Origin of the sequence: Ensifer canadensis (genome assembly GCF_017488845.2) — a bacterium.
GTDB classification, from domain to species: Bacteria; Pseudomonadota; Alphaproteobacteria; order Rhizobiales; family Rhizobiaceae; genus Ensifer; species Ensifer canadensis.
This window is the reverse complement of record NZ_CP083370.1, coordinates 3755001-3811746: the sequence shown is the minus strand read 5'-3', so window position 1 is coordinate 3811746 and position 56746 is coordinate 3755001. Positions and strand designations below refer to the sequence as shown.

The window sequence follows — 56746 nt, the reverse complement described above, 5'->3', positions numbered from 1 at the left end:
CAACCTCGCAGACGTCGTATTCGAAGCCCTGCGGCAGGTTGATGCGTGCCTGATGCGGGTTTCCGGTCACGGGGTTCAAGATCGGCTCGCCACGCGCCACGATCCACCCGGGCACATTCAGCCGTGCTGTCCGCGCGCCGACATCGACGTCGAAGTCGATCTCGGCAAAGACCGGGTCGTGAAAGGTTTCGAAGGTGGTGGCGAACACCTGGAAGAAGGTTGCTCCCGGCTCGGTATCCTGGCCGCTCATGATGCGCAGCAGCGACTCGCGCTGGGCCGGCGTGGCACGGATGTCGACGATCGGCACGACCTCACCCCTGCCCTCATGAATTGCACCGGGCCAAGCCGCAATGATCCCGCATCTCAAGCCGTCGAGGCGCGTGTCGCCGTGATGGCCCGTCTCGATCTCAAATCCACCGACGGCGCAGCAATTGCCGTGGGTCGGCAGCGCATTGAACTGGCAGGGGCAGCCATAGGCGCAATTGCAATGAATGAATTCTCGACCCTTGATCGTCCAATTGACACTCGTCATCGTCTCCTCCCGGATCTGATCGGTGTGGGATCTGCTTCATTCCGCTCGACTGTTCGACGACTTATTAGGTTTCAAGAATATACTCTCCTCCGGGCGCCCTGCCAACGCCGCCCGCGGCGTGCCGTCGATGACGAACAGGACTTTGCCGCCACGCGCGATCGAACGCGCGCGGCGGCAACAGACAGGTGAGTATCAGAGCGTGGCCATGCCACCATCGATGATCAGTTCGGCGCCCACCGTGAAGGCGGCCTCGTCTGAGGCGAGGAAGACAATTGCCTTGGCAATCTCGCTTGCATCGCCGAAGCGGCCGAGCGGGATCTGCGCGGCGATCGATGCGACGATCTCCTTGTTTTCGGCAGGCGTGGCACCGTGTCCGTCATGCAGTGGCGTCTTGATCGGGCCGGGGCTGACCGCATTGACGCGAATGCCGCGGCCGATCAGTTCGCCCGAAAGCGTCTTGGCAAGCGACAGGAGCGCCGCCTTGCTGAGCGCGTAGACGCTGGAGGTCGGCATGCCGATATGGGCGTTGATCGAGGTGTTGAGCACGATCGAGGCGGGGTTGGAGAAGATCGGCAGCAGCGCCTGGATCAGGAAGAACGGGCCCTTGACGTTGATCGCGAGCGACTGGTCGAAGCTGGCTTCGTCCCATTTTTCGATCGGCTGAAGCTTGGCGATGCCGGCGTTGACGAAGAGGATGTCAAGATGGCCGAAGGCGGCCTTGACTTGCTCGGCAACCGCCGCCTGTCCGGCGGCGTTGCCGGCATCGGCCTGGATGATGACGGCGCCTTCGCCGAGTATCTTGCGTGCTTCGGCAATGTTCTTCGGATTGGTGCCGGTAACGGCGACCCGGGCACCCTCGGCGATGAACTGGCGCGCCGTTTCGAGGCCGATGCCGCTGGTGCCGCCGGTGATGAGCGCGGTCTTGTTGTGCAAACGTGGCATGATGGAATTCCTTCTTTTGGGTTGGCCTGGCTGTTGGGTTGGCTTGGGACCGGTCTTCTTTCCATCGACCGCCGTCCTTCGTTGCCAATAGATATGGCCGAAGATTGCCGTTCGGATTAGTCTGCCAATGATGGAACTCGAATTCGGAAATGCCGAACGATGCTGAAGATCGAAGGAATTGCTGCCTTTGTCGCAGTTGCGGAAGCCGGCTCGATCAGCGAGGCGGCGCGCCGGCTGCGGCTGTCGAAATCCGTGATCAGCGAACGGGTCTCGGACCTGGAACGCCACCTGAACGCAACGCTGTTGCATCGCACGACGCGCAAGCTGACTCTCACCGAAGATGGCATCGCCTTTCGCGAGCGCGCGGTGCGGATCGTCAGCGAGGTGCAGGCCGCCGCCAGCGATCTGGCGGAGCGCCGCGGGACGCTGACCGGACCATTGCGGATCGCCGCCCCGGTCAGTTTCGGGCATCTGCATCTCGGGCCTGCCCTTTACCCCTTTCTGGCGGCACATCCCGAGGTCGAATTGACGCTCGATCTCGACGATCGCCGGGTCGATGTCGCCTCGGAGGGTTATGACGCCATCGTGCGCCACGGGATCATCGCCGATTCACGGCTGGTCGTGTGGAAGCTTGCCAAAAGCAGGCGCCTGCTGGTCGCCTCGCCCGACTATCTCGATCGCAACGGCACGCCGGCCTCGCTTGCGGAACTCAACGATCACCGCGGTATCTTCTACACCAATCGCGGCGCTTCCGACTGGCGGTTCGAGGGGCCGACCGGTTCGACCGTTATCCGCGCCCGCATGGCGCTGCGCATCAACAACGGCGACATGATCCACGATGCTGCCGTCGCCGGGCTCGGCATCGCGCTGCTGCCGACATTCATCTGCGGTCCTGCGGTGCGCGACGGTCGGCTTCGCGAGATCGATGTCGGTTTTCGCCCAGAGCCGGAATTCATCTACATGGCCCATCCGGAGGGCCGACGGCCGTCGGCCAAGCTCCGGGCAATTACCGATCATCTGAAGAAGACCTTTGGCGATCCTCCGCACTGGGACCCGTGAACCGCTGCGCGGCTGTGGGCGCGACCGTTCATGCGCAACCCCCATTCGCTACATCTTGATGGGCGCCGCCCAAGTCGCGATCACGACCGGGCCGGATATCCCGGACGAGCCTTGCAACCGAAAGTCGGACGCCTGTTCCCTGAACTGGATCGTCTCATGACGCTCAGTCCCACCGCCAATGCGGAGGCTCTCTCCCCAACCGCGAGCCCCGCCCCCGGCATTGCAGCCGGAGGCGGACAGGGTCACAGGAACAGATCGACTGCGAAGTAGGTGAGCGCCGAAATCGCAGCAGCGGCCGGCATCGTCACGAACCAGGCGATGACAATGTTGCCGGCAAGGCCCCAGCGCACCGCCGAGACACGCTTGGCGGCACCCACGCCGATGATCGCGCCGGTGATCGTGTGGGTGGTCGACACCGGAATGCCGAGCCAGGTGGCGGCAAACAGCGTGATGGCGCCGCCGGTTTCCGCGCAGAAGCCCTGCATCGGATTGAGCTTGGTGATCTTCGAGCCCATGGTGTGCACGATGCGCCAGCCGCCCAACAGCGTGCCGAGCGCGATCGCCGCCTGGCAGGTGATCACCACCCAGAACGGCACATAGAACTCGGAGCCGAGATAGCCCTGCGAGAACAAGAGCACGGCGATGATGCCCATGGTCTTTTGCGCATCGTTGCCGCCGTGGCCGAGCGAATAGAGCGACGCCGAGACGAACTGCATCACCCGAAAGGTACGGTCGACAGCAAAAGGCGTCCGGCGCACGAACAGCCAGGAAACGATGAGGATCAGGAGCAGCGCCAGGAAGAAGCCGATCATCGGCGACATCACGATGGCGCCGACCGTCTTCAAGAGACCGGTCCAGACGATGGCATCGCCGCCAGTGCGGGCTAGGCCGGCACCGACGAGGCCGCCGATCAGCGCATGCGACGAACTCGACGGAATGCCGAAGATCCAGGTCGCGATGTTCCAGACGATCGCCCCCATCAGGGCCGAGAAGATCACCAGCGGCGTAACGATGCCGGGATCGATGATGCCGCGTCCGAGCGTCTCGGCCACATGCAGGCCGAAAAACAGGAAGGCGATGAAATTGAAGAACGCCGCCCACATGACCGCATATTGCGGCCGGAGCACCCGGGTCGAAACGATGGTTGCGATCGAGTTGGCGGCGTCATGCAGCCCGTTGAGAAAGTCGAAGAACAGGGCGATTGCAATGAGGGCGACGAGCAACGGCAGGGCGAGCGTCGCGTCCATCAGACGTTCTCGATCACGATGCCGCTGATCTCGTTGGCGACGTCCTCGAAGCGGTCGACGACCTTCTCGAGCTCGCCGTAGATCTCGCTACCGATAATGTAGGCCATGGCATTGTTGGCACCGTAGCGGCGGAAAAGATCCTTCAGGCCCTGGTCGTGCAGCTCGTCGGACCGGCCTTCGATGCGCGTGACCTCTTCGGCGATGGCGATGAGCCGGCCGTGGTTGACGCCGATGCGATTGAGCAGCGGAATGGCCTCGGCGATCAGGTGCGCCGCCTGGACGACGATGACGCCCATTTCCTTCATGCCCGGATCGAAGGTCTTCTGCTCGTAGAGCCGGATGGTCTTGACCGTCTTGTGCATCATGTCGATGGCATCGTCCATCGACTGGATGAGATCCTTGATGTCGCCACGATCGAACGGCGTGATGAAGGAGCGACGAACGGCCAGAAGCACTTCGCGGGTGACACCGTCTGCCTCGTCTTCAAGCGCGACGATCCGGTCGCAGTGCTTTTCGAGATCGTCGCCGCCGGCGAGGAGCTTGTCGAGCGCTTCGGCGGCACCGACGACGGTACGCGAATGTTGCGCGAAGAGATCGAAAAAGCTGTCTTCGCGGGGAAGGAGTTTGCGGAACCAAGCCAGCATCACAAATATATCCGTTCGTGGATTGTCATGCGGCTGTCATATTGTACGCAAGCGATCAAGAAAAGCGCTGAACGACTGGGATTATAAGGCTTTCCCCGCCGTTATCGCGCAATTTTGCCTGGAAATGACTCAGGTCACCTTTCGTCTTGCCTTAAAGCCCGCTTTCGTCCTACTGCATAGCTCCTTAAATCGGCATCGATTTATGGAGCTATGCAGCAAGTGTTGCAGCGTCCTTTGCACGTCCTGTTCGACGCGTGGCGCTGCGACTGGCGCCGACGTCGAATCCGGACCCGAAATGCCACAAAAGGTCTTTCTCAATCGCCTGAAGCTGAGCGAGTTCCGCAATTATGCGGCGCTGTCGCTGGCGCTCGACCAGAGGCACGTCGTGCTGACCGGCGAGAACGGCGCCGGCAAGACCAATCTGATGGAAGCGGTGTCGTTTCTGTCGCCAGGCCGTGGCCTCAGGCGTGCGGCCTATGCCGATGTCGCTCGCGTCGGCGCAAGCGACGGCTTCTCGGTCTTTGCCGAAGTCGTGGGCATGGAAGGCCCGGTCGAGATCGGTACCGGCACGGCCGGCACCAGTGAGGGGCAATCACGACGCCTGCGGCTGAACGGCACGACAGCGAGTACGGTCGATGAGCTGACCGACCATCTGCGCGTGCTGTGGCTGACGCCGGCCATGGACGGGCTCTTCACCGGCCCGTCGGCCGATCGCCGCCGTTTCCTCGATCGGCTGGTGCTTTCGCTCGATCCGGAGCATGGGAAGCGCGCCAGCGAATTCGACCGTGCCATGCGTAGCCGCAATCGGCTCCTCAGCGACTTTCGTCCCGACCCGGCCTGGTTGACTGCCATCGAGCGGGAAATGGCGGGGCTCGGCGTGTCGATGGCGCTCGCACGGCAGGAGATGCTGGGTCTGCTGACGGCGCTCGTCGAGAGAAACACCGGCGACAGCGTCTTTCCATCTGCGCGCCTGGCGCTGGCGGGCTTCCTCGACGACGAGAGCCACAAGCCAGCCTTCGACCTCGAAGAACAATATCTCACCATGCTGCGCGAGGGCCGGGCGCGCGACGCGGCCGCCGGCCGGACACTGGACGGACCGCACCGCACCGACCTCCTGATTCGCCACCGCGAAAAGGACATGGAAGCCGAGCGCTGCTCGACCGGCGAGCAAAAGGCGCTGCTCGTCGGCCTGGTTCTTGCCCATGCGCGCCTCGTCGGCGACATGACCGGTCACGCTCCTATCCTGCTGCTCGACGAGATCGCCGCGCATCTCGACATGGGCCGCCGCGCCGCCCTATTCGATCTCGTCGACGGACTTGGCGGCCAGGCCTTCATGACCGGGACGGACCGTGCGATGTTCGACGCGCTCGGCGATCGCGGCCGGTTCCTGACGGTGGAGCACGGAAGCGTATCGGGATGATGGAGCCGATCATGGAAAGTGTCCGCTCATGACTAGTACAAGCCTCGAATCATCGGAAATTGCCCGCTACGCGCGCCACATCATGCTGCCCGAACTCGGCGGTGGGGGGCAACAGAAACTCAAGGCGGCGCGCGTTCTCGTCATTGGCGCCGGCGGCCTCGGCGCTCCTGTTCTTCAATATCTCGCCGCCGCCGGCATCGGCACGCTGGGCATCGTCGACGATGACGTGGTGTCGCTGTCGAACCTGCAGCGGCAGGTGATCCACCGCACGGCCGATATTGGCCAGACAAAGGTCGAGAGCGCCTCGGCAGCGATCGGCGCGCTCAATCCGCATGTGGTGGTCGAGAGGCATCCCCTTCGTCTGGCAGCCGACAACGCCGAGGCGCTGTTGCGCCAATATGATCTGGTGATCGACGGCTCGGACAATTTCGACACGCGCTATCTCGCCGCCGATACGGCAGCAACCGTCGGCATACCGCTCGTCACCGGTGCAGTCGGCCGCTTCGACGGTTCGCTTACAGTGCTGATGCCTTATCGCTCGGGCGCGGATGGCGAACCGAACCCGTCCTACCGCGATCTCTTTCCCGAAGCGCCGCCGCCGGGCGTCGTGCCCTCCTGTGCCGAGGCCGGCATCATCGGCGCGCTCACCGGCGTCATCGGAACATTGCAGGCTATGGAAGCCATCAAGGTGATCGCCGGGATCGGCGAGCCACTCGTCGGTCGGCTGTTGATGTATGACGCTCTCTCGGCGCAATTCAGCACCATCCGCTATCGCCGGCGCAAGGACAGGAGCGCAGACTGATGCAGATCATCAGGATCGACGCTGCCTTCGATCGCTACAAGGAATTGCTGGCCCTGATCCTTGACGCCTTTGCCTATATGGACGGGCGGATTGATCCGCCATCCTCGGCCCATGCGCTAACGATTGAGGGGCTGAGCGAGAAGGCTTCGGCAGAAATTGGCTTCGTCGCCGTCGACGGCTCAGTGCTTGCCGGCTGCATCTTCTGCAAGCCGGAGACCGACTGCCTCTATATCGGCAAGCTTGCGGTTTCCGCGACCTGCCGGGGAAAAGGCGTCGGCCGACTGTTGCTTGCAAGCGCCGAAGCAGCGGCACGCGACCGCCACTTGGCCGCTCTGAGGCTGCTGACACGGATCGAACTCACCGAAAACCACAGGACGTTTTCGGCCTGGGGCTTCGTCGAAACCGACAGAACCGCTCACCCGGGCTTTACCCGGCCTACCTCGATCGAGATGCGCAAGACGCTTTGATCAGTCGCGAATCAATCGCGACCCGGCAGCACCCGATCCGGCGGCCGGTGACCGTCGAAGAAGGTGCGGATATTGATCACCACCTTGTCGCCCATGTCGATGCGACCCTCGAGCGTCGCCGAACTCATATGCGGCAACAGCACGACCTTGCCCTCGCCGGCGAGCTTGATGAGCTTGGGGTTGACCACGGGTTCATTCTCGAAAACGTCGAGCCCCGCACCGGCGATCTTGCCTTCGCGCAGGCACTTGATCAGCGCCGTCTCGTCGATGATGCCGCCGCGGGCGGTGTTGACGATATAGCTTTCCGGGCGCATCAGCGCGAGCCGACGGGCCGAAAGCAGGTGATAGGTCGCCGGCGTCGAGGGGCAATTGACCGAGACGATATCGACGCGGGCAAGCATCTGGTCGAGGCTGTCCCAATAGGTCGCCTCCAGCATCTCCTCGGTCTCGGCCTTGACCCTGTGACGGTTGTGATAGTGGATCGACAGGCCAAAGGCCTTGGCACGGCGCGCGACCGCGGTGCCGATGCGGCCCATGCCGACGATGCCGATGCGCTTGCCGGCAATGCGCCGGCCGAGCATCCAGGTCGGAGACCAGCCGGCCCATTCGCCCTTGCGATCGGTCAGGATCTGCGCACCCTCGGCGAGCCGGCGCGGCACGGCGAGAATGAGCGCCATCGCCATGTCGGCGGTGTCCTCGGTCAAAACGTTCGGGGTGTTGGTGACGGTAATGCCCTTGCGTGCGGCCGCGTCGACATCGATGTTGTCGACGCCGTTGGAGAAACTGGCGATCAGTTTCAGTTGCGGGCCGGCCTGCTCGATCAACGCCGCATCGATGCGGTCGGTCACCGTCGGCACGAGCACGTCGGCGCGCTTCACCGCCGCCACAAGCTCTGGTTGGCTGCGCGGCGTATCATCGATGTTCAGTTCGGCGTCGAAGAGCTCACGCATTCTGGTTTCGACGATGTCCGGCAGTTTCCGGGTGATGTAGACCTTGGGCTTCTTCTTGCTTGTCATTGCTGCGATGGGCCTTGTTGACGGGTCCTTAACCAAGTTGGGCGATACTTTCTCCCTGTAGCCGCAATTTCTACCAGACCCGGTCGGGAAGACAAACAAAACTCGCTGCGTCGTCCCCGCGATTTACGCCCCGGCCAAGAGCCCTGGGTGAACTGCGCCTGCAAGTTGCCACGGAAAATGAGCTTCGTCATGCGTCACGTCATTTCCAAACTCTCGTTAGCGTTGATCGCCGCCTGCATCGGCGCGGTCATCACGACGTCGGGTGCCCATGCCCAGGCCGCAAAGGGGGCCAGCGGATTGCCGCTGCCGCGTTTCGTCAGCCTGAAGGCCAAGAGCGTCAACCTGCGCATCGGCCCGAGCGTCGACTACGCGGTGGCGTTCCGCTACCTCAGGCCCGGCGTACCGGTGGAAATCATCCAGGAATACGATAACTGGCGCCGTATCCGCGACGCCGACGGCACGGAAGGCTGGGTGAACCAGGCCCTTCTGTCGGGCGACCGCACGGCCGTCACCGCGCCATGGATGCGCGGCAAGGGCGAAGGCGTCTTCGTCAACCTGCGCCGCGAGCCGCAGAGCACGGCAGGGATCGTTGCGCGCATGGAGCCCGGCGTGGTCATCCGTGTGGGTGAATGCAATGGCGACTGGTGCCACATCGAAACCCAGGGCGTCGAAGGCTGGATCGTCCAGAGCGAGATCTGGGGCGCCTATCCGGGCGAAGCCTTCAAATAAAGGCTACGCCCGCTCTGACATAGGTCATATTTGGTGCGCGGCGCTGCAGCTCGCCTCAGGCGAGCTCGGCCTGCTTGGCGGCAGCGGCAAGCGATACCATCGGCCTCGGGCCGATCTGGCCGATGACGATACCGGCTGCGAGATTGCCGAGCTTGCTGCAATCCTCGAGCGACCGACCGGTCGTATATCCGTGGAGAAAGCCCGCAGCATAGAGATCACCGGCGCCTGTCGTATCGACCACCTGCGCGAGCGGCGTCGCGCCGACGCGGACACGTTCGGTGCCGCGCACGACGACGGAGCCTTCTTCACTCAGCGTGACGGCCGCAAGCTTGCAGTCCTTCGAGAGCTTTTCCAGCGCCAGATCGAAGTCCTCGGTCTCGTAGAGTGCGAGCGCTTCCTGTTTGTTGGCAAAGACGATGTCGACGGTGCCGGAGCGCATCAGCTCCAGAAACTCGTCGCGATAGCGGTGGACGCAGAAACTGTCCGACAGGGTCATTGCGGTTTCGCGGCCGTTTTCATGGGCGATCTTGGCGGCCTCGCGGATTGCATCCTTGGCACGCGGCGGATCCCACAGGTAGCCCTCGAAATAGGTGACCTTGGCCTCAGCGACGACATCGGCCTCCACGTCCTCCGGACCGAGCTCGACGCAGGCGCCGAGATAGGTGTTCATCGAGCGCTCGCCGTCCTCGGTCACGAAGATCATCGAGCGGGCGGTCGGCGGCACCGTTTCGAGCGGCTTGGTCTGGAAATAGACGCCCTGGGCGCGAATGTCGTGCGCAAAGATCTCGCCAAGCTGGTCGTTGGTCGTCTTGCCAAAATAGGCGGCACGTCCGCCAAGGCTGGCAACGCCGGCCGCCGTGTTGCCGGCGCTGCCGCCGGAAGCTTCGACGGCGGGGCCCATGCGCGAGTACAACAGCTCCGCGCGGTCGGCATCGATGAGGTTCATTGCGCCCTTGATGATGCCGTTTTCACTCAGAAAGCCGTCATCGCAGCGCGCAATGATATCCACGATCGCATTGCCGATCGTCAGCACGTCGTATTTTGTCATGAACTCCGTCCAGTTTCCCTAATGGCCGGTGTTCGTTAATAGCGGTTTTCCAGCCATTTGGAAGACAAAACACGCGTGGCTGCGATCATTCCGCTGGTAATGCGCTTGCCTCATAGGCGGCGGCGAACTCGGCGCTCGGCGGGATCGGCTTGATGACGTCGATCAGAACGCCATTGGGATCGGCGGTGATGAAGTGGCGCTGGCCGAAATCTTCGTCGCAGATCGCCTTCAGGATCGGCAGACCTGCTGCCTGGCAATCGGCATAGACTGCGTCGGGATCCTCGACTTCGAAGTTGAGGAGCAGGCCACTGACCGGCGCGCGGGCACGCTCCGGGATGGTTTCATGGCGATAGTCGAGGACGGCGAGCGTCACCGTCTCGGATTCCGTCGACTGCAGATGCATGTACCAGTCGCTGGTGAACAGCGCCTGGAAGCGAAAGTTGTCGATGTAGAATGCCGCGGTTGCTGCAACGTCTGATGTCATGATCACAGGATAGTAGCTCGTCGATTTCATGGGGCTTTCCCTCGCGCTCGCATCATCATACAGTCTGCATGTATTTTTGAATTAACATACAGGCTGAATGTATGCAAATAAAATCCTCGCGCCGCTCCAATCGCGAGCGCTCCGACACGACGCGCGCCGCGATCCTCGATGCTGCCCACGGTCTCTTCGTCGCGAGGGGATATGCAGAAACGTCGACGCCGGACATCGTGGCTGCCGCCGGCATGACGCGCGGTGCGCTCTACCACCACTTCGAAGACAAGAGGGCACTGTTTCGCGCCGTCGCCGAGCGGGAATCCAGTGCCGTGGCGGCGAGGATCGAGGAAGCGACATTCGACCGCCTGACGCCGCGCGAGGCGCTGATAACAGGCGCGCGCGCCTTCTTCGACGCCATGGCGGAGCCGGGCAGAATCCGCATTCTACTGCTCGACGGCCCGGCCGTGCTCGGCACACGGGAAATGGCGACGATCGACGCGGCCAACGCCCAGAGAACGCTGGAAGAGGGCCTGGCGGAGGCGATGGCGCCGCAGGTCCACGATCAGGCCGCCTTGACGGCAATGGCGACGCTGCTGTCAGCCGCCTTCGACCGCGCCGTGCTGGAGATTGCCGAAGGCGCGCCGACAGAGGTCTACGTCGACGCCATCGGCCATCTGATCGACCGACTGATCTCCGCATGAGTCAGTCTCGGGCCGACAGCGCAGACAGATATAAGACGCGCGTCAGCCGGCGACCGGAAGAACTTGTTGCGGTAACTCGACCAGCGGCGCCGGGATATCGCAGGTCTTTTCCGGTGCCTTGCAGATATCGGCAATGACGCAGCGCTCGCATTCCGGCTTGCGCGCCTTGCAGCAATAGCGGCCATGCAGGATCAGCCAGTGATGCGCATGGTAGAGATATTCGTTGGGAATGATGCGCGAGAGCTTCGCCTCGACCTCATCAGGGGTCTTGCCCGGTGCCAGACAGAGGCGGTTGGCGATGCGAAGGATATGGGTGTCGACGGCGATCGTCGCTTGGCCGAAGGCCATCGACAGCACGACGTTGGCGGTCTTTCGCCCGACGCCCGGCAGCGTTACCAGCTCCTCCCGCGTGCGCGGGACTTCGCCGCCGAAATCGGTGATCAGCTTTTCGCTGAGCGCGATGACGTTCCTGGCCTTGTTGCGGAAAAGGCCGATGGTCTTGATGTAGTCGCGGACCTTCTCCTCGCCGAGGGCCAGCATTTTTTTCGGCGTGTCGGCAACGGCGAAAAGTGCCCGGGTTGCCCGGTTGACGCCGGCATCAGTCGCCTGCGCCGACAGGGCGACGGCAACCACCAGGGTAAAGGGATTGACGTGCTCCAGTTCCCCCTTCGGCTCCGGCCGCTGGATCGAGAAGCGTCGGAAGATCTCGGAGATTTCCTCGCGACTGTAGACGCCTGAGGTACGCGGGGCGCGGCGGCCCGTCGCTGGCTTCGTTTTCGCGGGCTCGCCCGGCAATTTCGGCTTCACGTTTTTCATGATGCATCTATAGTCAATGGTCATGACTGATGGCAACGATCAGACGCTTGACGGCGAAGAGCCGGTGTTCAGCGCCGAACTGACCCCCTATCGCTCCCTGGGCTTTAAGGGGTTCAAGGTGTTTTTCCTGATCGCCGGGCTGCTCAGCCTGGTACATGCGGTCGTGTTCATGGTGATCGGCGCCTGGCCGATCGTGTTCTTCTTCGGGCTGGATTTCGCGCTGCTGTTCGGTGCTTTCTGGCTGAACTACCGCTCGGCGCGTAGCCGTGAAGAAGTCAGCGTCTCGCGAACCGACGTGTCGGTGCGCAAGTTCACGCCGTCGGGCCGGATGATCGAACACCGCTTCAATCCGTTCTGGGCGCGCTTCAACATCGCACGGCATCAGGAGATCGGCATCGTCTCGATGAGCATCAGCGGCGGCGGCCACAGGACCGATGTCGGTTCCTTCCTCAACCGCGACGACCGCGAAACCTTCGCCACGGCGTTTTCCGGGGCGCTTGCCACCGTGCGCCGCCGCTGACGCTAGGGCCAATCAAGTTTCGGGTGGCAACGACGCTGGCGGCATGGTTACCTGTGTCACGACAGGAGATGACCGATGAACATTGCGACAACCCTCCCCACCGACATCACGCCTGATGGCACCGATTACGACACGGTGAGAAATGTGATCGAGATGCTCACCGAAGAGTATCGCGAGCAGCCTTCGCTTGAAGCGATCGCGAAGCGTCTGAAGCAGTCGCCGACGCAACTGCAGAAGGTCTTTACCCGCTGGGCCGGGCTGTCGCCGAAGGCGTTCCTGCAGGCGGTCACGCTCGACCATGCCAAGCGCTTGCTGCGCCAGGAAGACATGCCACTCTTGGAGACCAGCATCGAGATCGGGCTTTCCGGCCCGAGCCGGCTGCACGACCTCTTCGTCACCCATGAGGCGATGTCGCCGGGCGAATGGAAGGCGCGCGGCGCGGGCCTCACCATCCGCTACGGCTACCACCCCTCCCCCTTCGGCACGGCGCTGGTGATGATCACCGATCGAGGTCTTGCCGGCCTTGCCTTCGCCGATGGCGGCGGCGAGCACGAGAGTTTCGAGGATATGGCGCATCGCTGGCCGAACGCCACCTATGTCGAGGACAGCGCGGCCACGGCGCGTTATGCGGCGCGCATTTTCGATCCTGAACGCTGGTGCGCCGGAGAGCCCTTGCGCATCTTCCTGATCGGCTCCGATTTTCAGATCCGGGTCTGGCAGGCGCTCTTGAAGATCCCGCTCGGCCGCGCCACGACCTATTCGACCATCGCCGGCGAGATCGGCCAGCCGACCGCCTCACGCGCCGTCGGGGCAGCCGTCGGCCGTAACCCGATCTCGTTCGTCGTTCCCTGTCACCGGGCGCTCGGCAAGAGCGGCGATCTCACGGGCTATCACTGGGGGCTGACGCGCAAGCGCGCAATCCTCGGATGGGAAGCCGGCAAGGCCTGAGAACGAAAAAAGGGGCGACCGGCGCCCCTTTTGTTTGCTCTGCAGTTTGCCTTAATGGGCAGCCGACATATCGCCGAGCACTTCCTTGGAAGCGACCGTCGAATTGGCGTTGAGCTTGTAGACCATCGGCACACCGGTCGCGAGATTGAGCTTCAGGATCTCTTCCTTCGTCAACCGGTCGAGAACCATGACGAGCGAGCGCAGCGAGTTGCCATGCGCGGCAACGAGAACCTTCTCGCCGGCCAGCACGCGCGGCAGGATATCCGTCAGGTAGTAGGGCCATACGCGGGCGCCGGTGTCGCGCAGGCTTTCGCCGCCCGGCGGCGAAATGTCGTAGGAACGGCGCCAGATATGCACCTGCTCTTCGCCCCACTTCTCGCGGGCATCATCCTTGTTGAGGCCGGAGAGGTCACCATAGTCGCGCTCATTCAGCGCCTGATCGCGGATGGTTTCGAGTGACGGCTGGCCGACGGCGTCGAGCACGAACTGGCAGGTGCGCTGGGCGCGGATCAGCGACGAGGTGAAGGCGATGTCGAACTTGATGCCGTAGTCGGCGAGCGCCTTGCCGCCAGCCTTGGCTTCTTCGACGCCAAGCTCGGTCAGGTCAGGATCGCGCCAGCCGGTGAACAGGTTCTTCAGGTTCCAGTCGCTCTGGCCATGCCGGACAAGGACGAGGGTGCCGCTCATATGATTTCCCCTTGAGACGATAGAGATGGTGTCAGTTGAGCCCGAGAACATCGAGCATGGAGTAGAAGCCGGGTTTCTGGTCGCGTGCCCAGAGTGCTGCGGTAATGGCGCCCCGCGCGAAGATGGAACGGTCGGTGGCGCTGTGGGACAGCGTCACCTGTTCGCCTTCTCCGGCGAGAATGACCGAGTGTTCGCCGATCACCGAGCCGCCGCGCAGCGTCGCAAAACCGATCGTGCCTTGCGGGCGGGCGCCGGTGTGGCCGTCACGGACGCGCACGGAATTTTCAGACAGCGCAATGCTGCGCCCCCTCGCCGCCGCTTCGCCAAGGAGCAGTGCCGTGCCGGAGGGGGCATCCACCTTGTGCTTATGGTGCATTTCGAGGATTTCGATGTCCCAGGCAGCAGGCCCGAGAGCACGCGCCGCCTTCTCCGTCAGCACGCCGAGAAGATTGACGCCGAGACTCATATTGCCCGACTTGACGATGCGGGCATGACGCGCGGCAGCGCGGATCTTCGCGTCGTCATCCGCCCCGCAGCCGGTGGTGCCGATCACATGCACGATGCGTGCCTGTGCGGCGAGGCCGGCAAATTCGACGGTGCCGGCCGGCGACGTGAAATCGAGCACGCCTTCGGCTTCGACAAAAGCTTCGAGCGGCTTGTCGGTGATCGCGATGCCGATCGGTCCGAGCCCGGCGAGTTCGCCCGCGTCACGGCCGACGAAGGGTGAGCCTGGACGTTCGACGGCCGCATGCAGGCGGACGCCGTCCATGCCGTGAACCATACGGATCAGCGTCTGGCCCATGCGACCGGCCGCGCCGACGACCACAAGCTTCATGTCCGTCGTGCTCATCGGCGATATTCCTTCCAGCTCATGTTTAGATTTCGGCGTCGGCCGACGCCTCTGGGGCCTTGCCCTGGAGATTGTGCAGGCGAGCGTAGAGACCGTCCTGGCGGCGCGCAAGATCCTCGTGCGTGCCTTCCTCGACGACGAGACCGTCCTTCATGACGATGATCTTGTCGGCATTGACGACCGTGGACAGACGGTGGGCGATGACGATGACCGTGCGTCCGTGCATCGCCTCGTCGAGCGCCTTCTGCACCGCGGCCTCCGACTCGGTGTCGAGCGCCGAGGTTGCCTCGTCGAGCAGCAGGATCGGTGCATTGCGCACCAACGCGCGGGCGATCGACAGACGCTGCCTCTGGCCACCGGACATCGTGACCCCGTTTTCGCCAACCGGGGTGTCGTAACCCTGCGGCTGGGTGAGGATGAAGTCATGCGCATAGGCCAGACGCGCGGCTTCCTCGATTTCCGCATCGGTCGCGTCCGGGCGGCCATAGCGGATGTTGTCGCGGATAGAGCCTTCGAAAAGATAGGGCTGCTGCGAGACATAGGCGATGCCATTGCGCAGCGACTGCTTGGTGACGTCGGCGATGTCCTGCCCGTCGATCAGAATCTGGCCGGAGGCCGGATCGTAGAACCGCGGAACAAGGCTGATGACCGTCGACTTTCCGGCCCCGGACGGGCCGACAAGCGCAGTGGTCTTGCCGCCTTCGGCGACAAAGCTGACGCCCTTCAGAATCTCGTCGCCATTGGCGTAGCGGAAGCGCACATCGCGCAGCTCGACGTTTGCACCGTGGAACTCGAGCTGCTTTGCATCCGGCTTGTCACGCTGATGCGGCACCGTGTCGAGGATTTCGTAGACCATGCGGGCGTTGACCGCGGCACGTTCCAGCGAAACCTGCAGGCGCGCCAGGCGTCGGGCCGGGTCATAGGCCATCAACAGAGCGACGACGAAGGCGAAGAAGGCTCCCGGCGGTACGCCGGCATAAATCGCGCGGAACGCGGAATAGGCAAGCACGCAGGAAATCGCGAGACCCGCAAAGGTTTCGGTCATCGGCGCGGTGCGTTCGCTCAAGCGCGCAATCCGGTTGGCCCGGTTTTCGGCCCGCTCGATGATCGCTTCGACCTTGCCGCGCAGTTCGCGCTCCATCGTGAATGCCTTGACGATGGAAATGCCCTGGATCGTCTCCTGCATGGCACCGAGGACACGGCTGTTGACCTCGATGGATTCACGCGTCGCCGAGCGCAAGCGCCTGGAAACGTAGCGCAGGCCCAGCAGCAACGGCGGCGCTGCCACGAAGACGATGATCGACAGCAGCCAATCCTTGGCGAACATCACGCCGACGAGCCCGATCAGGGTCAGGAGATCACGGGCGATCGAAGTGACGGTCAGATTGAGCACGTCCCGAATGCCGCTGACATTCTGGCTGATCTGGGCAGCGAGCTGCGCCGAGCGTGTCTCGTTGAAGTAACCGACGCTCAGTGCCATCAGATGCGCATAGAGCCGGCGCTGGTAGCGCGCGACGATATTGTTGCCGATCTTCGACAAGGCGACCGCCTGGCCGTAGGTGGCAAAGCCGCGCAACACGAACGCGCCAAAGATCGAACCGCACACCAGCAGCACGATACCCGCATTTCTGTTGGCAAAAGCCTCGTTGATCACGGTCTCCATGATCGAGGCGGTAAAGCCGGTCGTCACGGCGACGACAGCCAGGCACGCAATGGCAAAGACGTAGCCGCGGATATGATCGCGACCGTTTTCTGCGATGACCCGCTTCAAGATTCCGCTGATCGTGTCAGAATCGACAGCGTGCTGTTTTCTATCTCTGGCGCTCAAAAAGCCTGTCTTCCCTGAGCCTGCGCGGTAAGTCGGACGCCGACACTACCTTTCTCGGGCTCTATAGTGCTTTGATGTCGCTTTGGCGAGTCTTTGCGCACGCCGCCGCCATCAGCTTCGCCAGCGGCGTCCCTCCGTTGCAACACCGAAGTCTCTCGGCGTGCGCGCGAAAGCTGCCAAACCCGACAGTGCCGCCATCGGATGAATGACCGCGAAGGTCGGGATGGTCTTCATCAGCGCGGAATGCGGCGCCTTGTCTTCGAAGGCGGCCCGGAATTCCGGTTTTTGCAGCGCCGGCAGGATCTTTTGCGAAATGCCACCGGCCAGAAACACACCGCCGCGCGCCATGAAAATCAGCGCCATGTCGCCGGCCACGCGACCGAGATAGGTCGAAAACAGCGATATACTCTCGACCGCGGCGGGGTTGTTGTCGGCAAGTGCTGCTGTGGTGACCTCGGCCGGATCGTTCAGGACCGGTTCTTCGCCATTGGCGGCGCAAACGGCCCGATAAAGATTCATGATGCCGCGACCGCAGAGGATCTGCTCGCCGGCCATGCGCCCCTCGATCGGCTCCAGGAAAGGCCAGATCTGGAAGTCGCGCTCGGTTCGCGGGCCGATATCGACATGACCGCCTTCGCCGGGCACCGGAAACCAGGTGTGCTGCGCGAAGACCAGGCCGCCGACACCGAGTCCGGTACCCGGACCGAGAACGACGCGGGAGGTCAGCGGGCGAACGCTGCCGCCACCGATCTTCACCAGATCTTCGGCAGCCGGGGCGGCGACGGCCAGCGCCTGCGCCTCGAAATCGTTGATGATCAGGACGTCCTCAAGGCCGAGGCCCGACAGCATGTCCTTGGGGCGTAACACCCAGCCGGCATTGGTCAGCGGAATCTCGTCGCCCTTGATCGGGCCGGCGACGGCGAGGATCGCCGACCGCGGCTGGACCGAGGTCTTGTCGAGGATGCTCTTCTGCAACGCTTCCTCGATCGTCTCGAAATCGCCGGTCTTGATCGGCGGCAGCTGCTTCGGCTCGGCAAAGGCATCGAGCAGCAAAGCGAAGCGGGCATTGGTGCCGCCGATGTCGCCGATCAGGATCGGAAAGGAAAAACTGTTGTCACTCGCACCGGGCATCACACTGTCCATCCTGATCGTCGCCGTGAGGTTTCGAATTCTCTACAGCGCCGCGCGTCAAATATGACGCGCAAAGGACGCTGTAGCACTTAAACTTGCTGCATGAATCCTTAGATCGAATCCGATTTAAGGATTCATGCAGTATCAGTTGTGGTTGAAGTCGATCAACTGCTCCGCCGTTGCGCGATTGAGCGCCATCGGAATATCGTAGACGATCGCAAGCCGCATCAACGCCTTGACGTCAACATCGTGCGGCATCGCCGTCAGCGGATCGACGAAGAAGATCAGAAGCTGGATATCGCCGGTGGCGATCATCGCGCCGATCTGCTGGTCGCCGCCGAGCGGACCGCTTTTCAGGCGCGTGATATCGAGGCTGGGACAAACATCGAGAACGCGGCCGCCAGTCGTGCCCGTGGCAACGATCTTCCATTGCGCGAAGACCGCTTCGTTTGCCTTGGTAAACGCGGCGAGATCATCCTTCTTCTGATCGTGAGCGATCAGGGCAACGCATTTCCGATCCGCCATGCCGTATCCCCGCCAGCAAATTTAAATCGATTTGATGGCCGTATACATGAGCCCGGCAAGATTGAAAAGGCGCAAGCCGAGACGGCTACTGCAGCGTCGGGCGCGCCAGGGGAACGGGAATGTCGGCTGGCGGCAAATCGGCTGCGGCATTGCCGATCACCTGCTCGATGCCCTGTTCGGCAGGCACTGGCGACGCAGCGCGATAGGCCATGCCGAAGGTCGCATCCTGCTCGGTGGCCGGGGCCGGTCCGTTCAGCACCAGGGTGCAGGCCTTCGGCAGATCGGCCATGGTCGTCAACCGGGGCTTCACCGGCTTTTCGCCCGGCTTCTTCTTCGGCTTTGCCCATGGTTCATCTGTAAACCACCAGGCCAGCGATTTGTCGCAGCCATCGCCGGCCGGGACGGCCGCCTGGTCCTTGCAGGTCTTCGAGCCTGCCGGGCATTTGATGCGGATGTGGAAATGGTAGTCGTGGCCATAGATCGGCCGGACCTTGCCGAGCGCAGAACGGTCACCGTTCCAGGTGTCGCAGAGCTTCTTCTTGATCGCCGGATTGACGAAGACCCGTTCGACCTGCGGGTAACTGGCGGCCAGCATGATCAGCCGGGCATGCGCCGGCGTCCAGATCGATGGGTCGACGGTCAGAAACTTGTTCTTCTGCAGCATCGACGTTGCGGAGATGTCTTCCCGCTCCCGGCCCGTCAGCGTCCTCTGCGGCATCGGCGTCAGCCAGATATCGGCATCGAGACCGATCTGGTGCGAGGCGTGGCCGGAGATCATCGGTCCGCCACGCGGCTGCGAGATATCGCCGAGAAGCAGACCCGGCCAGCCGACCTTTTCGGCGGCATCATGGGAGAATTGTTCGATCAGTGCGATCATCTGGGGATGGCCCCAGCGCCGGTTGCGCGACAGCCGCATCGCCTGCCAGGTGGGACCATCCGTCGGGATCGCGACGCCGCCGGCAAGGCAGCCCTTCGCATAGAAGCCATAGGACGAAGGCGCCATCTGAGCCGGCAGCGTCTTGGCGCCGAAAAGCGTCTTTGCCGGCGTGTCGTCGGCCCTGGCAGCATCGGCGATCAAGAAACTCGTTCCGAGCAACAGCGCCAGAAGCGCCGAGCCGCAACGTTGAAGTGGAGCAACCATGTCATTTCGTCCCGTTCATGTCCCGCAGACCCCGACGCCGACGCGCCGTGTCCGATGAACCCCCATCCTAAGGCGCGGTCTTTGCCTCAGCCTTGTGAATCACCGGGATGTGACGCAAAAATTTCGCCTGATTTGCGGCGGTGCCTGTCAATTGCCCCGATTTCGCCTATGCTTTCAAAAAAGAACATTGGAATATAGGGGTACCGGCTGGATGCCAAACTTCTGCAGGACCGTGAAACCTGGCCTCGCGGCCTCGCTTCTGACAGCAGCGCTTCTTCTCCTTCCCCCTGCATCGAATGCCGAAGAACAGCCCGTCTGGCGCAATGGTACGTCGTCGATCGGTGAGCCAAAACATAAGGATGGCTTCGCCCGCTTCGACTACGTCAATCCGGACGCACCGAAAGGCGGCGAGCTGCGGCTCTCGGAAAACGGCACGTTTGACACGTTCAACCCCATCCTCGCCAAGGGCGAAGCGGCGACCGGCGTTTCGTCCCTGGTCTTCGATACGCTGTTGAAAACCGCCGAGGATGAAATCACCACCGCATACGGCCTGCTTGCCGAGGGCGTCTCCTATCCCGACGATATCTCGTCTGCCACTTTTCGCCTGCGTGCGGAGGCCAAGTGGGCCGACGGAACGCCGGTGACCCCGGAGGATGTCATCTTCTCCCTCAACATGGCGAAGGAGCACAATCCACTCCAGTCCAACTATTACCGCCACGTGGTTTCAGCGGAAAAGACCGGCGAGCGCGATATCACCTTCCGCTTTGACGAGAAGAACAACCACGAACTGCCGAACATTCTCGGCCAGTTCCCGATCGTTCCGAAGCACTGGTGGGAGGGGCAGGACGCCAAGGGCAACAAGCGCGATATCTCCCGCACAACGCTGGAACCGGTGATGGGCTCCGGCCCCTACAAGATCGCCTCTTTCCAGGCGGGTGGCTCGATCCGCTTCGAGCTCAGGGACGACTATTGGGGCAAGAACCTCAACGTCAATGTCGGACAATACAATTTCAGCACGATCACCTATGCCTTCTTTAGCGACAGAAACGTGGAATTCGAGGCTTTTCGCGCCGGCAACGTCGATTTCTACCGAGACAGCAGCGCGAGCCATTGGGCGACCGCCTACGACTTTCCGGCCATGAAGGACGGCCGTGTGATCCGCGAGGAGATCGAGAATCCGCTGCGCGCAACCGGGGTCATGCAGGCGCTGGTGCCGAACATGCGCCGCGAGAAGTTTAGGGATCAGCGGGTGCGCGAGGCGCTGAACTACGCCTTCGACTTCGAGGATCTCAACCGCAATCTCGCCTACAACGCCTATCAGCGTGTCGACAGCTATTTCTGGGGCACCGAGCTTGCCTCCTCCAAGCTTCCCGAGGGCCGCGAAAAGGCAATCCTGGAGGAGCTGAAGGACAAGGTTCCGGCCGAAGTCTTCACCACGCCCTATGTGAACCCCATCAACGGCGACCCGCAGAAGGTGCGCGGCAACTTGCGCAAGGCGCTCGACCTGTTCAAGGAGGCGGGCTACGAGCTCAAGGGCAACCGGTTGGTCAACGTCAAGACCGGCGAACCCTTCGGCTTCGAGCTGCTTCTGTCCAACCCGTCCTTCGAGCGCACGGTCACGCCATTCATTAACAGCGTCAAGAAAATCGGCATCGATGCCCGCATCCGCACCGTCGACGATTCGCAATACACCAATCGCGTCAGAAGCTTCGACTATGACATGATCTATGGCATCTGGGCGCAGTCCCTGGTGCCAGGAAACGAACAGATCGACATTTGGGGCTCGAGCTCGGTCAACCAGCCGGGATCGAGAAACTATGCCGGCATTGCCGATCCAGCGATCGACGAGCTGATCCGAAGGATCATCTTCGCGCCGAACCGCGAGGAACTGGTTGCGACGACACGGGCGCTCGACCGCGTTCTCCTCTCCCATAACTATGTCGTGCCGCTCTTCTATTCCAAGGCGGTCCGCGTGGCCTATTGGAACCACCTCGCCCATCCGCAGGAGCTGCCCTATTACGGCACCGGCTTCCCGGATGTCTGGTGGTCGAAAAACGCCACGGCCAAATGAAGCCCTTGCACTTGGATGCCGTCTCGATTCCAAATGCAGAAAAACGAATCACTGAAAACGAATATAGGCCCGGCTTGGGCCTGAAAGCCGCAAGGAGACGTGAGGATTGAGACACCATAGGGCGCACGCCGACGCTTCGCGGGTCCGGGCCACCGGCAACACGTCGATCGAAAGGCTGGCCTGATGGGTGCCTATATCCTGCGACGCCTGCTGCTGATGATCCCGACGATCATCGGGATCATGGCGATTTCTTTCACAGTCATTCAGTTTGCGCCCGGCGGACCGGTCGAACAGGTGATTTCGGACCTGACGAACGCCGGCGGCTCCGACCGGCTGAGCGGCAGCAGCGGCGACCTGATGCAGACCGGTGGCGATCAAGGCGGCCAGTACCGAGGCGCCCAGGGGCTCGACCCGGAATTCATCGCCAAGCTCGAAAAACAGTTCGGCTTCGACAAGCCGCCGCTCGAACGCTTCGGCACGATGATGTGGGACTATATCCGCTTCGACTTCGGCGAGAGCTTCTTCCGCAACACGTCGGTCATCGATCTGATCAAGGAGAAGATGCCGGTCTCGATCTCGCTGGGGCTCTGGATCCTGCTGTTTTCCTACGCGATCTCGATCCCGCTCGGCATCAAGAAGGCGGTGTCTGATGGATCGACCTTCGACATCTGGACCTCGGGCATCATCATCGTCGGCTATGCCGTTCCGAGCTTCCTTTTCGGCATCCTGCTGATCGTCGTCTTTGCCGGCGGCTCGTTCCTCGACTGGTTTCCGCTGCGCGGCATCGTTTCCGACAATTTCTGGCAACTGCCCTGGTGGCAGAAGATCCTCGACTACTTCTGGCACATGACGCTGCCGCTGATCACGCTTTTGCTTTCGGCCTTCGCGACAACGACGCTCTTGACCAAGAATTCGTTCATCGACGAGATCAAGAAGCAGTATGTGACGACGGCGCGCGCCAAGGGCCTGAATGACCGTCAGGTGCTCTACGGCCACGTCTTCCGCAACGCTATGCTGATCATCATCGCCGGTTTCCCGAGCGCCTTCATCTCGGCCTTCTTCACCGGTTCGCTGTTGATCGAATATATCTTCTCGCTCGATGGCCTTGGGCGGCTCGGCTATGATTCCGTCGTCAAGCGCGACTATCCGATCGTCTTTGCGACGCTGTTCATCTTCTCGCTGATGGGGCTGCTCGTCAGCCTGCTCTCCGACCTCATCTACACCTGGGTCGATCCGCGCATCGATTTCGAGCGGAGGGACGTGTGATGAGCACCGTAACCACTGCCCCCACCCAGGTTGCCGCCCCGCCGCGTGGCTGGCTGTCGCCGGTCAACAAGCGGCGCTGGCAGAACTTCAAGGCGAACCGGCGCGGCTACTGGTCGCTCTGGCTGTTCCTTCTGCTGTTCGTGCTCAGCCTGTTTGCCGAATTCATCGCCAACGACAAGCCGATCATCGCCTCCTACAAGGGCGAGATCCTGTTTCCTGCGGTGGTCAACTATCCGGAGGAGAAGTTCGGCGGCTTCCTTGCCGAGACCGACTATCGCTCCGACTACATTCGCGACGAGATCGAGGGCAACGGCTGGATGATCTGGCCGCCGATCCGCTACTCCTACCAGACGGTCAACTCGAACATTCCGCATTCGGCGCCGACAAAGCCCTTCTGGCTGATGAGCACGAAGGAACGCTGCTCGGCCTATCCGGAAGGCACCGCCGACCGCAACTGCATTGCCGGCAACCTCAACTGGCTCGGCACCGACGACCAGGCGCGCGACGTGACGGCGCGCATGATCTACGGCTTCCGCATCTCGGTGCTCTTCGGGCTGGTACTCACCATCGCCTCCGCGATCATCGGCGTGACGGCCGGCGCAGTGCAGGGCTATTTCGGCGGCTGGACCGACCTCTTGATGCAGCGCTTCATCGAGATCTGGTCGTCGATGCCGGTGCTCTACATTCTCTTGATCATCGCCGCGATCCTGCCGCCGGGCTTCTTCATCCTGCTCGGCATCATGCTCTTGTTTTCCTGGGTCGGCTTTGTCGGCGTCGTGCGCGCCGAGTTCCTGCGGGCACGCAACTTCGAATATGTGAATGCAGCGCGCGCGCTTGGCGTCGGCAACGGCACGATCATGTACCGTCACCTGCTGCCGAACGCGATGGTGGCGACCCTGACCTTCCTGCCGTTCATCCTTTCTGGCTCGATCACCACGCTGACCTCGCTCGACTTCCTCGGCTTCGGCATGCCGCCGGGCTCGCCTTCCCTTGGCGAGATGATCGCGCAGGGCAAATCCAATCTGCAGGCGCCCTGGCTCGGGCTGACGGCCTTCTGCGTCATGTCGGTGATGCTGTCGCTGCTGATCTTCGTCGGCGAAGCGACCCGCGATGCCTTCGACCCGAGAAAGACATTCCGGTGAGCGCGACGATGACCGATCCCATTCTCTCCGTCCGCGATCTGTCGGTCGCTTTCCATCAGGGCGGTAACACCTCGCTTGCGGTCGATAGCATTTCCTTCGACATCAAGCGCGGCGAAACGGTTGCGCTTGTCGGTGAGTCCGGCTCCGGCAAGTCCGTGTCCGCCAACTCGATTCTGAAGCTCCTGCCCTACCCTTCGGCAAGCCATCCGAGCGGCGAAATCCACTTCAACGGCAAGGACCTGCTGAAGGCCAGCGATGCGGAGCTGCGCCATGTGCGCGGCAACGACATCACGATGATCTTCCAGGAGCCGATGACATCGCTCAATCCGCTGCATCCGATCGAACGGCAGATCGGCGAGATCCTGGAGCTGCATCAGGGACTGGAAGGAGCCGCGGCGCGCACGAGAATTCTCGAGCTCTTGAACCAGGTCGGCATCCGCGAGCCGGAGAAGCGGCTTGGCGCCTATCCTCACGAGCTTTCCGGTGGCCAGCGCCAGCGCGTGATGATCGCCATGGCGCTCGCCAACCGGCCGGAGCTTTTGATCGCCGACGAGCCGACGACGGCGCTCGACGTCACGGTGCAGGCCCAGATCCTCGAACTCTTGAAAACGCTGAAAGACGAGCACGGCATGTCGATGCTGTTCATCACCCATGACCTCGGCATCGTGCGAAAAATCGCCGACAGGGTCTGCGTGATGACCAAGGGCAAGATCGTCGAGACCGGGCCGACCGCCGAGATCTTTGCCAATCCACAGCATGCCTATACCCGCCACCTGCTCGCATCCGAGCCAAGGGGTAACCCGCCGCTTTCGGACGCCTCGAAGCCAGTCGTCATGGAAGCGGCTGATGTGAAGGTTTGGTTTCCGATCAAGGCCGGCTTCCTGCGCAAGGTCGTCGACCACGTGAAGGCGGTCGACGGCATCGACCTTAAGCTGCGCGCCGGCCAGACGCTCGGCGTCGTCGGCGAATCGGGTTCCGGCAAGACGACGCTCGGTCTGGCGCTGACGCGGCTGATATCGTCCAAGGGACGGATCGCCTTCGTCGGCAAGGACATCGCCGCCTACAGCTTCCGCGAAATGCGGCCGCTTCGAAACCGGATGCAGGTCGTCTTCCAGGACCCTTACGGTTCTCTGAGCCCGCGCATGTCGATTTCCGACATCATCGCCGAAGGGCTGAAAATCCACGAGAGCGCGCTGTCGGACAACGAGCGCGATCAACGCGTCGCCGCAGCGCTCGAGGAAGTGGGGCTCGACCCCGCCACCCGCTGGCGCTATCCGCACGAATTCTCCGGCGGCCAACGGCAGCGCATCGCGATTGCGCGTGCGATGGTACTGAAGCCGAAATTCGTGATGCTGGATGAGCCGACCTCGGCGCTCGACATGAGCGTCCAGGCGCAGGTGGTCGACCTGCTGCGCGACCTGCAGCACAAGCACGACCTCGCCTATCTCTTCATCAGCCACGACCTCAAGGTTGTGCGGGCGCTTGCCAACGAGATGATCGTGATGCGCATGGGCAAGGTCGTCGAGCAGGGCCCGGCGGAGCGCATCTTCAATGCGCCGCAGGAGGATTATACCAAGGCCCTGATGGCGGCAGCCTTCAACCTCGAAGCCGTCAACCTGTCCGCCATCCGCCAGTAGAGTCCTAACAATGCCCTCGAAAAGCTCCGTCATCATCGATCTGAAGTTCATTCCCGAGGAGGTTGCGGCAGCCCTGAAGGGCGCCTTCCCGGACCGGGAGGTGATCAACCGAGCCGATGCCATCCACGACAATCGCGATCTCTCTGATATCGACTATGCCGTGGTGTGGAAATCGGCACCGGACCTTTTCGAGAGAGCGCCGGATCTCAAGGTGGTGTTCTCCGGCGGCGCCGGCGTCGACCATGTCCTGACGCTGCCGGGATTGCCGGATGTGCCGCTTGTGCGCTTCGTCGATCGCAGCCTGACGACACGCATGAGCGAATGGGTGGTGATGCAATGCCTCATGCATCTGCGCCAGCACAGCACCTATGAGGCGCTGGCGGCAAAGCGGGAGTGGCGCGACCTTTCCCAACCCGAGGCGGCGGACATTACCGTCGGCATCATGGGCATGGGCGTGCTTGGACAGGATGCGGCCCGTAAGCTTTCGGCCTTGGGCTTCAAGGTCGTCGGCTGGTCGCGCAGCACGAAGGCGATCGACGGCATCGAGACCTATGGCGGTGACGAGCTGGACGCCTTCCTGGCGCGCACGGACTTCCTGGTTGGCCTGTTGCCGCTGACGCCGGAGACCCGCGGCATCTTCAATGCCGGACTTTTTGCCAAGCTGAGCCGCAACGGCCCCTTTGGCGCCCCGGTCTTCATCAATGGCGGCCGCGGCGGCAGCCAGGTCGAAACCGATATCTTGAGCTCACTCGATTCGGGCCTTCTCGGCGCAGCGTCCCTTGACGTTTTCGAGCAGGAGCCGCTTTCGCCAGAAAGCCGCTTCTGGCAGATGCCGAATGTCTATGTAACGCCGCATGTCGCAGCTTCGTCCGACGTCAAGGCGCTGTTCCGCCACGTCGAACAGCAGATCGCCCGCCTCGAAAGCGGGCAACCTTTGCAGCACGTCGTCGATAAATTAGCCGGCTACTGAGCGCTTAGAACGCTTCCGGCCTCGAGAGAGCCGCCCAAACCCTCTATCTCTTTGTTTTTGCGCATTACCTGACGGAAAACCGCTTCGCACTTTTCCTGGAAATGCTTAAGGGCGGCGATAGCCCGTCGGCTGGTCGTAGAGCCAACCGATGCGTTCGATCGACGCTTCCAGTCCCTCGCGGGCAACGGTCATCGTATGGCCGTTGGCATGGATCAGCGTTTCGTCGTCTTCCATCAGCGCAACGTGGCCCTTCCAGAAGACGAGGTCGCCGCGCCTAAGCTCCTCACGGGCGATCGGCGTTCCCAAGCCTGCAGCCTGCATGTCGGAGTCGCGCGGGGCGAGCTTGCCGACCATCATCATCGACAGCTGCACAAGGCCGGAACAATCAATGCCGAAACCGGAACGACCGCCCCAGAGATAGGGAGTTTCGACGAAGCGGGCGGCAACCGAGACATAGTCTCCGGGCACGACGCTGCCGACCTCGATGCAATGGTTGGCGATCACCGCCTGGCCGCCGTCGAGCAGGAAGTAGCGCGTGCCACGGGTCTCGCGCTCGTCGACAACGCTGAGACGGCTGCCCATCGACAACGGATAAACAGTCGGAAAACGCAAGTCATGACCGGAATAGACGAAGGTGCGCGGGGCCGAGACGATGTGCGTCGGGCTCTTGACCACCGGCGCAAGGCAATATTCCGGAAGGTAGCCGACATAGCCGTCGAGATCCGCCTTCACCCAGCACCAGCTCTCGTTGGTATCGAGCACCCGAACCGATTCGCCGAGCAGCAGTTCGGTATCGGTACCGCAGGCAAGATCGGGCTTTGCCCTGAGCGGCGTTACCGGCACGGAGACGCGGGCAACGCTTCCCTCGACATAGCGCTCGGCCTCCACGACACCGCGAAGGCGGCTTTCGGCGAGGTCGGCTCGATAGGCATTCAGGCGGCGATCGGGAAGTGTCGACATGTCAACTCACTTAGGCTGTTTGCGGCCCTGATCAATGATCAGATCGCCGAATTTTTCAAGATAGAGAGCACCGTCGACTGTCCTTTTGATGACCACGTTGCGCCGATCGCGGTCGTCGCGGGCGCGGTCGACAAGGCCGAGGGCGCCCATGGTATCGAGTGCTCGCGTGATCACCGGCTTGGTGACGCCAAGGGTTGCGGCAAGGCCACGAACGGTGTGGGGCGGCGGCACGAGATAGATCTGCAAGAGGATCGCCATCTGGCGCAGCGTCAGATCGCGACCGTCCACCCGCACCTGTTCCAACGATACCATGTGCCAGAGCCCGAGGGCCTGGGAGGGCGTAAGCTCGACCGGCAATGGCAACTCCTGCGCAACCGCATGAATCCCTCGATCGCTCTCCGGTTCGAGGATTCAAACAGACAGTCAACGAACGACAGCGACCAATACACTTCCAAGGGAAGCGCGGCGCTGCGGTAGTCCGCCACCATAGCGGCGGACCGTTACGCAAGCGTTGCTTTTTCGGACGACCGGCGCAGGGTCAGCGCCGGTCGTCTTCATCAGAGACTCACTTGGCGATCCGCCCGATATGCTGATAGAGCGCGCGAATAGCCTGAGCCTCACCGCCAACAGGCGAATGCGGCCGCTCGGACTGGGCCCACCCGAAGATATCGAAATGCACCCAGCTTTTGGTGTTGGTGACGAAGCGCTTGAGGAAGAGCGCTGCGGTGATCGAACCTGCCATGCCGCCCGAAGGCGCGTTCGTCAGGTCGGCAATGCGCGCGGAGACGTCCTTGTCGTAGCCCATGTGCAGAGGCATGCGCCACATCGGATCGTCGACGCTGAGGCTCGCCTCAGAGAGATCCTGCGCCAGCTCGGCGTCGTCGGTGAAGAACGGCGGCAGGTCGGGACCGAGTGCAACGCGGGCGGCACCGGTCAGCGTTGCCATATCGACAAGCAGCTCGTTCTTTTCCTCGTCGGCATAGGCGAGCGCATCGGCAAGAATGAGACGGCCTTCGGCATCGGTGTTGTCGATCTGCACCGTCAGGCCCTTGCGGCTGCGATAGATGTCGCCCGGCCGGAAGGCATTGGCGGAGATCGAGTTCTCGACGACGGGGATGATGACGCGCAGATCGACCTTGAGCTTTGCATCCATGATCATCAGCGCGAGGCCCATGACGTTGGCGGCACCGCCCATGTCCTTCTTCATTAGCAGCATTGAGGAAGCGGGCTTGATGTCGAGGCCGCCGGTGTCGAAGCAGACGCCCTTGCCGACCAGCGTCACTTTCTTGTGGCCCTTCTTGCCCCAGCGCAGTTCAAGAAGACGCGGCGCTTCTGCGCTCGCACGGCCGACCGTGTGAACAAGCGGGAAGTTCTGCGTCAGAAGAGCCTCGCCCGATATCACCGAGACATCCGCCTTGTAGTGCGTCGCAAGTGCGCGGAATGCTGCTTCCAGCGCCTCAGGGCCCATGTCGTTGGTCGGCGTGTTGATGAGGTCGCGGGCAAGGAAGACGCCGGCGAGCTGACGCTTGATATCGGCAGCATCGGCATCGGTCGGGATGAGCAAGGTCGGCGGCTCGCCCTTTGCCGACTTGTAACGCTCGAAGCGATAGGAGCCGAGACCATAGCCGAGTGCCAGCCGGTTGGCTGTGAGCGGCGCCGTTTCGATATGGTACTTGCCGGGTGGCAGGGCGCGCGCGAGCTTGCCGGTCAGGAACGGCGCCTCGGATGGGTTGCCGCCCAGGCCGAAGAGCGCGCCGCCGAGATGGCCATCGGCGGATGGGATCAGAAGGACCGCGCCCGATTCGGCCTTGAAGCCGGCCTTTCGGGCCCAATCAAGCGCGATCGGATCGATGGCTCCCGTTTCGATATGCGCCGGCGTGACCGCGAAGATCGGCAGAGTCTTGCCTGCGCTGGTGTTGAACGGCGACGGCCGCTCGATGAACTGATAGGGGGCCATGGAAGTCCTCGGCTGACAGAGATGGATTCGCGCATTTAACGCTCTGTTAGGGTTAACAGATTATTGCTGGAGTGAAAGTTGCGCCGATGTTGTTTGGAGTTCTGGTGCGCGAATGCATGCTGGGGACACCGCCGATGGCCAAACGCACGATCTCATCCCTAAACGCCAACCGTCTGCTGCAAGGCGCCGCGATCGCGATCGTCGCCCTGTCTGTCGCCGGCTGTGCCAACCAGCCGAAGAAGGAGCTGACGACCGGTTCCATTTCGGGCACGTCGAAGTCGGTTCAATCGATGACCGCATCGGAACTGTCCCAGGCAGCCGAAGGCATCGGCCAGGCCTATGAGAAGAACCCGCGGGATCGCGAGGCGGGGCTCAACTACGCCAATCTTCTGCGCATGACCGGGCGCAACGAACAGGCGCTTGCCGTCATGCAGCAGGTCGCCATCAACCATCCGCAGGACCGCGAGGTCCTCGGCGCCTACGGCAAGGCGCAGGCAGCGGCCGGACAACTGGATCAGGCACTGAACACGATCAGTCGCGCGCAGACGCCGGATCGGCCGGACTGGAAGCTGAAATCGGCCGAGGGCGCGATCCTTGACCAACTCGGACGTGCCCAGGAGGCGCGCCTGCGCTATCGCGAAGCGCTCGAGCTCAAGCCGAACGAGCCTTCGGTGCTCTCCAACCTCGGCATGTCCTATCTTCTGACCAAGGACCTGCGCACGGCGGAGACCTATCTCAAGTCCGCCGCGAGCCAACCCGGCGCCGACAGCAGCGTACGGCAGAACCTCGCACTCGCCGTCGGGCTGCAGGGACGCTTTCAAGAGGCCGAAACGATCGCCCGCCAGGAGCTTTCCGGGGAGCAGGCAGAAGCCAACGTGAAATATCTGCGCTCGATGCTGTCGCAGCAAGGTGCGTGGACGCAGCTGGCCAAGGCGGACGAAACTAACACCAACTGAGATCACGGAACGGAACCGGTGTCTGTCGCACGCCCCAAGCCCGCTACAGCGACCTTTGCGCGTCTAATAAGACGTGCTGCGCTGTAGGAATCGCTGACTGCGCTTTAAGCCTTTGTTTTTGCGCATGTCGCGCAAAAGTGCGTAGCGGTTTTGCGATAGTGACATGCGCTAGGCTGATCTCAAGCCGCCTCTGATTTGCAAGCCTCCACAGCCTCGCGCGTTCAATGGAATACGCGACGAGCGCCATGGGCGGCCCGACTTTTCGGCACAATCTCCCAAATTGCATCCGCTCTGAAGAATTGTGCAGCAGCGGGATCAGAAACGATCGGCGACCTGGATGCCGGCCGGACCGAGGATGACGGCGACGAGAACCGGCAGGAAGAACAGGATCATCGGCACTGTGAGCTTGGGCGGCAGCGCCGCCGCCTTCTTTTCAGCGGCATTCATGCGCTGATCGCGGCTTTCCTGCGCCAGAACGCGCAGCGCCTGGGCAATCGGGGTGCCGTAGCGGTCGGCCTGGATCAGCGCCTGAACCACCGATTTCACATCATCGAGGCCCGTCCGGTGGCCGAGGTTTTCGAGCGCGATCCGGCGTTCGGGCAGGAAGGAAAGCTCGGCCGTCGTCAACACCAATTCCTCCGCCAGAGCCGGCGACTGGGAGGCAATTTCATCGGCAACGCGCCGCATGCCAAGCTCCATCGAGACGCCGGATTCAACGCAGATCAGCAGGAGATCGAGCGCATCCGGCCAGGCGCGACGAATGGAATGCTGTCGCTTCGAGATGGCGTTGGCGACAAAGATGTTCGGCGCATAGAAGCCGACATAGGCAAAACCGACGGCAAATGCGAACCGCATCATGAACGGCTTTTCGGCAAAATTGCCGAGCACGAAAATATAGATGATCGCGATGACCAGGAACAGGAACGGAAGGCAGAAGCGCGCGAAGAGGAAGGTGTTGAGCGCGTTCTGGGACCGATAGCCCGCCGTCTTGAGACGGTTGACCGTGTTGTCGTCAACGAGGGCTTTGCGCAGATTCAGCCGCTCGACCACCTGGCGAACGGACGTATTGTTCTGACCGCGCAAATTGGCCTTGCCGCTCGAGACTTCGGCCGCCAGGCGCGCGCGTTCCCGTGCGCGGATCTGTTCGCGCTCGGTCGCCACCGATTTCATCCGCTTGCCGAGGTCTCCGCGCTCCAAGAGCGGCACCACGAGAGAATAGAAGGTCGCCAGCACTGCAAATGAGACAAGAACGGCAAAGACGACATTGGGATCCGTCAGTGTCTTGATCAATCCTTCGCTCATAATCGTCCCTCAGATATCGAAATTGATCATGTTGCGCATCACCAGAATGCCGATACTCATCCAGACCAAGCCAGCGCCAATGATGAGATGGCCGCGCGGGTCAGTGAACAGGACCATCATGTAGTCGGGTGAGGTAACGTAAACGAGGAACGACACGATGAATGGCAGGGCGCCAATAATGCAAGCCGAAGCCTTTGCCTCCATCGACAGAGCGCTGACCTTGGCCTTCATCTTCTTTCGTTCACGCAACACCTTCGACAGGTTGCCGAGCGCTTCGGACAGGTTGCCACCCGCCTGCGCCTGAATACCAATAACAATGGCGAAGAAATTCACCTCTGCCAGTGGAATGCTATTGATCATGCGGGCGCATGCCTCGGTGACGCTGAGGCCGACCTGCTGAGAATCGACGACGCGGCGAAATTCGGTTTTGACCGGCTCCTGGCCGTCACCGGCGATGAGGCGCAGGGCATCATTCAACGGAAGACCCGATTTGATCGAGCGAACCATGATGTCGAGCGCGTTCGGAAACTCCTCAAGGAATTTCTTGCAGCGACGCTTGATCAGGAAGCCGATGAACCAGCGTGGCAGGCCAGCGGCGGCGATCAGGCTGATGCCAGCCGAGATCGCGAGACCGGCGCCAGCCATGAGCGTGATGATGAAGGCGACGAAGCCGAAAGCCGCACTGAAAAGATAAAACTGCGTCAGGGAAATGGACAGGTTTGCCTGTGCCAGGCGGGCCTTCATCGATGGCGCCGTCTTGCTCGATTTTTCCTGTTGCTTCTTCTCGAGTTCCTTCAACGAGTCCTGAACGGACTTGCGTCGCTTCGACATTTCGCTGACACGATCGCGAGCTGCCTTGACCTTGACCCGATCTGTTTCGGCGGCGCCGACTTTGCGAATTCGACCTTCCGCCTTCTTCTCGGTTTCTATCCGCGAATACAGGACAACATAGGCAAGGGCCGCCGCTGAAATTGCGACGAGGAAGGCCAGCGCCAGGACGGGGATGCCTATGCCGAACATCGCGGCTCCTAGCCCTTGTCCATAGCGTCGAGTGTCGCCGCCAGGCGTTTGTCTTCGTTGAAGTACCGGGCGCGATCCCAAAAGTGCGGGCGACCGATGCCGGTCGATACGTGGCGGCCGACAATACGGCCGTTGGCATCTTCCCCTTCGATCTCGTAGCGCATCAGATCCTGCGTGATGATGACGTCGCCTTCCATACCGACCACTTCGGTGATGTGGGTGATGCGGCGCGAACCGTCGCGCAGACGCGCGGCCTGGATGATGACGTCGATGGATCCGGAGATGATCTCGCGCACAGTCTTGGCCGGCAGGGTGTAGCCGCCCATGGCGATCATCGATTCCATACGCGCCAGGCATTCGCGCGGCGTATTGGCGTGGATCGTCCCCATGGAACCGTCATGGCCGGTGTTCATCGCCTGCAGCAGGTCAAACACCTCAGGTCCGCGCACTTCGCCGACGATGATGCGCTCGGGCCGCATACGCAGGCAGTTCTTGATGAGATCCCGCATGGTGATCTCACCCTCGCCTTCGATATTCGGCGGTCGGGTTTCGAGGCGAACCACGTGCGGCTGCTGCAATTGCAGTTCGGCGGTGTCTTCGCAGGTAATCACTCGCTCGTCGAGGTCGATGAAGCCGGTCAGGCAGTTCAGAAGCGTCGTCTTGCCCGAACCGGTACCGCCGGAGATGACGATGTTGCAGCGGACGCGGCCGATGATCTGGAGAAGGACTGCCCCCTCGGGCGTGATTGCGCCGAATTTCACCAGCTGATCGAGCTTCAGCTTGTCCTTCTTGAATTTGCGGATCGTCAGTGCGGTGCCGTCGATGGCGAGCGGCGGCGCAATGACGTTGACGCGCGAGCCGTCAGGAAGACGCGCGTCGCAGATAGGGCTGGATTCGTCGACGCGCCGCCCCACCTGTCCGACGATCCGCTGGCAAATCGACAGGAGCTGGGCATTGTCACGGAATCGGACTTCGGATTCGATCGTCTTGCCGCCCACTTCGATGAAGGTCTGACCGGCACCATTGACCATGATATCGGCAATATCATCGCGCGCGAGCAACGGCTCTAACGGTCCATAGCCAAGGACGTCATTGCAGATATCGTCGAGCAGTTCCTCCTGCTCGGAGATCGACATCGCGAAGTTCTTGATCGTGATGATGTCATTGACGATATCGCGAATTTCTTCGCGTGCGCTTTCCGTATCTAGCTTGGCCAGCTGCGACAGATCGATCGTATCGATCAGCGCGGAGAAAACCTGCGACTTCGTATCGTAGTAGTCCTCGTTGCGGGCGGGTCGCTTTCTTTGTGCCGGAGCTGGCGATTGCGGACGCGACGCCGGTGCTTGAGCATCGCCAAGCACCGGCACGTGGGCGATGACGGCCGCTTGCGTGGCAGGGACGATCGGCGGCAGAGCAGCACCTGTCGTGCCGCTCTTGCCGAAGCCTTCGTTTCCGCGTTTGCCGAACATGTTCCTGATCCGTCCGTTGTACAGCGCCGCGTGTCAAACATGACGCGCTAAGGACGCTGTAACACTTTAGATTTGCTGCATAATTTTCTTCTTAAATCGAATCCGACTTAAGGAATTATGCGGTATGCGTGGTCTATTTCTTGCCCAGCGCCGCGAGCATCTTCCCGAGGCCGCCGCGTCGCGCCTTCTTCATCGACGCACGGCCGGTCAGCAGGTGCGCGAGTTGGGAGAAGGTTTCGGCGGCGGCGGATTTTTTGTCTATCTCCGCAATCATGCGGCCGCTGTTCGACGCGTTGCCGAAGAGAACGGCGTCGAACGGGATGATAGCGGCCGCTTCGATTTCCAGCGACTCGCAGAATTCGCTCACCGCAATCTCCGGACGCTTCGGCATGCCCACCTGATTCAAGATGAGATGAGGTTGCTTGTCGTTCGGCCGAAGCTTCTTCAAGGCATCGAGCAGGTTCTTCGTGTTGCGAAGACTTGCGAGATCCGGCACGGCTGTGATCACGATCTCATCGGCTTCGCCGAGAACCGCGCGCGTCCATTCCGTCCACATATGCGGGATGTCGAGCACCGAAACGGGTGCACTGCGTTGCAAGATCTCGAGGATCGGATGAAAGGCGCCACCCTCGAAGTCATAGGCGCGATCCAGCATCGACGGCGCCGCCAGCAGCGAAAGATGCTCGGAGCATTTGGTCAGAAGACGATCGAGAAAGACCTCGTCGAGCCTCTCCGGTGCGAAAACCGCTTCCGAGATACCCGTTGGCGGGTCCTGATCGAAATCGATATTGGCCGTGCCGTAGGGCAGGTCGAGATCGGCAAGAATGGTTTCGGTCGAAAAAAGGTTAGAAATGCCCCAGGCGCAATTGTGCGCGATGGCCGAGGAACCGCTGCCGCCCTTGGCGCCGATAAAGGCCAGGCTGCGCCCCAGCGGCTCGGCGTCGGGATCGACGAAAATCGATGAAACCGCCGACAGAATATCCGGCATCGCCACCGGCGCGACCATATACTCGGAAATGCCGTTGCGGATGAGATCGCGATAAAGAGCGATATCGTTGTGTTTGCCGATGAGAACGACCTTGGTGCTGGGGTCGCAGACCGCAGCCAATGGCGCGAGTTCCGTCAGCAGCGACCGCGGTTCTGTCGACGTTTCCAGGATAATCAGATTGGGCGTCGACACCGTCGCAAACATGTTTGCCGCAGCATCGATGCCGCCACTGTTGATGCGCAGGCTGACCTTCGCCATGCGGCGGTCCTGGCCGCAACGCTCCATCAGCCGCTGCATCGCCTCGCTTTCGCAAAAGGCATGGATAGAAATGCGCGGCAGCGGACGGACCTGCTCGAGGTCGCCCGGTTGAACCGTATCGAAAACGGAATCGCCCGCCCCGGCCCCCGTTTCGATCCTGTACTCAATGGTGCTCATCTGCTGATCCCAACGATATCAATTGACGATGATGACGGGTCCGTCACTCTTTTCGGTTCCGCGCCAGTCCGTGATGACCTGGCCGCGCTGCTCCGCATCGATCGGCGACATCTGGCGCGGGCCGAGCAGATCGGTCGGATTGGAGATCTGGGCCGCCAGATTGGATTGCGACGCGCAGCCGAAATTATAGTAGTTGCGGTTCTGGATCGTGTTGAGTGCAACGTCCTCCGGCCACTCGCCACAGGGACCGGTCTGGGCGGTGATCGCCACATAGCTCAAGCGAACCGGAGCGGCATCACCCATGGGACCGGCCTCGTAGCCGGCCTCGATCAGTCGCTTCGCGGGAACGCCGGCGGCGACGAGAACGCCGCGGATCTCCTTGCGCATGGCCTGCGCGGCGTGGCTGTTTGCCGAGCCACGCGGCAGCATGATCTGGACGACACCGGTCGATGAATTGCGATAATCGGCACCAAAGCCGCTGATGACGTCGCGCGTGCCTTGCGTCAGCCGACGGTCACCGGAGGCAATGGGGATATCGATCGTACGCTCGCCCTCGGCAAGCACGATCGGATGCCGTGTCCGGTAATCATCGGGGATAGAGCCCGTCGAAAGATTATCCTTGGTGCCGCAGCCGACAAGCAGCCCGGCAGCCACGAGGAGGATTGCAGCACGCCGCAAATGACGGACGGGAACTCCGGATCTGTTGAGGGACATGGCACTCGGCCTTTCAGAATTCTCGTGGAAGCTGCTTCGCGTTTGCATGACCCAGCCCTATTTGTAGATGAAGCCAACATTGCCATGGTACTGACCCGCCGGTGCGGATGCTTCCGGGCGCCCGTAGATGCGGTTCACCCGACCAAGGAAGAAGCTGTCGAGATCATTGGCAGGGTTGAAATTGTCGTCGGGCCTGGCGATCGCGCTTCTGGCAACCGGGCGCACGAGGTAGGGCGTCGCAATGATGACAAGTTCGGTTTCGTTGCGCACGAAATCCTTGCTGCGGAAGAGCGTTCCGAGGACCGGGATTTTCGATGCACCCGGCAGGCCGGACATTGCCTGACGGATATTGTCCTGCACGAGGCCGGCGATGACGATAGAGCCGCCCGAGGGAAGCTCGACACTGGTCGACGCCTCGCGCCTGCGGATGCCGAGGAAGGTGTTGCCAGGGACAGAGGTGAAGCCGTTGCCGGTGACGATCGAGCCCTCATAGGTCGGCTCGGAAACGTTGGTTTCGATCTGCAGACTGATACGGCCCGGTCCCAGGACGACCGGCTTGAAGTTCAGGCGAATTCCATATTCGACGTCGTTGATCTCACGCGTAACCGTTGGGTCGCCGGTTTTGTCGTCGACCTTGACTTCCTGGGTGCCGCCGAGCCGAAATTCCCCGCCGACATAGAAATTGGCCTCTTGTCCCGAAATTGCCGTCAAGGTGGGTTCGGCCAGTGTGCGCATGACACCGGCTTGCTCCATCGCATTGATGTAGCTCGAGATCGTCGTTCCGCCGATGGATCCCTTGATCAGCGCGTTTGCGCCGACACTGATCGCATCACCGAGGTTTGCAGGATTGCGGAAGCCGATACCGCTCTCGCCGTCTCCTACACGCCCGTTGAAGCCCAATTGCTTCAAGACCTGGCGGCTCACTTCGGCAACCGTCACCTTCAGCGTGACCTGATCGTCACCTTCGATGGTCAACAGGTTGACAATCTGCGAGACCTGCCGATCCTCGGCAAAGATATCGGCATCACCATTGTTTCCCTGCGCAGTGATGTTGCGTGTCGTCGCTTCACCGCCCTGCAGGAAGGCCTTGGCGAGATCGACGGCTCGCGTCGAATCGAGCGGTGTGCGCACGGTACCCGTCAGCACGATGTTGTCGGAGATGATCTCAACGTTGATTTCGGCATCGGGAATGAAACGACGCAGGTTTGACTGCAGATTGGCGATGTCGCGCTCAACCTCGACGTCAAGACTGACGATCTCTTCGCCATTCGGCCCGAAGACAAAAATGTTGGTCTGCCCAACGGATTTTCCAAAGAGATAGATACGCCTGGACGTGCGCGTGACGGCATCGGCGAGCGATGGGTCGGCGACGAGAATATCATGGGCATCGGCCGGTAGATCGACGACGACGGCCTTGTTCAGCCCCAGGCTGATCTTCTTCTTCACCCCGGGCCCGCTTTCAACGATCCTGACGACCGACGAGGCGGCCGCATGGGCGAACGGGAGCGTTGGCAGCGCCATGCCCGAGAATGTCAGGCAAAACGACAGACCGGCTGCAACAGACGTCCGAAATTTGTTCCCGCTCCGCTTCACCCTGCGCTCCGCTCGATCGCTCATTGTTGCTGGCCTTGGCTGATGGCACCGTCGTTCTTGACGATCGAGCCCGACTTGATGACCTGGATGCTGGGCTGGCCATCGCCACTCAGAAGGTAATCCGCAGCGTTCGTATCGGATTCTTGAGCATCCGCGACACTGCGAAGGGCAAGTGAGATGCGTTCAGCCATTTGCTGCGCGACAGTCATGACCTTTGATTGATCCGGCGTCAGTTCCAGCGTCGCCGTGGTACCGACAACGGATTTTGAGCCGTCATCCTTCTCCTCGACCTGCTGATCGATCGCCAGCACGCGAACATTGCTGAGCACGGTTTCCGTCAGGTAGAGATCGCCGTCCGATTTACGGACCATGATGACGTCGACGCGGTCATTGGGCAGGATGAAGCCGCCGGCGCCGGTCGCCACGGTGATCTCTGTGGCAACGGCGCGCTTGCCAGCAGGCAATAGCGACGACATGATTCGGCTGGAGGAGTCCGCGACCTTCTCGCTGCGCACGGGCTCGCCGTTAAAGATCGGCAGGCGAACGACTGCGCCGGTCAGATCTTCAATGGCAGAGGGACGATTTTCTTCGGTGATGAGCCCCTCGACGACACCGTCCTTGGGCCATGCCATCCAATGGACCGCATCGCCACCTAAGCGCGACCCGACGGGCAAGCTCTTGCTCGCAACAAGGACATTGACGGTCGGCGCTCGCTCGATCAGTGGCTCCGCCATTTGTGGCGAGGGACCACGGGTCAGCTTCATCGCCAACAACCCGGCCATCGCCGCCGAGGCGACGGCCACCGCCAGTATGATGATGCGAACCGGTTTCATGATCGTTTCTGAGCCCCGCAGATATGCTGGCGTCAGGTTGATCAGGAATTGGTGTAATTATAGTTAATAAGCCGCTTACGGGTATGGTTAATAATCGCCTACCGTCGGCATAGGCCGCTTACTGCACGTGGCGAACACTTGCGGCGGCACATGTCAAAACTCGGATCGCCAGTTCAATGGAGACTGGATAACGCCATTCGCACCAATGGTGACGAGGGGTAGGCAACAAAACCGCCGGCCGCGATCGCTATCCCGTATGGAATCTTTGTGGCCGTAAACAATAGCCGCGGCATCGGAATTCGCGAGGGCAGGATGAAATCTTCATGCGCCCTGAGGAACAGGATCGCAACGGTCAACACGCCGCCAAACAGTGAGACTGAAAGCAAGAATTCCAATAGCGAACTGTTGGCCCCAAACCATAGGGCGCAAGCGGTCAGAAGTTTGGCGTCACCGCCACCCATGGTTCCGAGTGCAAAGAGACAGAAGCATAAGCCGAATACGGTAAGGGCTGTGGCAATGTGGAGCGCGATTTCCGGGATGCCGAGCCCAGCAAGGGGCGCAACGATGGTGAAGGTCGCAATCAGAACGATCGGCACCCGATTTGGAATCGTCATCGTAAAGGCGTCGGAGAAAGCGGACAACGCCAGACAAAACGGAAAAACTACGAAGATAGCAGCCACGATCACCGGTCGTCTCCTCGAGTGGAACTCATAAATTCGCCACTGCGACGTTCCATCGTTTGCGGAATACGTTTCCTGGCCTTCCAGCCAGCACACAAAAGTCCATTTTGCTGCTTGCAGCAAAGATAAGGCCGCCCCACTGGAGGGCGGCCCCGCACTTTAAGCTGATCGCCGGCGGAACCTCGCCTTGCCCTCAGAGAAAGAGGCAGTGATCAAGGAGCCGGGGTAACCTTCATGTACGAGCCGAGGTTGGTGAACTGCGTGTTCAGCTTGTCGCCCAACGCCGTCGCTCCACCGATAAGCGCAACCGAAATCAGAGCGGCGATCAGGCCGTATTCGATGGCGGTTGCGCCGGACTCGTCCTTCATCAGACGGGCAAAAATCTTCTTCATGATGATTCTCCTAACTTCACGATTGTTGTTCAGCACGTCCGCCAACTGTTGCCGTTGATCGGATGAGCTCAACCTAGTCCTGGCGAATTGCTATCGGCTTAAGGAAGACAGCTACCAAAAGATTAACGGCCCACCGCTGATTTTTGGGTAAGCGAATAGGAAATGTGCCGGCTTAGGATGCGCCGACCCGACTTAACGATTCATTCACCAAGAGTGCCGATGATGGGGCGAATGCCATCTCAGGGACCTGCCATGATTTTGCCCCTCGCGGCCAACCGGACCGCCACGCTGACACTCACGATCCTCGGCATGCTTTCGCTGATGGCGGCGTCGGCCGCAAGCGCGCAGGACGATATGATGCGCGTCTACATGGACCATGCACGGGTGCTCAAGCTCGACCGGCCGGTCGCCAAAGTCATCATCGGCAACGCGGAAGTTGCAGATGCGACGGTGGCCGACGCCCGCACGATCGTCATTACCGGCCGCAGCTTCGGCACGACGAATCTTGTCATCCTCGATCAGGACGGAAACGCCATCGTCGACGAGCAAATTCTCGTGTCGATCGACGAAGCAAACACTCTGCGCGTCTATCGACAGACGTCGCGCACAGTCCTTTCCTGTACGCCAAGTTGCGAGCGGCATGTGGAGCGCAAAACCGCAAGTGGTGGGAGCTGAGCAAACTGCGAGAAACACTGGAAATTCACTAAAATACCCGCGATTATCGCCAACGAAATATCAATAGTTACTCCCTACTTTGTGTCTCCGTCAGGCGTAACATGATGGGACGGCGCGATGAGCATCGAGCAGGAAACACTGCAGCCCCAAAAGGCCGCAAAGCCCACAAGGGGCTTATTGAGGCGTTTCCGGCGCGACAGAAAGGGCACCGCGAGCATTGAGTTCGCGATACTGGCTCTTCCCTTCTTTATGGTGATTTTCGCCTCCATCGAAACATTCGCCGCCTTCTACGGCGACCAGCTGCTGGCAAACGCCACGGAAACGATGGCGCGAAAGATCCGGACCGGCGAGATCACCTTCAACCGTGGCAAGACGGCGACTGATATGGACGAGACAAAGTTTCGCCAGGCATTCTGCGAGGAAATCTCGGTGATGTTGACGTGCTCGGCGACGGAGGCTGCCCAAGCCTCGAAGCTCTATATCGACGTCAGAAGTGTCACCGATCTCACCAAATTCCCGGTGCTCATCCCGCGAATGGACCCCTCGTCGTCGTCGTCGGATCTCAAGACAGCCGACCTGAAGTTTGCGCCGGGCGGACCCGGCTCCTTCAACGTCATGCGCGCGTATTATCGCTGGAGTGTGATGACCGATCTCATCAGGCCATTTGTGACCAACCTGCGCCCGGCCGGATCCAGCATGCCTAAAGACTATCTCATGGTTTCCACAACCACTTTCCGCACAGAAAACGAGTGAGGCGCGTCGTGAAGACTTTAGCGATGCACTGGATGACGGCAATCCGCCTGACCTTCGCAAGCTTCCGCTCGCTGCTCAAAGACCGGGGCGGGCTTGGCGGTGTCGAATTTGCCATCGTCACGCCGCTGCTGATCATGATTTACGTCGGCGCATTCGAATTATCGCTCGGCTTTACCGTAGCCGGCAAGGCTGCGCGTGCCGCCAGCGCCGTTGCCGATCTGGTTTCCCAGCAAAGCGAGGTCAACAAGACCTATTTGGGAAACATGTCGAATGTGGTGAAAAGCATCCTTGCCCCGTACGAAGGTTCAAAATACACGCTCAAGATTACCGGCATCGAGGTCAGCGGAACGAACACGGGAACCGTCGTCTGGTCGCGCGACCAAAACGGCGCGGTGCCGTATGCCGTCAACTCGACCACCACCGTTCCGAGCCAGTTTACGGCGACCACGGCCTTCGTCATCCGTACGGAGCTGATCGTGGAGCATGGACTGTTGCTGTTCGCGCCGAGCCTTGCATCCAGCACGAACACCGTAGATTTGTCCAAAACCGCGTATTTCCGCTCACGCCAGGCCGAAACCATAAAGTGCCCGGATTGCTGACCGGGGCCACTGCATGTTTCCTTAAATCCTATCCGATTTAAGGATCAAAACATGCAGCCATTCAAAGTACTACAGCGACCTTTGCGCGTCTAATAAGACGCGCAGCGCTGTAGTCGAGGCCAATTGCATTGCGGCGTCGCCGGCGGTATTCCTTCGGGATTGCGCTGGCGGCATCTGCGTCCGCGCTCGTTGCAGCACCGGAACGCAGGCCCTGCCCCGCGCTTCGGCTTACCGGAACTTTCATGGCGCGCGCGTTTCTCTTTGTCCTCGATTCCTTCGGTATAGGCGGTGCGCCGGATGCCGAAACCTATGGCGACCTGGGTGCCGACACGCTTGGTCACATCGCCGAGTTTTGCGCGACGGGCGCCGCAGATCGCGCCGGTGTGCGCGAAGGCCCGCTGCACCTTCCCAACATGTCTGCGCTCGGGCTCGTGCATGCGGCGAAATTGGCCACGGGCCGCGTGCCTATTGGCATGCCGGTTCCGGGCCGGGTCTACGGTGCCTATGGCGCTGCCAGCGAAGTCTCGCGCGGCAAGGATACGCCATCCGGTCATTGGGAGATCGCCGGAACGCCGGTCACGTTCGATTGGGGCTATTTCTCGGCCGAGGGCGACGCGTTTCCCGCCGAACTGGTCGAAGCGATCTGCCGCGAGGGCGACATTCCCGGCATTCTCGGCAACTGCCATGCCTCCGGTACTGATATCATCGCGCGCCTCGGCGAGGAGCATATGCGAACGGGAAAGCCGATCTGCTACACCTCCTCGGACAGCGTCTTTCAGATCGCCGCCCACGAGCACACCTTCGGCCTGGAGCGCCTGCTAGAATTCTGCCAGGTCGTCCGGCGCCTGCTCGACGACTACAATATCGGCCGCGTTATCGCCCGTCCCTTCATCGGCCACAACGCGCAGACCTTTGCCCGCACCGGCAACCGGCGCGACTACTCGGTGCTGCCGCCCGAGCCGACGGTCCTCGACCGGCTGGCGCAAGCGGGGCGCACCGTGCATGCGATCGGCAAGATCGGCGACATCTTCGCCCATCAGGGCGTGACGAAGCTGACCAAGGCGGACGGCAACATGGCGCTCTTCGACGCCAGCCTGGCGGCGATCGACGAGGCGGAGGATGGCGACCTCGTCTTCACCAACTTCGTCGACTTCGACATGCTCTTCGGCCACCGCCGCGATGTCGCCGGCTATGCCGCGGCGCTTGAAGCCTTCGACGCACGATTGCCCGATCTCGACCGGCGGCTGAAACCCGGCGATATCGTCATTCTCACGGCAGACCATGGCTGCGACCCGACCTGGCGCGGAACGGACCACACGCGCGAGCGCGTGCCGGTGCTGATGTTCGGCCCGGCTGTGCGCAGCCGTTCGCTCGGCGTTGCCAATACCTTTGCGCATATCGGCGAAACGGTCGCCAGACATCTCGGGATCGCACCCGGCCTACATGGGAGAAGCCTCATTTGACCGCACATCTGAAGAAGGCGGAACTGCACTGCCACATCGAGGGCGCGACACCGCCGGAATTGGCGCTGCTGCAGGCGGAGAAGTACGGGCTCGACACCAGCGAGATTATCGCCGACCGAGCCTATGTCTGGACAGACTTTACCAGCTTCGTGAAGTGCTACGACAGTGTCGCCTCGCTGTTTCGCACGCAGGAAGACTATGCACTTCTGGCCGAAGCCTATCTGACGGAACTGGCGGAGGTCGGAACGATCTACAGCGAGATCATCGTCTCGCCGGATCACGGCAACACGATCGGCCTCGGGGCCGACGCTTATCTTGAGGGGCTTGCCGCCGGCATGGAGGCCGCCAAGGCAAAGACCGGGATCGAATCGCGCATGCTGATAACCGGCATCCGTCATCTCGGGCCGGAATCGGTCGCCAAGACGGCCGAATTTGCCGCCAGGAGAGACCATGCGCTGGTCACCGGCTTCAATCTGGCGGGTGAGGAGCGCATGCACCGCGTCGCCGATTTTGCCCGGGCATTCGATATCGCCCGTGACGCCGGCCTGGGTTTGACCATTCACGCAGGCGAGCTTTCCGGCGCCTTCAGTGTGCGCGATGCGCTCGACCATATCAGGCCGTCGCGCATCAGCCACGGCGTGCGGGCGATCGAAGACGCCGATCTCGTCAAGCGGCTTGCCGACGACGGCGTCGTTCTGGAGGTCTGCCCCGGATCCAACATTTCCCTGCAGGTCTTCCCGGACTTCGCCTCGCACCCCTTGCGGACGCTGCATGGCGCCGGGGTGCGGGTGACGCTCAATTCCGACGACCCGCCCTTCTTCCACACTTCGCTAGCCCAGGAATATGACATAGCTTCTTCGGTGATGGGGTTCGGCGACGACGACATCAATAGCATGACTAGGACGGCGATCCAGGCGGCTTTCGTCGACGAGTCGACCCGCCAGAAACTGCTTGCCCTAATCTGACCGAGCCTTGCGTTCACCTACAGCGCCGCGCGTCAAATTTGACGCGTTAAGGACGCGGTAGCGCTTTAAGCTTGCTGCATAATTTTCTCCTTAAATCGATTCCGATTTAAGGAATTATGCCGTAGCGCGGGTGGTCGCGGTTGGGGATGAACACAACGAGCCGCCCAACGCCCTTGCGGCCGCGGAGCATTCCATGGAAAAAGAGCGGATACATAAACTTCGGGGAAGGTGGCCATGGACGGCGTTACAGTGATTGATCATCCGCTTGTGCAACACAAGCTGACCATCATGCGCAAGAAGGAAACCTCGACCGCCGGTTTTCGGCGGCTGCTTCGGGAAATCTCGACGCTGCTCTGCTACGAGGTGACGCGCGATCTGGAACTGACGATGGAGCGCATCGAGACGCCGATGCAGGCGATCGACGCACCGGTGCTCGAAGGCAAGAAGCTCGTTTTCGCTTCGATCCTGCGCGCCGGCAACGGCCTGCTTGAAGGCATGCTCGAACTCGTGCCGTCGGCCCGCGTTTCCCATATCGGCGTCTATCGCGACCACGAGACGCTGAAGCCGGTAGAGTATTATTTCAAGGCGCCCGAAAGCCTGTCCGAGCGCCTGATCATCGTCGTCGATCCAATGCTTGCGACCGGCAACTCCTCGATCGCAGCAATCGACAAGCTGAAGGAACGTGGCGCGAAGAACCTGCGCTTCCTCTGCCTGCTCGCAGCGCCCGAAGGCATTCGCAATTTCCAGGCCGCCCACCCCGATGTGCCGATCTTCACGGCGTCGATCGATAGCCACCTGAACGAACTCGGCTACATCATGCCCGGGCTCGGCGATGCCGGCGACCGCATGTATGGAACCAAGTAATTTTCCGTTTCTTAACCAGAGCGCAAAATTGATGAAAAACCGCCGGCAAACCGGCGGCTTTTTTGTATCGCATTAGCCATCCCCTGCTCTACTGGACTTCATCGGCGCGGGCGTCTGCGGCCCGATGCGCGGGAGGTCAGGCCATGTTCGTCCGTCTGCTGACATTCGCCGGCGGTATCGCTATTGCGGCCCTGGTCATTCCTGACCTCGCGAGTTCCTATCTCTCGAACGCTGAGACTGCCGCCACGGACAAACCGGCGGTGAACAACTCCCTTCCGGCAACGACGGCGAAATATGCTTCGGGAAAAGGCGTGGTGCTCGAAGCCGACCGCTCGGGCCATTTCTTCGGAGCGTTCCGCATCAACGGCCGCACCGAACGGGGCATGGTCGATACCGGCGCCAGCACCATCGCGATCAATGTCTCGACCGCGCGCAGGCTCGGCCTGTCTGCCGGAGCGCTTACTTTCAACGCACGCGTTCGAACGGCCAATGGCGATGTCGATGCAGCGCGGGCCAAGCTGACGAGGGTCGAAATCGGCGGCATATCGTTGCGCGACGTCGACGCCCTGGTGCTGCCCGACAAGGCGCTTGCCGGCATGCTCGTCGGCATGAGCTTCCTCGGCCGACTATCGTCCTACCGCGTCGAAAACGGCGCGCTGCATCTGGTCAGGTGATCCTTGAAAGGATTGGCGAGCGCACCTCAGGCTGAGCGTCGGCGATCGTATAGAGCGCCAGCAGCTCTTGCCGCGCATGTTCGGCCGCGGTCTCGTCCGCCGCATGGACGAAGGCGATCGGTTCGTCCTCGGCAACTCGCGTTCCCAACGGTTTCAGCTCGGCAAAGCCGACCCGATGATCGATCCTGTCGTTCGGATGTGTCCGACCGCCACCCAGAGCGATGACGGCCATGCCAAGGTCACGGGTCCGGCAGGATTGTAGATAGCCGTCTCTTTCTGCTTCCACCGGAAGGATAACTGGGGCAGGCGCCAAGTGCTGTTCGGGACGCTCGACGAAATCGGCGGGACCACCGAGCGCGTAAACCATCCTGGCGAAACGCTCAAGCGCTGCACCGTTTGCAAGCGCCGTGCGCGCCAATGCTTCGCCGGCTACCGGGTCGACTGCCACACCGGCCGCGACGAGCATCTCCGCGGCGAAAGCCATGACCACGGTTTCAAGGCGGGTGCCGCTTTTCTCGCCCTTGAGAAAGGCGACGCAGTTCCGGATTTCAAGCGCGTTTCCAGCCGCATCGGCCAAGGGCTCGTTCATATCCGTCAGCAATGCCGACGTGCGAACGCCGGCACCATTGGCGACATCAACTAGCGACCGGGCGAGTGCCTCGGCTTCGCCAGCATCGCCCATGAACGAGCCATTGCCGAGCTTGACGTCGAGCACCAGCGACTGCAGCCCGGCGGCAAGCTTCTTGGAAAGGATCGATGCGGTAATCAGCGGAACTGAATCGACGGTCGCCGTCACGTCACGGATGGCGTAGAGCCGCTTGTCGGCGGGCGCCAGATTGGCGGTCTGGCCGATGATGGCGCAGCCGACCTCGTCGACCGTCTTTCGGAATAGCGCAGCAGACGGCTGAATATCATAGCCGGGTATGGATTCGAGTTTGTCGAGCGTGCCGCCCGTGTGCCCCAATCCCCGTCCCGAGATCATCGGCACGGCCAAACCGCATGCTGCGACTATCGGGGCAAGCATCAGCGAGACGTTGTCGCCGACGCCTCCGGTGGAATGCTTGTCGACAATGGGTCGGCCGATGCTGCTCCAGTCGAGGGTTTCGCCGGAATCGCGCATGGCGAGCGTCAGCGCCACCGTCTCGTCCCGGCTCATGCCCGAAAACCAGATAGCCATAGCGAAGGCAGCGACCTGACCCTCCGAGATCGAACCATCGGAAAGGCCGCGGACGAAGCCCGTGATATCTGCCGCCTCGAGGCGCTCGCCGTTTCTCTTGCGGCGGATGATCTCCTGGGGAAGCATGGTCACTGAACCGCCGCGTCCGTGGAAATCATCTCCTTGAGAATGGCGGCCAGGCGTTTGCCGCCGACCGGCGCCATGTCCTTCGTCTCGTGATGGCTGAGTTCGCCGCCCGTCATGCCCGCGCCGAAATTGGTGATCACCGACGCTGCAGCAACCTTGAGGCCGAGGAAGCGCGCGAGAATGACTTCCGGCACGGTCGACATGCCGACCGCATCGGCGCCGAGCACGCGCGCCATGCGAATTTCCGCTGGCGTTTCAAAGCTCGGCCCGGAGAACCACATGTAAACGCCGTCCTGCAGCGGAATGCCCATCCGGTCGGCCGCGCGCCGCATGCGCGTCGCAAGCTCGGTGTCATAGGCGTTGGTCATGCCGACGAAGCGATCGTCGCTTTCGACGCCAATCAGTGGATTGAATCCGGAAAAGTTGATGTGATCCGAGATCCGCATGACCGAACCCGGCGGCAGATCATCACGCAGCGAGCCAGCGGAGTTTGTGAGCACGAGATTTTCGACGCCGAGTTTCTTCAGCGTCTGCAGCGGCACGCGCATCGCGTTGGCATCGCCGCTCTCGTAGTAATGCACCCGGCCGGACAGCATGACGACCGGGACGGCGCCGAGCAAACCTGCGACGAGTTCGCCGGCATGGCCAGAAACGCTGCTGACGGGAAAACCCGGGATGTCGGCATAGGAAATGCGTGTCGGGTTACTGACCGCTTCGACGAGCGTCCCAAGCCCTGAACCAAGGACAATACCATAGCGGGGAGCCAGGCCGCCGAGCCTGCCCCTCAGGAATTCAGCAGCGCTGCTCATCCGAGGATCTCGGTCTCGAAGCTGTGCGGTAGCAGATCGGACAGGGCGAGCGTCTTCTTCACGCCCGTCTCGTCGCAGAGGTAGATGCGCGTGCTGGCGCCGGAAAACTCCGCAAGCCGTTGCCGGCACCCGCCGCAAGGCGGGCAGAGCGCCAGCTTCTCGGCGATAACGGCGACTTCCATGATCTTGCGCTGGCCGGCCATGACCATGTGGCTGATGGCCGTGGTCTCGGCACACCAGCCTTCCGGGAAGGAGAGGTTTTCAATGTTGGCGCCGGTGTAGATATGGCCGTCTTCCGCACGGATCGCGGCGCCCACCGGAAACTTGGAATAGGGCGCATGCGCCTTGGCCATCGCTTCGCGTGCGGCTTCGAAGAGTTCGTTTTCCATAGCCTTACCGCTCCTTCACATAGGGGACACCGCCGGCCTTCGGCGGGATTGCCTTGCCGATGAAGCCGGCAAGCAAGATGACGGTGAGAATATAGGGCAATGCCTGCATCAGCTGCACCGGCACCTGGCCGATCAGCGGCAGGGGATTGCCCTGCAGGCGGATCGCAAACGCATCGAGGAAGCCGAACAGCAGGCAGGCAAGCATGATGTTGAATGGCCGCCATTTGGCAAAAATCAGCGCTGCAAGCGCGATGTAGCCCTTGCCGGCGGTCATGCCCTTGACGAAGCCGGCGGTCATCGCCAGCGACAGGTAGGCGCCGGCAAAGCCACACAGGATGCCGCAGCAGATGACGGCGCGGTACCGCATCCAGACCACCGAAATGCCGGCGGTGTCGACGGCACCCGGGTTCTCCCCGACCGCACGGAGCCGCAGGCCGAAGCGGGTGCGGTAGAGGATCCACCAGCTGAGCGGCACCATGGCGAAGGCCACATAGGTCAGGATGAAATGCCCGGAGAGCAGATCGGCATAGATCGGCCCGATGAAGGGAACATCGCGAATGGCGTCCGCGAAGGGAAAAGTGATCGTCTGGAACCTTGCACCTTCGGCCAGTGCCGGCGTGCGCCCGCCCTGACGGAACCAGGCCTCACCGAGGATGACGGTGGAACCCGCGACGATGAAGTTGATGGCAACGCCGGAGACGATCTGGTTGCCGCGCTGGGTGATCGACGCATAGCCGTGGACAAGGGACAGGGCGATCGAGATGAGGATGCCCGCAAGCAGTCCCAGCCAGACGGATTGGGTGATCGCTGCGACCGCGCCGGCGGCAAAGGCGGCGCCCAGCATTTTTCCTTCAAGGCCGATATCGAAGATACCGGCACGCTCGGTGAAGAGACCGGCGAGGGCTGCGAAGATCAGCGGAACGGAGACGCGGATGGTGGACTCGAGGAGCACCACGATGACGTGGAAGAAATCCATGGCTTCAAGCTCCCTTGGTCTGGGCAACGACCGCGGCGCGCCGGCTGGATGTGGAAAACAACCGGGTGATCGCCGGCCGGAACATGTTTTCAAGGGCGCCAGCAAACAGAATGACGAGGCCCTGGATGATGACGATCATGTCGCGCGAGATCGACGGCATTTCGAACGAGATCTCCGCCCCACCCTGGTAGAGCACGCCGAAGAGAACGGCCGCCGGGATGATGCCTGCCGGATGCGAGCGGCCCATGAGGGCGACGGCGATGCCGACGAAGCCTGCACCCTGGACAAAATCAAGCTGCATGCGGCCCTGCTCACCCATGATCGGGTTGAGCGCCATCATGCCGGCAAGCGCGCCGGAGATCATCATGGTGATGACGGTGATGCGGCTCTCGCTCATGCCGGCATATCGCGCGGCCGACGGACTGTGGCCCATGGTGCGCATCTCGTAACCGAGCTTGGTGCGCCAGATCAGGAGCCAGACGCCGAAGGCCGCGACAAGGGCCAGCAGGAACGAAACGTTGAATGGCGCCGTGCCGATATCGAGCCCGAAGATCCCCAGAAGCCAATCGAGCTTGGGCAACTGACCGCCTTCGGCGAAGGTGCGCGTCTGCGGCGACATCGAGCCGAGCGGCTTCAACACCCGCGTCAGCAGATAGACCATCAGGCTCGACGCGATGAAATTGAACATGATCGTGGTGATGACGATGTGGCTGCCGCGCTTGGCCTGCAGCCAGCCGGGCAGAAACGCCCAGGCAGCGCCGAAAGCGGCCGAACCGATGATCGCCAGCGGGAAGACCACAAACCACGGCATCGTCTGGTCGAGCCAGAGGCACGCGAGCGCGACCCCGATGCCGCCGACATAGGCCTGGCCCTCGCCGCCGATGTTGAAAAGCCCGGCATGGAATGCGACCGCGACCGCAAGGCCGGTGAAGATGAAGGTGGTGGCGTAGTAGAGCGTGAAGCCGATATATTCGCCGCGACCGAAGGCACCGTTGATCAGGTGATAGGCCGCCTCGAACGGATTTTCGCCGACGAGCAGAACCACGAGGCCGGCAACCAGAAACGCGACGGCGAGATTGACCAGCGGGACGAGGCCGTATTCGACCCAACCTGGAAGCTTTGCATAGGGATTGCTCATTCTGCGGCCTCCTTGCGGCCTTCGACGCCGGCCATCAGCAGGCCCAGCTCGCCCTCGGTCGCATCGGGATCGCGCTCGCCGACGACACGGCCGGCAAACATGACCAGGATACGGTCCGACAGGGCGCGGATCTCATCGAGTTCGACGGAAACAAGCAGGACAGCCTTGCCCTGGTCGCGCATCTCGATGATCCGTTTGTGGATGAATTCGATGGCGCCGACATCGACGCCGCGGGTGGGCTGGCCGATGATCAGCACGTCCGGCCCCCGCTCCATCTCGCGGGCGAGAACGATCTTCTGCTGATTGCCGCCGGAGAAATTCGCGGTCTTCAGCCGGGCGTTCGGCGGACGGATGTCGTATTCGGCGATCCGCTGCTCGGCATCCTTGCGGATGGCGTCGACATTCAGGAAGACGCCGTTGAGGTAGCGCTTGTCATGGTGATAGCCGAGGATGGCGTTTTCGCATTCCTCGAATTTCAGCACTAGGCCGACGTGGTGCCGGTCTTCCGGCACATGAGCGAGGCCACGATCGCGCAGCTCCTTGGGGTCGGCATGGCCGGTGACGTCGATCGGCTTGCCATTGAGGTGCACCTCGCCGGAAACGGCACGGCGGATACCGGAGATCGCCTCCAGGAGTTCCGACTGGCCATTGCCGGCGACGCCGGCAATGCCGACGATCTCGCCGGCCCTAAGGTTGAACGACACATTGTCGACCATGGTGACGCCGCGGCCGTCCTTGACGGTCAGACCGTTGACCGAAAGCTTGACATCGCCGGGCTTGGCCTCGCCCTTTTCGACGCGCAGCAGCACGCGGCGGCCGACCATCAGCTCGGCGAGTTCCTCGACCGAGGTTTCCGCCGTCGTGCGCGTTGCCACCATCTCGCCGCGGCGCATCACCGAAACCTCGTCGGTGATCGCCATGATTTCCCTGAGCTTATGGGTAATGAGAATGATGGTCTTTCCCTGGCTCTTCAGCTGTTCGAGAACGCGGAAGAGATGATCGGCCTCGGCCGGCGTCAACACGCCGGTGGGCTCATCGAGAATGAGGATATCGGCCCGGCGATAGAGCGCCTTGAGGATCTCGACGCGCTGCTGCAAGCCGACAGGCAATTCCTCGATCACGGCATCCGGATTGACCTCGAGCGCGTATTCGCGCTCCAGCCGCTTCAGCTCGATGCGCGCCTTGGCAATGCCCTTGTTGAGGATCTGGCTCTCTTCCGCGCCGAGCATGACGTTTTCGAGAACGGTGAAGTTCTCGACCAGCATGAAGTGCTGGTGCACCATGCCGATGCCGGCAGCGATCGCCGCATTCGGATCCCGGATCGAGACCTGCTTGCCATCGACGTGAATCTCGCCGCTATCGGCCTGGTAAAAGCCGTACAGGATCGACATCAGGGTCGATTTTCCCGCACCGTTTTCACCGATGACGCCGTGGATCGTACCCTTGCGGACTTTCAGATTGATATTCTTGTTGGCGTGAACCGGACCGAAGCTCTTGTCGATCCCACGCAGTTCGATGGCAATACTGTCCATATTGGCCTTACGATCCCCAAACTGGCCCGCTTCGGTCTTCTTCCCAGAAACCGTGCCGGCGATTTTTTTACCATTTGGTATAAGTTTATCATCGATTTCCCGGCACGGAAGCCCTCAATCGAGATCTCCTTATACTCTCACCGGATCGCTGATGAGAGTCCAGCGTGAATATACACAGGCAGATCGGCCGTAATCGCAACAAAAAACCGGCGGCATTCGATGCCGCCGGTTCAGTTTTATGCTTTTGCTTCAAGCGGTTTGGACGGGCCGCAGCAGGCGCAGCGCATTCATGGTCACAAGCACCGTGGCGCCGGTATCGGCGAGAATGGCCGGCCACAGACCGGTGATACCCGCAATCGTGGTGACGAGGAAAACAGCCTTCAGGCCAAGCGCAATAGTGATATTCTGGACAATGTTTCGCATTGTAGAGCGGGAAAGCCGGACCATCGCGGCGACATCGCTGACCCTGCCGTGCAACACCGCCGCGTCGGCGGTCTCCAACGCCACGTCCGTGCCGCCGCCCATGGCGATGCCGACGTCGGCTGCAGCGAGCGCCGGCGCATCATTGATGCCATCTCCGATCTTGGCAACATTGAAGCCGGATTTCTTCAATTCTCCAACGATGCGCTGCTTGTCCTGCGGCAGCAGTTCGGCGCGCACCTCCATGCCGAACTGACGGCCGATCGCCTCCGCCGTGCGGCGGTTGTCGCCAGTCAGCATGACCACATGAATGCCGGCGTCGGTCAACGCCTTGACGCCGACTGCCGCATCCGGGCGCGGCTCATCACGCATGGCGATGGCGCCGATAATCTCATTGCCGGAGATCAGCACCGAGACCGTCTTGCCCTCGTCGTTCAGAGCCGCAATGCGCGCCTTCTGATCAGGCGACATCGGCACGCGGTCATCGGCAGCGTGGGGCGAGCCGAGGAACAGGGTGGCGGCGCCAACGACGCCTTCAAGACCCTTGCCGCCGATAGCCTTGACCGTCGTGATGCCCGGGACCTGCAGTTTCAGCTCGTCGGCGCGCTGCAGGATTGCCCGTGCCAGAGGATGGCTCGATCCCTGCTCAAGAGCTGCGGCCAAGCCCAGCACCTCGTTCTCGGCGCGGGCGAAGCCGACGATATCAGTCACCCGCGGTTTGCCTTCGGTGAGCGTACCTGTCTTGTCGAATGCTGCGGCGGTGATCTTGCCGACATTTTCAAGCACGGCGCCGCCCTTCAGGAGCAGGCCGCGGCGGGCACCGGCCGAAAGGCTGGCGGCGATCGCAGCCGGAGTCGAGATCACCAAGGCGCAGGGGCAGCCGATCAGCAGGATCGCCAACCCCTTGTAGACCCACTCGCTCCAGACGCCGCTGCCCAGAAGTGGCGGAAGGATCGCGACCAGGGCGGCGACAACAACGACGGCCGGTGTATAGTAGCGCGAGAAGCGATCGATAAAGCGTTCGGTCGGCGCCTTGCTCTCCTGCGCCTCCTCGACGAGCCGCACGATTCGGGCAATGGTATTGTCCGAGGCCGCAGCCGTGACGCGTACGCGCAAGGCCCCGTCGCCATTCACCGTTCCGGCGACAAGCGCATCATCCACTGCCTTGTGCACCGGCGTGCTTTCACCAGTGACCGGTGCCTCGTCGACGGCGCTTTCGCCAGAGAGGATGATGCCATCGGCCGGAACGCGGTCGCCGGGTCGGACGAGAATGACGGCGCCGACCGCCAGGCTATCCGCCGGGACCTCATCGACCCGACCGCTGCGCTCGAGATAGGCCGACTTCGGCACGAGCGCCGTCAGCGATTGAATGCTGGCCCGCGCATTGCCGGCGGCGACGCCTTCCAGCAGTTCGCCGACGAGGAAGAGCAGCACGACCATCGCCGCTTCCTCCGTCGCGCCGATAAAGACGGCACCCACCGCCGCAATGGTCATCAGCATCTCGATCGAGAACGGCGTGCCCGAGGTCGCCGCTGCGAAGGCGCGCCGCGCAATCGGCAGCAGGCCGACCAGCATGGCAAGCGTGAAGATCCAGGGCTCGGTGGCCGGAACAAGATGCCCAAGGCCATAGGCGGCGGCCAGAGCCAGACCACAGGCGATGGTCAGCCGGCCCTTGGCCGAGCGCCACCAGGGGCCGTTCGTTGGCCCGTGATCATGGGCATGGGAACTGGGCTGCTGCGATGAAGCTGCCCCGGCCGCGGTGTGGCTGTGCTGATGTTCGTGGTCGTTGGTATGCGCGTGCTTCTCATGCTTGTCGCCGTGCCCATGATCGTGATCGTGATCGTGATCGTGAGGATGGTCATGGTCGTGATCGCCCGAGCAAGTGTGTATGGCGACAACCGCGGGCTTCTGGTGGGCGGCAATCGGATGCAGCCGGTAACCGAGCTTTCCGACCCGGCTGACGATATTCGCGGCAAGATCGCCGTCGTCGGCATGCTTGACCGACATCGTGCCCGCGGCAACGGAAACCGAGACATCTTCAACACCAGGCATGCGCCTGACGGCGGTGTCGATCTTCGATGCGCAGGAAGCACAATCCATGCCTTCGACCCGATATCGGTTTTCGCGAATATTTGCTGCCATGACCTGCTCCTTGCATATATTGACGCAAGGCTACGACCTCTAGTGACTAGAGCTGCAAGGCCAAATTGCACGACCAAGCGAAGTTTTTCGCCGAATGCTGCCTTGCGGAGTCGTTTCCGCATGCTTGAAAAGGGCATGGCCTATCTCTGGCGGATGAGGGCAAACCAGAGATAGTGGACTGTAGGCCTTCGTTGCATATTGCAGGCTGCCGTGGGCCATCGTGGGCCATCGTCTTCTTAGACCGAAGGTCCTGGACTTTGTTCTGGGCGCGCTTGGCGGTTAGCCGGTTTTGTTTTCTTTGCCCCTGAACGCCAAAAAGCCCGCGGACCTTTCGGTCTCGCGGGCTTTTTTTTTGATTTGGTTGCGGGGGCAGGATTTGAACCTGCGGCCTTCAGGTTATGAGCCTGACGAGCTACCGGGCTGCTCCACCCCGCGCCATCTCGGTAAACCGCTATGCGGTTTATCCGGTGCGTAAACCGCTGTGCGGTTTATCGCGATAAGGTAAATCCCTTTGGGATTTACGGTCTGTGCCGAGCAAATCCGACGGATTTGTCTCGCGTAAGGGACGTTCTGATTTTACCTAAGCAAAAAGGCCGCTTGTAGGCGGCCCTTGCGTTTCGGCTTGGCCGAGCGTTTGTTCAGAGAAGATTTTCGGTTTGTTTTCGCCGCTGCCTTGTCCTTCTCGGCTATGCCTCGAAGGGGAGCGGCGGTTTTTTTATCTTGCGTTTTGCAGACCTGGCAGCGACCTACTCTCCCGCGTCTTAAGACGAAGTACCATCGGCGCTGGGGCGTTTCACGGCCGTGTTCGGAATGGGAACGGGTGCAGCCACCCCGCCAGAACCACCAGGTCGGCAAAGCGCAAGATTTGCCCTTAGCTGGGGCAAACCGAATGAGAAGCTGGTGAGGAGGATAAACCGCCTCGTTTTGTTTTGAACACGTCGCTCATCAATGATGAGCATGAGCAATGGGAACGATCAAGCCAATCGAACGATTAGTACTGGTAAGCTTCATGCGTTGCCGCACTTCCACACCCAGCCTATCAACGTGGTAGTCTTCCACGGTTCTCAAGGGAATACTCGTTTTCAGGTTGGTTTCCCGCTTAGATGCCTTCAGCGGTTATCCATTCCATATATAGCTACCCTGCTATGCCCTTGGCAGGACAACAGGTCCACCAGAGATATGTCCATCCCGGTCCTCTCGTACTAGGGACAGATCCTGTCAATATTCCTACACCCACGGCAGATAGGGACCGAACTGTCTCACGACGTTCTGAACCCAGCTCACGTACCGCTTTAATTGGCGAACAGCCAAACCCTTGGGACCTGCTCCAGCCCCAGGATGCGATGAGCCGACATCGAGGTGCCAAACAACCCCGTCGATATGGACTCTTGGGGGTCATCAGCCTGTTATCCCCGGCGTACCTTTTATCCGTTGAGCGATGGCCCTTCCACGCGGGACCACCGGATCACTATGACCGACTTTCGTCTCTGCTCGACTTGTCAGTCTCGCAGTCAGGCGGGCTTATGCCATTGCACTCGACGACCGATTTCCGACCGGTCTGAGCCCACCATCGCGCGCCTCCGTTACTCTTTCGGAGGCGACCGCCCCAGTCAAACTACCCACCATACACTGTCCCGGATCCGGATAACGGACCGCGGTTAGACATCCATGACGATAAGGGTGGTATTTCAAGGATGGCTCCACAAGAACTGGCGTCCCTGCTTCAAAGCCTACCACCTATCCTACACATGCCGACACGAATGCCAGTGTAAAGCTATAGTAAAGGTGCACGGGGTCTTTCCGTCTGACCGCAGGAACCCCGCATCTTCACGGGGAATTCAATTTCACTGAGTCTATGCTGGAGACAGCGGGGAAGTCGTTACGCCATTCGTGCAGGTCGGAACTTACCCGACAAGGAATTTCGCTACCTTAGGACCGTTATAGTTACGGCCGCCGTTTACTGGGGCTTCGATTCAGAGCTTGCACCCCTCCTCTTAACCTTCCAGCACCGGGCAGGCGTCAGACCCTATACGTCGTCTTGCGACTTCGCAGAGCCCTGTGTTTTTGATAAACAGTCGCTACCCCCTGGTCTGTGCCACCCTTTCTGACTTGCGTCAAAAAGGGTCAC

The 56746-nt window shown here is 61.5% G+C and carries 54 protein-coding genes, 1 tRNA gene and 2 rRNA genes (2 of these 57 only partly in view); 21 read left to right on the top strand and 36 right to left on the bottom strand.

Annotation, left to right across the window (positions count from 1 at the left end; genetic code table 11):
* Positions 1 to 532 carry the 5' portion of a DUF1326 domain-containing protein gene (locus J3R84_RS18395; RefSeq protein WP_025425428.1) on the bottom strand. Its footprint begins 104 nt before the window's first position, so the window shows 532 of its 636 coding nt (coding positions 1-532); its start codon is at positions 530 to 532; the stop codon falls past the left edge of the window.
* 192 nt (positions 533 to 724) lie between these two features.
* On the bottom strand, positions 725 to 1474 hold the full coding sequence (locus tag J3R84_RS18390; protein WP_025425427.1) for an SDR family oxidoreductase: 750 nt from the start codon (positions 1472 to 1474) through the stop codon (positions 725 to 727).
* Positions 1475 to 1633: 159 nt separating this feature from the next.
* On the opposite strand from J3R84_RS18390, the gene J3R84_RS18385 reads away from it, so the two are divergent.
* The gene (locus J3R84_RS18385; protein ID WP_025425426.1) at positions 1634 to 2533 is read left to right on the top strand and encodes a LysR family transcriptional regulator; all 900 of its coding nucleotides are present in this window, start codon (positions 1634 to 1636) and stop codon (positions 2531 to 2533) included.
* Positions 2534 to 2775: 242 nt separating this feature from the next.
* Here J3R84_RS18385 and J3R84_RS18380 read toward each other — a convergent pair whose 3' ends face one another.
* Together J3R84_RS18380 and J3R84_RS18375 are read right to left on the bottom strand one after the other, a co-directional pair.
* On the bottom strand, positions 2776 to 3780 hold the full coding sequence (locus tag J3R84_RS18380; RefSeq protein WP_025425425.1) for an inorganic phosphate transporter: 1005 nt from the start codon (positions 3778 to 3780) through the stop codon (positions 2776 to 2778).
* A complete protein-coding gene (locus J3R84_RS18375) occupies positions 3780 to 4424 on the bottom strand; it encodes a DUF47 domain-containing protein (RefSeq protein ID WP_025425424.1) in 645 nt (214 codons plus the stop codon). The genes J3R84_RS18380 and J3R84_RS18375 overlap by 1 nt, the downstream gene beginning before the upstream one ends.
* A 295-nt stretch (positions 4425 to 4719) precedes the next feature.
* Here J3R84_RS18375 and recF point away from each other — a divergent pair, with 295 nt between their 5' ends.
* Genes recF through J3R84_RS18360 form a run of 3 tightly spaced genes read left to right on the top strand, consistent with a single transcriptional unit; the run spans position 4720 to position 7113 of the window.
* Entirely contained in the window at positions 4720 to 5844 is a 1125-nt protein-coding gene (gene recF / locus J3R84_RS18370; RefSeq protein WP_025425423.1) for a DNA replication/repair protein RecF, read from the top strand.
* A gap of 28 nt (positions 5845 to 5872) precedes the next feature.
* Positions 5873 to 6646, top strand: coding sequence for a molybdopterin-synthase adenylyltransferase MoeB (locus J3R84_RS18365; protein WP_025425422.1), 774 nt, complete (start codon positions 5873 to 5875; stop codon positions 6644 to 6646).
* Positions 6646 to 7113: a GNAT family N-acetyltransferase gene (locus J3R84_RS18360; protein ID WP_025425421.1), complete on the top strand. Its 468-nt coding sequence runs from the start codon at positions 6646 to 6648 to the stop codon at positions 7111 to 7113. The genes J3R84_RS18365 and J3R84_RS18360 overlap by 1 nt, the downstream gene beginning before the upstream one ends.
* A gap of 11 nt (positions 7114 to 7124) precedes the next feature.
* Here the strand turns inward: J3R84_RS18360 and J3R84_RS18355 are convergent, their stop codons facing one another.
* Positions 7125 to 8129, bottom strand: a complete 1005-nt coding sequence (locus J3R84_RS18355) for a 2-hydroxyacid dehydrogenase (RefSeq protein ID WP_025425420.1) — start codon at positions 8127 to 8129, stop codon at positions 7125 to 7127.
* Between the two features lie 189 nt (positions 8130 to 8318).
* On the opposite strand from J3R84_RS18355, the gene J3R84_RS18350 reads away from it, so the two are divergent.
* Positions 8319 to 8858, top strand: coding sequence for an SH3 domain-containing protein (locus J3R84_RS18350; protein WP_025425419.1), 540 nt, complete (start codon positions 8319 to 8321; stop codon positions 8856 to 8858).
* A gap of 55 nt (positions 8859 to 8913) precedes the next feature.
* Here the strand turns inward: J3R84_RS18350 and J3R84_RS18345 are convergent, their stop codons facing one another.
* Positions 8914 to 9906: an adenosine kinase gene (locus tag J3R84_RS18345; protein ID WP_025425418.1), complete on the bottom strand. Its 993-nt coding sequence runs from the start codon at positions 9904 to 9906 to the stop codon at positions 8914 to 8916.
* Positions 9907 to 9991: 85 nt separating this feature from the next.
* On the bottom strand, positions 9992 to 10420 hold the full coding sequence (locus J3R84_RS18340) for a VOC family protein (RefSeq protein ID WP_025425417.1): 429 nt from the start codon (positions 10418 to 10420) through the stop codon (positions 9992 to 9994).
* Positions 10421 to 10491: 71 nt separating this feature from the next.
* Between J3R84_RS18340 and J3R84_RS18335 the strand changes: the two genes are divergently transcribed.
* Positions 10492 to 11085, top strand: a complete 594-nt coding sequence (locus tag J3R84_RS18335; RefSeq protein WP_025425416.1) for a TetR/AcrR family transcriptional regulator — start codon at positions 10492 to 10494, stop codon at positions 11083 to 11085.
* A gap of 42 nt (positions 11086 to 11127) precedes the next feature.
* Here J3R84_RS18335 and nth read toward each other — a convergent pair whose 3' ends face one another.
* Positions 11128 to 11901: an endonuclease III gene (nth, locus tag J3R84_RS18330; protein WP_025425415.1), complete on the bottom strand. Its 774-nt coding sequence runs from the start codon at positions 11899 to 11901 to the stop codon at positions 11128 to 11130.
* Between the two features lie 22 nt (positions 11902 to 11923).
* On the opposite strand from nth, the gene J3R84_RS18325 reads away from it, so the two are divergent.
* A complete protein-coding gene (locus J3R84_RS18325) occupies positions 11924 to 12421 on the top strand; it encodes a DUF2244 domain-containing protein (RefSeq protein WP_025425414.1) in 498 nt (165 codons plus the stop codon).
* A 75-nt stretch (positions 12422 to 12496) separates the two neighbouring features.
* Positions 12497 to 13369, top strand: a complete 873-nt coding sequence (locus J3R84_RS18320; protein ID WP_025425413.1) for a methylated-DNA--[protein]-cysteine S-methyltransferase — start codon at positions 12497 to 12499, stop codon at positions 13367 to 13369.
* 51 nt (positions 13370 to 13420) lie between these two features.
* Here the strand turns inward: J3R84_RS18320 and J3R84_RS18315 are convergent, their stop codons facing one another.
* The 6 genes from J3R84_RS18315 to mepA all read right to left on the bottom strand — a co-directional run bounded on the left by J3R84_RS18315 (position 13421) and on the right by mepA (position 19531).
* Entirely contained in the window at positions 13421 to 14056 is a 636-nt protein-coding gene (locus J3R84_RS18315) for a 2,3-bisphosphoglycerate-dependent phosphoglycerate mutase (protein ID WP_025425412.1), read from the bottom strand.
* Between the two features lie 31 nt (positions 14057 to 14087).
* Positions 14088 to 14906, bottom strand: a complete 819-nt coding sequence (gene dapB / locus J3R84_RS18310) for a 4-hydroxy-tetrahydrodipicolinate reductase (RefSeq protein ID WP_025425411.1) — start codon at positions 14904 to 14906, stop codon at positions 14088 to 14090.
* A gap of 25 nt (positions 14907 to 14931) precedes the next feature.
* Positions 14932 to 16734 (bottom strand): ABC transporter ATP-binding protein, encoded by a 1803-nt coding sequence (locus tag J3R84_RS18305; RefSeq protein ID WP_057204388.1) that lies wholly within the window; start codon positions 16732 to 16734, stop codon positions 14932 to 14934.
* A gap of 111 nt (positions 16735 to 16845) precedes the next feature.
* A complete protein-coding gene (locus tag J3R84_RS18300) occupies positions 16846 to 17865 on the bottom strand; it encodes a glucokinase (protein ID WP_025425409.1) in 1020 nt (339 codons plus the stop codon).
* 144 nt (positions 17866 to 18009) lie between these two features.
* Complete coding sequence (locus J3R84_RS18295) at positions 18010 to 18390, bottom strand: methylglyoxal synthase (protein WP_025425408.1); 381 nt, start codon at positions 18388 to 18390, stop codon at positions 18010 to 18012.
* Positions 18391 to 18475: 85 nt separating this feature from the next.
* A complete protein-coding gene (mepA, locus tag J3R84_RS18290) occupies positions 18476 to 19531 on the bottom strand; it encodes a penicillin-insensitive murein endopeptidase (protein WP_025425407.1) in 1056 nt (351 codons plus the stop codon).
* Between the two features lie 211 nt (positions 19532 to 19742).
* On the opposite strand from mepA, the gene J3R84_RS18285 reads away from it, so the two are divergent.
* The 5 genes from J3R84_RS18285 (at position 19743) to J3R84_RS18265 (ending at position 26617) form a co-directional block, all read left to right on the top strand.
* A complete protein-coding gene (locus tag J3R84_RS18285) occupies positions 19743 to 21602 on the top strand; it encodes an extracellular solute-binding protein (RefSeq protein ID WP_025425406.1) in 1860 nt (619 codons plus the stop codon).
* A 183-nt stretch (positions 21603 to 21785) separates the two neighbouring features.
* Positions 21786 to 22868 (top strand): microcin C ABC transporter permease YejB, encoded by a 1083-nt coding sequence (locus J3R84_RS18280; protein WP_025425405.1) that lies wholly within the window; start codon positions 21786 to 21788, stop codon positions 22866 to 22868.
* The gene (locus tag J3R84_RS18275; protein ID WP_203527306.1) at positions 22868 to 24010 is read left to right on the top strand and encodes an ABC transporter permease; all 1143 of its coding nucleotides are present in this window, start codon (positions 22868 to 22870) and stop codon (positions 24008 to 24010) included. The genes J3R84_RS18280 and J3R84_RS18275 overlap by 1 nt, the downstream gene beginning before the upstream one ends.
* Positions 24011 to 24018: 8 nt before the next feature.
* A complete protein-coding gene (locus tag J3R84_RS18270) occupies positions 24019 to 25647 on the top strand; it encodes an ABC transporter ATP-binding protein (protein ID WP_025425403.1) in 1629 nt (542 codons plus the stop codon).
* A 10-nt stretch (positions 25648 to 25657) separates the two neighbouring features.
* Entirely contained in the window at positions 25658 to 26617 is a 960-nt protein-coding gene (locus J3R84_RS18265) for a 2-hydroxyacid dehydrogenase (RefSeq protein ID WP_025425402.1), read from the top strand.
* 105 nt (positions 26618 to 26722) lie between these two features.
* Here the strand turns inward: J3R84_RS18265 and J3R84_RS18260 are convergent, their stop codons facing one another.
* The 3 genes from J3R84_RS18260 to J3R84_RS18250 all read right to left on the bottom strand — a co-directional run bounded on the left by J3R84_RS18260 (position 26723) and on the right by J3R84_RS18250 (position 29534).
* A complete protein-coding gene (locus J3R84_RS18260; protein WP_025425401.1) occupies positions 26723 to 27577 on the bottom strand; it encodes a C40 family peptidase in 855 nt (284 codons plus the stop codon).
* Positions 27578 to 27583: 6 nt separating this feature from the next.
* Complete coding sequence (locus J3R84_RS18255; RefSeq protein ID WP_025425400.1) at positions 27584 to 27934, bottom strand: MarR family transcriptional regulator; 351 nt, start codon at positions 27932 to 27934, stop codon at positions 27584 to 27586.
* A gap of 208 nt (positions 27935 to 28142) precedes the next feature.
* Positions 28143 to 29534 (bottom strand): leucyl aminopeptidase family protein, encoded by a 1392-nt coding sequence (locus tag J3R84_RS18250; RefSeq protein ID WP_203527304.1) that lies wholly within the window; start codon positions 29532 to 29534, stop codon positions 28143 to 28145.
* Between the two features lie 134 nt (positions 29535 to 29668).
* On the opposite strand from J3R84_RS18250, the gene J3R84_RS18245 reads away from it, so the two are divergent.
* The gene (locus tag J3R84_RS18245; RefSeq protein ID WP_025425398.1) at positions 29669 to 30490 is read left to right on the top strand and encodes a tetratricopeptide repeat protein; all 822 of its coding nucleotides are present in this window, start codon (positions 29669 to 29671) and stop codon (positions 30488 to 30490) included.
* A 315-nt stretch (positions 30491 to 30805) separates the two neighbouring features.
* On the opposite strand, the gene J3R84_RS18240 is transcribed toward J3R84_RS18245, so the two are convergent.
* From J3R84_RS18240 to J3R84_RS18200, 9 genes are all read right to left on the bottom strand, one after another.
* On the bottom strand, positions 30806 to 31792 hold the full coding sequence (locus J3R84_RS18240) for a type II secretion system F family protein (RefSeq protein ID WP_025425397.1): 987 nt from the start codon (positions 31790 to 31792) through the stop codon (positions 30806 to 30808).
* 9 nt (positions 31793 to 31801) lie between these two features.
* Positions 31802 to 32812 carry a type II secretion system F family protein gene (locus J3R84_RS18235; RefSeq protein ID WP_025425396.1) on the bottom strand — a complete coding sequence of 337 codons (1011 nt, stop codon included), beginning with the start codon at positions 32810 to 32812 and terminating at the stop codon, positions 31802 to 31804.
* Positions 32813 to 32820: 8 nt separating this feature from the next.
* Entirely contained in the window at positions 32821 to 34281 is a 1461-nt protein-coding gene (locus J3R84_RS18230) for a TadA family conjugal transfer-associated ATPase (RefSeq protein ID WP_025425395.1), read from the bottom strand.
* A 133-nt stretch (positions 34282 to 34414) separates the two neighbouring features.
* Positions 34415 to 35704 carry a CpaE/TadZ family protein gene (locus tag J3R84_RS18225; protein WP_025425394.1) on the bottom strand — a complete coding sequence of 430 codons (1290 nt, stop codon included), beginning with the start codon at positions 35702 to 35704 and terminating at the stop codon, positions 34415 to 34417.
* 18 nt (positions 35705 to 35722) lie between these two features.
* Positions 35723 to 36418 (bottom strand): CpaD family pilus assembly protein, encoded by a 696-nt coding sequence (locus tag J3R84_RS18220; RefSeq protein ID WP_025425393.1) that lies wholly within the window; start codon positions 36416 to 36418, stop codon positions 35723 to 35725.
* 57 nt (positions 36419 to 36475) lie between these two features.
* Positions 36476 to 38035 (bottom strand): type II and III secretion system protein family protein, encoded by a 1560-nt coding sequence (locus J3R84_RS18215; protein ID WP_051509142.1) that lies wholly within the window; start codon positions 38033 to 38035, stop codon positions 36476 to 36478.
* Complete coding sequence (cpaB, locus tag J3R84_RS18210; protein WP_025425391.1) at positions 38032 to 38844, bottom strand: Flp pilus assembly protein CpaB; 813 nt, start codon at positions 38842 to 38844, stop codon at positions 38032 to 38034. Before cpaB ends, J3R84_RS18215 begins: the two co-directional genes overlap by 4 nt.
* 173 nt (positions 38845 to 39017) lie before the next feature.
* On the bottom strand, positions 39018 to 39530 hold the full coding sequence (locus J3R84_RS18205; RefSeq protein WP_025425390.1) for an A24 family peptidase: 513 nt from the start codon (positions 39528 to 39530) through the stop codon (positions 39018 to 39020).
* Positions 39531 to 39736: 206 nt separating this feature from the next.
* Positions 39737 to 39916, bottom strand: coding sequence for a Flp family type IVb pilin (locus J3R84_RS18200; protein WP_025425389.1), 180 nt, complete (start codon positions 39914 to 39916; stop codon positions 39737 to 39739).
* A 252-nt stretch (positions 39917 to 40168) separates the two neighbouring features.
* Here J3R84_RS18200 and J3R84_RS18195 point away from each other — a divergent pair, with 252 nt between their 5' ends.
* From J3R84_RS18195 to J3R84_RS18165, 7 genes are all read left to right on the top strand, one after another.
* Positions 40169 to 40591: a pilus assembly protein N-terminal domain-containing protein gene (locus J3R84_RS18195; RefSeq protein ID WP_025425388.1), complete on the top strand. Its 423-nt coding sequence runs from the start codon at positions 40169 to 40171 to the stop codon at positions 40589 to 40591.
* A 117-nt stretch (positions 40592 to 40708) separates the two neighbouring features.
* Positions 40709 to 41344 carry a TadE/TadG family type IV pilus assembly protein gene (locus J3R84_RS18190; protein WP_025425387.1) on the top strand — a complete coding sequence of 212 codons (636 nt, stop codon included), beginning with the start codon at positions 40709 to 40711 and terminating at the stop codon, positions 41342 to 41344.
* A gap of 32 nt (positions 41345 to 41376) precedes the next feature.
* Complete coding sequence (locus J3R84_RS18185; protein ID WP_081788889.1) at positions 41377 to 41943, top strand: TadE/TadG family type IV pilus assembly protein; 567 nt, start codon at positions 41377 to 41379, stop codon at positions 41941 to 41943.
* A 242-nt stretch (positions 41944 to 42185) separates the two neighbouring features.
* Positions 42186 to 43406: a phosphopentomutase gene (locus tag J3R84_RS18180; protein WP_025425385.1), complete on the top strand. Its 1221-nt coding sequence runs from the start codon at positions 42186 to 42188 to the stop codon at positions 43404 to 43406.
* Entirely contained in the window at positions 43403 to 44371 is a 969-nt protein-coding gene (locus J3R84_RS18175; protein ID WP_025425384.1) for an adenosine deaminase, read from the top strand. The genes J3R84_RS18180 and J3R84_RS18175 overlap by 4 nt, the downstream gene beginning before the upstream one ends.
* A gap of 234 nt (positions 44372 to 44605) precedes the next feature.
* Positions 44606 to 45235 carry a uracil phosphoribosyltransferase gene (upp, locus tag J3R84_RS18170; RefSeq protein WP_025425383.1) on the top strand — a complete coding sequence of 210 codons (630 nt, stop codon included), beginning with the start codon at positions 44606 to 44608 and terminating at the stop codon, positions 45233 to 45235.
* Between the two features lie 143 nt (positions 45236 to 45378).
* Positions 45379 to 45909, top strand: a complete 531-nt coding sequence (locus J3R84_RS18165) for a retropepsin-like aspartic protease family protein (protein WP_025425382.1) — start codon at positions 45379 to 45381, stop codon at positions 45907 to 45909.
* Here the strand turns inward: J3R84_RS18165 and deoA are convergent.
* The 10 genes from deoA to J3R84_RS18115 form a co-directional block, all read right to left on the bottom strand.
* Positions 45902 to 47218, bottom strand: a complete 1317-nt coding sequence (gene deoA / locus J3R84_RS18160) for a thymidine phosphorylase (protein ID WP_025425381.1) — start codon at positions 47216 to 47218, stop codon at positions 45902 to 45904. The genes J3R84_RS18165 and deoA overlap by 8 nt on opposite strands.
* A complete protein-coding gene (locus J3R84_RS18155) occupies positions 47215 to 48021 on the bottom strand; it encodes a purine-nucleoside phosphorylase (protein WP_025425380.1) in 807 nt (268 codons plus the stop codon). Before J3R84_RS18155 ends, deoA begins: the two co-directional genes overlap by 4 nt.
* Positions 48018 to 48410 carry a cytidine deaminase gene (locus J3R84_RS18150; RefSeq protein ID WP_025425379.1) on the bottom strand — a complete coding sequence of 131 codons (393 nt, stop codon included), beginning with the start codon at positions 48408 to 48410 and terminating at the stop codon, positions 48018 to 48020. The genes J3R84_RS18155 and J3R84_RS18150 overlap by 4 nt, the downstream gene beginning before the upstream one ends.
* 4 nt (positions 48411 to 48414) lie before the next feature.
* On the bottom strand, positions 48415 to 49386 hold the full coding sequence (locus J3R84_RS18145; RefSeq protein ID WP_057204426.1) for an ABC transporter permease: 972 nt from the start codon (positions 49384 to 49386) through the stop codon (positions 48415 to 48417).
* A gap of 4 nt (positions 49387 to 49390) precedes the next feature.
* Positions 49391 to 50524, bottom strand: coding sequence for an ABC transporter permease (locus J3R84_RS18140; RefSeq protein ID WP_025425377.1), 1134 nt, complete (start codon positions 50522 to 50524; stop codon positions 49391 to 49393).
* The gene (locus J3R84_RS18135; RefSeq protein WP_025425376.1) at positions 50521 to 52056 is read right to left on the bottom strand and encodes an ABC transporter ATP-binding protein; all 1536 of its coding nucleotides are present in this window, start codon (positions 52054 to 52056) and stop codon (positions 50521 to 50523) included. The genes J3R84_RS18140 and J3R84_RS18135 overlap by 4 nt, the downstream gene beginning before the upstream one ends.
* 249 nt (positions 52057 to 52305) lie before the next feature.
* Complete coding sequence (locus J3R84_RS18130) at positions 52306 to 54618, bottom strand: heavy metal translocating P-type ATPase (protein WP_025425375.1); 2313 nt, start codon at positions 54616 to 54618, stop codon at positions 52306 to 52308.
* 358 nt (positions 54619 to 54976) lie between these two features.
* Positions 54977 to 55053: transfer RNA gene (locus tag J3R84_RS18125), tRNA-Met, on the bottom strand.
* 298 nt (positions 55054 to 55351) lie between these two features.
* A 5S ribosomal RNA gene (rrf, locus tag J3R84_RS18120) occupies positions 55352 to 55466 on the bottom strand.
* A gap of 122 nt (positions 55467 to 55588) precedes the next feature.
* Positions 55589 to 56746 (bottom strand): 23S ribosomal RNA (locus J3R84_RS18115); it runs 1638 nt beyond the window's last position.

Coding starts and splice junctions, on each gene's coding strand:
- J3R84_RS18345 (WP_025425418.1), bottom strand. CDS start 9,906: ATGACAAAATACGACGTGCTGACGATCGGCAATGCGATCGTGGATATC.
- J3R84_RS18270 (WP_025425403.1), top strand. CDS start 24,019: ATGACCGATCCCATTCTCTCCGTCCGCGATCTGTCGGTCGCTTTCCAT.
- J3R84_RS18340 (WP_025425417.1), bottom strand. CDS start 10,420: ATGAAATCGACGAGCTACTATCCTGTGATCATGACATCAGACGTTGCA.
- J3R84_RS18325 (WP_025425414.1), top strand. CDS start 11,924: ATGACTGATGGCAACGATCAGACGCTTGACGGCGAAGAGCCGGTGTTC.
- J3R84_RS18130 (WP_025425375.1), bottom strand. CDS start 54,618: ATGGCAGCAAATATTCGCGAAAACCGATATCGGGTCGAAGGCATGGAT.
- recF (WP_025425423.1), top strand. CDS start 4,720: ATGCCACAAAAGGTCTTTCTCAATCGCCTGAAGCTGAGCGAGTTCCGC.
- J3R84_RS18135 (WP_025425376.1), bottom strand. CDS start 52,056: ATGGACAGTATTGCCATCGAACTGCGTGGGATCGACAAGAGCTTCGGT.
- J3R84_RS18385 (WP_025425426.1), top strand. CDS start 1,634: ATGCTGAAGATCGAAGGAATTGCTGCCTTTGTCGCAGTTGCGGAAGCC.
- J3R84_RS18250 (WP_203527304.1), bottom strand. CDS start 29,534: ATGGCCCCCTATCAGTTCATCGAGCGGCCGTCGCCGTTCAACACCAGC.
- dapB (WP_025425411.1), bottom strand. CDS start 14,906: ATGAGCACGACGGACATGAAGCTTGTGGTCGTCGGCGCGGCCGGTCGC.
- J3R84_RS18245 (WP_025425398.1), top strand. CDS start 29,669: ATGGCCAAACGCACGATCTCATCCCTAAACGCCAACCGTCTGCTGCAA.
- J3R84_RS18375 (WP_025425424.1), bottom strand. CDS start 4,424: ATGCTGGCTTGGTTCCGCAAACTCCTTCCCCGCGAAGACAGCTTTTTC.
- J3R84_RS18380 (WP_025425425.1), bottom strand. CDS start 3,780: ATGGACGCGACGCTCGCCCTGCCGTTGCTCGTCGCCCTCATTGCAATC.
- mepA (WP_025425407.1), bottom strand. CDS start 19,531: ATGGTTGCTCCACTTCAACGTTGCGGCTCGGCGCTTCTGGCGCTGTTG.
- J3R84_RS18190 (WP_025425387.1), top strand. CDS start 40,709: ATGAGCATCGAGCAGGAAACACTGCAGCCCCAAAAGGCCGCAAAGCCC.
- J3R84_RS18200 (WP_025425389.1), bottom strand. CDS start 39,916: ATGAAGAAGATTTTTGCCCGTCTGATGAAGGACGAGTCCGGCGCAACC.
- J3R84_RS18360 (WP_025425421.1), top strand. CDS start 6,646: ATGCAGATCATCAGGATCGACGCTGCCTTCGATCGCTACAAGGAATTG.
- J3R84_RS18315 (WP_025425412.1), bottom strand. CDS start 14,056: ATGAGCGGCACCCTCGTCCTTGTCCGGCATGGCCAGAGCGACTGGAAC.
- J3R84_RS18185 (WP_081788889.1), top strand. CDS start 41,377: ATGACGGCAATCCGCCTGACCTTCGCAAGCTTCCGCTCGCTGCTCAAA.
- J3R84_RS18220 (WP_025425393.1), bottom strand. CDS start 36,418: ATGTCCCTCAACAGATCCGGAGTTCCCGTCCGTCATTTGCGGCGTGCT.
- J3R84_RS18155 (WP_025425380.1), bottom strand. CDS start 48,021: ATGAGCAGCGCTGCTGAATTCCTGAGGGGCAGGCTCGGCGGCCTGGCT.
- J3R84_RS18300 (WP_025425409.1), bottom strand. CDS start 17,865: ATGCCCGGTGCGAGTGACAACAGTTTTTCCTTTCCGATCCTGATCGGC.
- J3R84_RS18265 (WP_025425402.1), top strand. CDS start 25,658: ATGCCCTCGAAAAGCTCCGTCATCATCGATCTGAAGTTCATTCCCGAG.
- J3R84_RS18180 (WP_025425385.1), top strand. CDS start 42,186: ATGGCGCGCGCGTTTCTCTTTGTCCTCGATTCCTTCGGTATAGGCGGT.
- J3R84_RS18275 (WP_203527306.1), top strand. CDS start 22,868: ATGAGCACCGTAACCACTGCCCCCACCCAGGTTGCCGCCCCGCCGCGT.
- J3R84_RS18235 (WP_025425396.1), bottom strand. CDS start 32,812: ATGTTCGGCATAGGCATCCCCGTCCTGGCGCTGGCCTTCCTCGTCGCA.
- cpaB (WP_025425391.1), bottom strand. CDS start 38,844: ATGAAACCGGTTCGCATCATCATACTGGCGGTGGCCGTCGCCTCGGCG.
- upp (WP_025425383.1), top strand. CDS start 44,606: ATGGACGGCGTTACAGTGATTGATCATCCGCTTGTGCAACACAAGCTG.
- J3R84_RS18320 (WP_025425413.1), top strand. CDS start 12,497: ATGAACATTGCGACAACCCTCCCCACCGACATCACGCCTGATGGCACC.
- J3R84_RS18225 (WP_025425394.1), bottom strand. CDS start 35,704: ATGAGCACCATTGAGTACAGGATCGAAACGGGGGCCGGGGCGGGCGAT.
- J3R84_RS18280 (WP_025425405.1), top strand. CDS start 21,786: ATGGGTGCCTATATCCTGCGACGCCTGCTGCTGATGATCCCGACGATC.
- nth (WP_025425415.1), bottom strand. CDS start 11,901: ATGAAAAACGTGAAGCCGAAATTGCCGGGCGAGCCCGCGAAAACGAAG.
- J3R84_RS18335 (WP_025425416.1), top strand. CDS start 10,492: ATGCAAATAAAATCCTCGCGCCGCTCCAATCGCGAGCGCTCCGACACG.
- J3R84_RS18165 (WP_025425382.1), top strand. CDS start 45,379: ATGTTCGTCCGTCTGCTGACATTCGCCGGCGGTATCGCTATTGCGGCC.
- J3R84_RS18140 (WP_025425377.1), bottom strand. CDS start 50,524: ATGAGCAATCCCTATGCAAAGCTTCCAGGTTGGGTCGAATACGGCCTC.
- J3R84_RS18260 (WP_025425401.1), bottom strand. CDS start 27,577: ATGTCGACACTTCCCGATCGCCGCCTGAATGCCTATCGAGCCGACCTC.
- J3R84_RS18350 (WP_025425419.1), top strand. CDS start 8,319: ATGCGTCACGTCATTTCCAAACTCTCGTTAGCGTTGATCGCCGCCTGC.
- J3R84_RS18285 (WP_025425406.1), top strand. CDS start 19,743: ATGCCAAACTTCTGCAGGACCGTGAAACCTGGCCTCGCGGCCTCGCTT.
- J3R84_RS18295 (WP_025425408.1), bottom strand. CDS start 18,390: ATGGCGGATCGGAAATGCGTTGCCCTGATCGCTCACGATCAGAAGAAG.
- J3R84_RS18215 (WP_051509142.1), bottom strand. CDS start 38,035: ATGAGCGATCGAGCGGAGCGCAGGGTGAAGCGGAGCGGGAACAAATTT.
- J3R84_RS18355 (WP_025425420.1), bottom strand. CDS start 8,129: ATGACAAGCAAGAAGAAGCCCAAGGTCTACATCACCCGGAAACTGCCG.
- J3R84_RS18195 (WP_025425388.1), top strand. CDS start 40,169: ATGATTTTGCCCCTCGCGGCCAACCGGACCGCCACGCTGACACTCACG.
- J3R84_RS18150 (WP_025425379.1), bottom strand. CDS start 48,410: ATGGAAAACGAACTCTTCGAAGCCGCACGCGAAGCGATGGCCAAGGCG.
- J3R84_RS18390 (WP_025425427.1), bottom strand. CDS start 1,474: ATGCCACGTTTGCACAACAAGACCGCGCTCATCACCGGCGGCACCAGC.
- J3R84_RS18365 (WP_025425422.1), top strand. CDS start 5,873: ATGACTAGTACAAGCCTCGAATCATCGGAAATTGCCCGCTACGCGCGC.
- J3R84_RS18240 (WP_025425397.1), bottom strand. CDS start 31,792: ATGAGCGAAGGATTGATCAAGACACTGACGGATCCCAATGTCGTCTTT.
- J3R84_RS18145 (WP_057204426.1), bottom strand. CDS start 49,386: ATGGATTTCTTCCACGTCATCGTGGTGCTCCTCGAGTCCACCATCCGC.
- J3R84_RS18230 (WP_025425395.1), bottom strand. CDS start 34,281: ATGTTCGGCAAACGCGGAAACGAAGGCTTCGGCAAGAGCGGCACGACA.